Origin of the sequence: Rhodococcus sp. NPDC060086, from assembly GCF_042730275.1 — a bacterium.
GTDB lineage: Bacteria > Actinomycetota > Actinomycetes > Mycobacteriales > Mycobacteriaceae > Rhodococcus.
The window spans coordinates 1-57,671 of the sequence record NZ_JBHWWZ010000032.1 but is presented as its reverse complement, the minus strand read 5'-3'; the positions used below and the strand labels follow the sequence as shown (position 1 = coordinate 57,671).

General features: G+C 67.8%; 56 protein-coding genes (1 of these 56 running past the window's edge). 7 read left to right on the top strand and 49 right to left on the bottom strand.

The annotated features are described in order from the left end of the window. From tpiA to ACFWB0_RS17550, 14 genes are all read right to left on the bottom strand, one after another. Nucleotides 1-161, bottom strand: partial view of a triose-phosphate isomerase gene (gene tpiA / locus ACFWB0_RS17615; protein ID WP_378491757.1) — the 5' end (the start) only. It extends 655 nt beyond the left edge of the window; the window shows 161 of its 816 coding nt (coding positions 1-161); the start codon lies at nt 159-161; the stop codon falls past the left edge of the window. Nucleotides 162-165: 4 nt separating this feature from the next. Continuing rightward, nucleotides 166-1,377, bottom strand: coding sequence for a phosphoglycerate kinase (locus ACFWB0_RS17610; protein ID WP_378491756.1), 1,212 nt, complete (start codon nt 1,375-1,377; stop codon nt 166-168). 29 nt (nt 1,378-1,406) lie between these two features. Then, nucleotides 1,407-2,423 carry a type I glyceraldehyde-3-phosphate dehydrogenase gene (gene gap, locus ACFWB0_RS17605; RefSeq protein WP_378491755.1) on the bottom strand — a complete coding sequence of 339 codons (1,017 nt, stop codon included), beginning with the start codon at nt 2,421-2,423 and terminating at the stop codon, nt 1,407-1,409. 123 nt (nt 2,424-2,546) lie between these two features. Beyond that, nucleotides 2,547-3,524: a DNA-binding protein WhiA gene (gene whiA / locus ACFWB0_RS17600; RefSeq protein ID WP_378491761.1), complete on the bottom strand. Its 978-nt coding sequence runs from the start codon at nt 3,522-3,524 to the stop codon at nt 2,547-2,549. Further along, the gene (gene yvcK, locus ACFWB0_RS17595; protein ID WP_378491754.1) at nt 3,521-4,546 is read right to left on the bottom strand and encodes a uridine diphosphate-N-acetylglucosamine-binding protein YvcK; all 1,026 of its coding nucleotides are present in this window, start codon (nt 4,544-4,546) and stop codon (nt 3,521-3,523) included. Before yvcK ends, whiA begins: the two co-directional genes overlap by 4 nt. Continuing rightward, complete coding sequence (gene rapZ / locus ACFWB0_RS17590; protein ID WP_378491753.1) at nt 4,543-5,466, bottom strand: RNase adapter RapZ; 924 nt, start codon at nt 5,464-5,466, stop codon at nt 4,543-4,545. Before rapZ ends, yvcK begins: the two co-directional genes overlap by 4 nt. Further along, on the bottom strand, nt 5,463-7,622 hold the full coding sequence (gene uvrC / locus ACFWB0_RS17585) for an excinuclease ABC subunit UvrC (protein WP_378491752.1): 2,160 nt from the start codon (nt 7,620-7,622) through the stop codon (nt 5,463-5,465). Before uvrC ends, rapZ begins: the two co-directional genes overlap by 4 nt. Nucleotides 7,623-7,632: 10 nt before the next feature. Then, the gene (locus ACFWB0_RS17580) at nt 7,633-8,106 is read right to left on the bottom strand and encodes a PH domain-containing protein (protein ID WP_378491751.1); all 474 of its coding nucleotides are present in this window, start codon (nt 8,104-8,106) and stop codon (nt 7,633-7,635) included. Next, the gene (ribH, locus tag ACFWB0_RS17575) at nt 8,103-8,600 is read right to left on the bottom strand and encodes a 6,7-dimethyl-8-ribityllumazine synthase (RefSeq protein ID WP_378491750.1); all 498 of its coding nucleotides are present in this window, start codon (nt 8,598-8,600) and stop codon (nt 8,103-8,105) included. The genes ACFWB0_RS17580 and ribH overlap by 4 nt, the downstream gene beginning before the upstream one ends. Beyond that, the gene (locus ACFWB0_RS17570; RefSeq protein WP_378491749.1) at nt 8,600-9,850 is read right to left on the bottom strand and encodes a bifunctional 3,4-dihydroxy-2-butanone-4-phosphate synthase/GTP cyclohydrolase II; all 1,251 of its coding nucleotides are present in this window, start codon (nt 9,848-9,850) and stop codon (nt 8,600-8,602) included. The genes ribH and ACFWB0_RS17570 overlap by 1 nt, the downstream gene beginning before the upstream one ends. Nucleotides 9,851-9,924: 74 nt before the next feature. Then, nucleotides 9,925-10,530, bottom strand: a complete 606-nt coding sequence (locus tag ACFWB0_RS17565) for a riboflavin synthase (protein ID WP_378491748.1) — start codon at nt 10,528-10,530, stop codon at nt 9,925-9,927. 37 nt (nt 10,531-10,567) lie between these two features. Beyond that, nucleotides 10,568-11,584, bottom strand: a complete 1,017-nt coding sequence (gene ribD, locus ACFWB0_RS17560; protein ID WP_378491747.1) for a bifunctional diaminohydroxyphosphoribosylaminopyrimidine deaminase/5-amino-6-(5-phosphoribosylamino)uracil reductase RibD — start codon at nt 11,582-11,584, stop codon at nt 10,568-10,570. Continuing rightward, nucleotides 11,581-12,264 carry a ribulose-phosphate 3-epimerase gene (gene rpe / locus ACFWB0_RS17555; RefSeq protein ID WP_378491746.1) on the bottom strand — a complete coding sequence of 228 codons (684 nt, stop codon included), beginning with the start codon at nt 12,262-12,264 and terminating at the stop codon, nt 11,581-11,583. Before rpe ends, ribD begins: the two co-directional genes overlap by 4 nt. 111 nt (nt 12,265-12,375) lie before the next feature. Next, entirely contained in the window at nt 12,376-12,525 is a 150-nt protein-coding gene (locus tag ACFWB0_RS17550; protein ID WP_378491745.1) for a hypothetical protein, read from the bottom strand. Between the two features lie 93 nt (nt 12,526-12,618). Here ACFWB0_RS17550 and ACFWB0_RS17545 point away from each other — a divergent pair, with 93 nt between their 5' ends. Beyond that, nucleotides 12,619-13,467: an SDR family oxidoreductase gene (locus ACFWB0_RS17545; RefSeq protein ID WP_378491744.1), complete on the top strand. Its 849-nt coding sequence runs from the start codon at nt 12,619-12,621 to the stop codon at nt 13,465-13,467. Nucleotides 13,468-13,587: 120 nt separating this feature from the next. Here ACFWB0_RS17545 and ACFWB0_RS17540 read toward each other — a convergent pair whose 3' ends face one another. From ACFWB0_RS17540 to ACFWB0_RS17500, 9 genes are all read right to left on the bottom strand, one after another. Then, nucleotides 13,588-14,517, bottom strand: a complete 930-nt coding sequence (locus ACFWB0_RS17540) for a 1-phosphofructokinase family hexose kinase (protein WP_378491743.1) — start codon at nt 14,515-14,517, stop codon at nt 13,588-13,590. 40 nt (nt 14,518-14,557) lie between these two features. Continuing rightward, nucleotides 14,558-15,805 (bottom strand): glycerate kinase, encoded by a 1,248-nt coding sequence (locus tag ACFWB0_RS17535; RefSeq protein WP_378491742.1) that lies wholly within the window; start codon nt 15,803-15,805, stop codon nt 14,558-14,560. Between the two features lie 68 nt (nt 15,806-15,873). Continuing rightward, entirely contained in the window at nt 15,874-17,421 is a 1,548-nt protein-coding gene (locus tag ACFWB0_RS17530) for an SLC13 family permease (RefSeq protein ID WP_378491741.1), read from the bottom strand. Then, nucleotides 17,418-18,077, bottom strand: coding sequence for a response regulator transcription factor (locus ACFWB0_RS17525; RefSeq protein ID WP_378491740.1), 660 nt, complete (start codon nt 18,075-18,077; stop codon nt 17,418-17,420). Before ACFWB0_RS17525 ends, ACFWB0_RS17530 begins: the two co-directional genes overlap by 4 nt. Further along, a complete protein-coding gene (locus tag ACFWB0_RS17520) occupies nt 18,074-19,627 on the bottom strand; it encodes an ATP-binding protein (RefSeq protein WP_378491739.1) in 1,554 nt (517 codons plus the stop codon). Before ACFWB0_RS17520 ends, ACFWB0_RS17525 begins: the two co-directional genes overlap by 4 nt. Further along, nucleotides 19,617-20,105 (bottom strand): hypothetical protein, encoded by a 489-nt coding sequence (locus tag ACFWB0_RS17515; protein ID WP_378491738.1) that lies wholly within the window; start codon nt 20,103-20,105, stop codon nt 19,617-19,619. Before ACFWB0_RS17515 ends, ACFWB0_RS17520 begins: the two co-directional genes overlap by 11 nt. A 102-nt stretch (nt 20,106-20,207) precedes the next feature. After that, a complete protein-coding gene (locus ACFWB0_RS17510; protein WP_378491737.1) occupies nt 20,208-21,644 on the bottom strand; it encodes an RsmB/NOP family class I SAM-dependent RNA methyltransferase in 1,437 nt (478 codons plus the stop codon). Further along, on the bottom strand, nt 21,641-22,564 hold the full coding sequence (gene fmt, locus ACFWB0_RS17505; protein ID WP_378491736.1) for a methionyl-tRNA formyltransferase: 924 nt from the start codon (nt 22,562-22,564) through the stop codon (nt 21,641-21,643). The genes ACFWB0_RS17510 and fmt overlap by 4 nt, the downstream gene beginning before the upstream one ends. Nucleotides 22,565-22,717: 153 nt before the next feature. Continuing rightward, a complete protein-coding gene (locus ACFWB0_RS17500; protein ID WP_378491760.1) occupies nt 22,718-23,683 on the bottom strand; it encodes an esterase/lipase family protein in 966 nt (321 codons plus the stop codon). A gap of 154 nt (nt 23,684-23,837) precedes the next feature. Between ACFWB0_RS17500 and ACFWB0_RS17495 the strand changes: the two genes are divergently transcribed. Next, the gene (locus ACFWB0_RS17495) at nt 23,838-24,248 is read left to right on the top strand and encodes an NUDIX domain-containing protein (RefSeq protein WP_378491735.1); all 411 of its coding nucleotides are present in this window, start codon (nt 23,838-23,840) and stop codon (nt 24,246-24,248) included. Nucleotides 24,249-24,267: 19 nt separating this feature from the next. Here ACFWB0_RS17495 and ACFWB0_RS17490 read toward each other — a convergent pair whose 3' ends face one another. From ACFWB0_RS17490 to ACFWB0_RS17415, 16 genes are all read right to left on the bottom strand, one after another. After that, nucleotides 24,268-26,286 carry a primosomal protein N' gene (locus ACFWB0_RS17490; protein ID WP_378491734.1) on the bottom strand — a complete coding sequence of 673 codons (2,019 nt, stop codon included), beginning with the start codon at nt 26,284-26,286 and terminating at the stop codon, nt 24,268-24,270. 18 nt (nt 26,287-26,304) lie between these two features. Further along, nucleotides 26,305-27,519, bottom strand: coding sequence for a methionine adenosyltransferase (gene metK, locus ACFWB0_RS17485; RefSeq protein WP_378491733.1), 1,215 nt, complete (start codon nt 27,517-27,519; stop codon nt 26,305-26,307). 161 nt (nt 27,520-27,680) lie between these two features. Further along, nucleotides 27,681-28,952: a bifunctional phosphopantothenoylcysteine decarboxylase/phosphopantothenate--cysteine ligase CoaBC gene (gene coaBC / locus ACFWB0_RS17480; RefSeq protein WP_378491732.1), complete on the bottom strand. Its 1,272-nt coding sequence runs from the start codon at nt 28,950-28,952 to the stop codon at nt 27,681-27,683. After that, entirely contained in the window at nt 28,949-29,221 is a 273-nt protein-coding gene (gene rpoZ, locus ACFWB0_RS17475) for a DNA-directed RNA polymerase subunit omega (protein WP_378491759.1), read from the bottom strand. The genes coaBC and rpoZ overlap by 4 nt, the downstream gene beginning before the upstream one ends. A gap of 122 nt (nt 29,222-29,343) precedes the next feature. Continuing rightward, nucleotides 29,344-29,955, bottom strand: a complete 612-nt coding sequence (gene gmk, locus ACFWB0_RS17470; RefSeq protein WP_378491731.1) for a guanylate kinase — start codon at nt 29,953-29,955, stop codon at nt 29,344-29,346. Nucleotides 29,956-29,960: 5 nt separating this feature from the next. Next, nucleotides 29,961-30,281, bottom strand: a complete 321-nt coding sequence (gene mihF, locus ACFWB0_RS17465; protein ID WP_054807928.1) for an integration host factor, actinobacterial type — start codon at nt 30,279-30,281, stop codon at nt 29,961-29,963. 386 nt (nt 30,282-30,667) lie between these two features. Then, nucleotides 30,668-31,531 carry an orotidine-5'-phosphate decarboxylase gene (gene pyrF, locus ACFWB0_RS17460; RefSeq protein ID WP_378491730.1) on the bottom strand — a complete coding sequence of 288 codons (864 nt, stop codon included), beginning with the start codon at nt 31,529-31,531 and terminating at the stop codon, nt 30,668-30,670. Then, nucleotides 31,528-34,866 carry a carbamoyl-phosphate synthase large subunit gene (carB, locus tag ACFWB0_RS17455; protein WP_378491729.1) on the bottom strand — a complete coding sequence of 1,113 codons (3,339 nt, stop codon included), beginning with the start codon at nt 34,864-34,866 and terminating at the stop codon, nt 31,528-31,530. The genes pyrF and carB overlap by 4 nt, the downstream gene beginning before the upstream one ends. Beyond that, entirely contained in the window at nt 34,866-36,047 is a 1,182-nt protein-coding gene (carA, locus tag ACFWB0_RS17450; protein ID WP_378491728.1) for a glutamine-hydrolyzing carbamoyl-phosphate synthase small subunit, read from the bottom strand. The genes carB and carA overlap by 1 nt, the downstream gene beginning before the upstream one ends. Before the next feature lie 105 nt (nt 36,048-36,152). Continuing rightward, on the bottom strand, nt 36,153-36,653 hold the full coding sequence (locus ACFWB0_RS17445) for a transporter (RefSeq protein ID WP_378491727.1): 501 nt from the start codon (nt 36,651-36,653) through the stop codon (nt 36,153-36,155). Continuing rightward, complete coding sequence (locus ACFWB0_RS17440; protein ID WP_378491726.1) at nt 36,653-37,975, bottom strand: dihydroorotase; 1,323 nt, start codon at nt 37,973-37,975, stop codon at nt 36,653-36,655. The genes ACFWB0_RS17445 and ACFWB0_RS17440 overlap by 1 nt, the downstream gene beginning before the upstream one ends. Nucleotides 37,976-38,004: 29 nt before the next feature. After that, on the bottom strand, nt 38,005-38,946 hold the full coding sequence (locus tag ACFWB0_RS17435; protein ID WP_378491725.1) for an aspartate carbamoyltransferase catalytic subunit: 942 nt from the start codon (nt 38,944-38,946) through the stop codon (nt 38,005-38,007). Continuing rightward, nucleotides 38,943-39,557, bottom strand: a complete 615-nt coding sequence (gene pyrR, locus ACFWB0_RS17430; protein ID WP_378491724.1) for a bifunctional pyr operon transcriptional regulator/uracil phosphoribosyltransferase PyrR — start codon at nt 39,555-39,557, stop codon at nt 38,943-38,945. Before pyrR ends, ACFWB0_RS17435 begins: the two co-directional genes overlap by 4 nt. 221 nt (nt 39,558-39,778) lie before the next feature. After that, nucleotides 39,779-40,306 carry a transcription antitermination factor NusB gene (gene nusB, locus ACFWB0_RS17425; protein ID WP_378491723.1) on the bottom strand — a complete coding sequence of 176 codons (528 nt, stop codon included), beginning with the start codon at nt 40,304-40,306 and terminating at the stop codon, nt 39,779-39,781. Then, a complete protein-coding gene (gene efp / locus ACFWB0_RS17420; RefSeq protein WP_378491722.1) occupies nt 40,307-40,870 on the bottom strand; it encodes an elongation factor P in 564 nt (187 codons plus the stop codon). A 35-nt stretch (nt 40,871-40,905) separates the two neighbouring features. Next, nucleotides 40,906-42,006 (bottom strand): aminopeptidase P family protein, encoded by a 1,101-nt coding sequence (locus ACFWB0_RS17415; RefSeq protein ID WP_378491721.1) that lies wholly within the window; start codon nt 42,004-42,006, stop codon nt 40,906-40,908. A 75-nt stretch (nt 42,007-42,081) separates the two neighbouring features. Here ACFWB0_RS17415 and ACFWB0_RS17410 point away from each other — a divergent pair, with 75 nt between their 5' ends. From ACFWB0_RS17410 to ACFWB0_RS17395, 4 genes are all read left to right on the top strand, one after another. Next, nucleotides 42,082-42,648 carry a B-4DMT family transporter gene (locus ACFWB0_RS17410; RefSeq protein ID WP_378491720.1) on the top strand — a complete coding sequence of 189 codons (567 nt, stop codon included), beginning with the start codon at nt 42,082-42,084 and terminating at the stop codon, nt 42,646-42,648. Between the two features lie 76 nt (nt 42,649-42,724). Further along, complete coding sequence (locus tag ACFWB0_RS17405; protein WP_378491719.1) at nt 42,725-43,153, top strand: helix-turn-helix domain-containing protein; 429 nt, start codon at nt 42,725-42,727, stop codon at nt 43,151-43,153. Continuing rightward, nucleotides 43,150-43,986: an alpha/beta fold hydrolase gene (locus ACFWB0_RS17400; protein ID WP_378491718.1), complete on the top strand. Its 837-nt coding sequence runs from the start codon at nt 43,150-43,152 to the stop codon at nt 43,984-43,986. Before ACFWB0_RS17405 ends, ACFWB0_RS17400 begins: the two co-directional genes overlap by 4 nt. A 63-nt stretch (nt 43,987-44,049) precedes the next feature. Continuing rightward, on the top strand, nt 44,050-44,643 hold the full coding sequence (locus ACFWB0_RS17395; protein WP_378491717.1) for a TIGR03086 family metal-binding protein: 594 nt from the start codon (nt 44,050-44,052) through the stop codon (nt 44,641-44,643). A 4-nt stretch (nt 44,644-44,647) separates the two neighbouring features. On the opposite strand, the gene aroB is transcribed toward ACFWB0_RS17395, so the two are convergent. From aroB to ACFWB0_RS17375, 4 genes are read right to left on the bottom strand one after another with little or no spacing between them, the layout of a single operon-like run. Continuing rightward, nucleotides 44,648-45,757, bottom strand: coding sequence for a 3-dehydroquinate synthase (aroB, locus tag ACFWB0_RS17390; RefSeq protein WP_378491716.1), 1,110 nt, complete (start codon nt 45,755-45,757; stop codon nt 44,648-44,650). After that, nucleotides 45,754-46,314 (bottom strand): shikimate kinase, encoded by a 561-nt coding sequence (locus ACFWB0_RS17385; RefSeq protein WP_378491715.1) that lies wholly within the window; start codon nt 46,312-46,314, stop codon nt 45,754-45,756. Before ACFWB0_RS17385 ends, aroB begins: the two co-directional genes overlap by 4 nt. Nucleotides 46,315-46,318: 4 nt before the next feature. Then, a complete protein-coding gene (aroC, locus tag ACFWB0_RS17380) occupies nt 46,319-47,506 on the bottom strand; it encodes a chorismate synthase (protein WP_378491714.1) in 1,188 nt (395 codons plus the stop codon). 47 nt (nt 47,507-47,553) lie between these two features. After that, the gene (locus tag ACFWB0_RS17375; RefSeq protein WP_378491713.1) at nt 47,554-48,168 is read right to left on the bottom strand and encodes a prepilin peptidase; all 615 of its coding nucleotides are present in this window, start codon (nt 48,166-48,168) and stop codon (nt 47,554-47,556) included. A 146-nt stretch (nt 48,169-48,314) separates the two neighbouring features. On the opposite strand from ACFWB0_RS17375, the gene ACFWB0_RS17370 reads away from it, so the two are divergent. Next, a complete protein-coding gene (locus ACFWB0_RS17370) occupies nt 48,315-48,674 on the top strand; it encodes a DUF1622 domain-containing protein (RefSeq protein ID WP_378491712.1) in 360 nt (119 codons plus the stop codon). A 114-nt stretch (nt 48,675-48,788) separates the two neighbouring features. Here ACFWB0_RS17370 and ACFWB0_RS17365 read toward each other — a convergent pair whose 3' ends face one another. From ACFWB0_RS17365 to ACFWB0_RS17340, 6 genes are all read right to left on the bottom strand, one after another. Beyond that, entirely contained in the window at nt 48,789-49,640 is an 852-nt protein-coding gene (locus tag ACFWB0_RS17365; protein ID WP_378491711.1) for a shikimate dehydrogenase, read from the bottom strand. Continuing rightward, nucleotides 49,630-51,312: an endolytic transglycosylase MltG gene (locus ACFWB0_RS17360; protein ID WP_378491710.1), complete on the bottom strand. Its 1,683-nt coding sequence runs from the start codon at nt 51,310-51,312 to the stop codon at nt 49,630-49,632. Before ACFWB0_RS17360 ends, ACFWB0_RS17365 begins: the two co-directional genes overlap by 11 nt. Then, a complete protein-coding gene (gene ruvX, locus ACFWB0_RS17355; protein WP_378491758.1) occupies nt 51,309-51,830 on the bottom strand; it encodes a Holliday junction resolvase RuvX in 522 nt (173 codons plus the stop codon). Before ruvX ends, ACFWB0_RS17360 begins: the two co-directional genes overlap by 4 nt. Beyond that, entirely contained in the window at nt 51,830-54,496 is a 2,667-nt protein-coding gene (gene alaS / locus ACFWB0_RS17350) for an alanine--tRNA ligase (protein WP_378491709.1), read from the bottom strand. Before alaS ends, ruvX begins: the two co-directional genes overlap by 1 nt. A 191-nt stretch (nt 54,497-54,687) precedes the next feature. Continuing rightward, nucleotides 54,688-56,100 carry a replication-associated recombination protein A gene (locus tag ACFWB0_RS17345; RefSeq protein ID WP_378491708.1) on the bottom strand — a complete coding sequence of 471 codons (1,413 nt, stop codon included), beginning with the start codon at nt 56,098-56,100 and terminating at the stop codon, nt 54,688-54,690. Between the two features lie 73 nt (nt 56,101-56,173). Then, nucleotides 56,174-57,340 carry a kinase gene (locus ACFWB0_RS17340; RefSeq protein WP_378491707.1) on the bottom strand — a complete coding sequence of 389 codons (1,167 nt, stop codon included), beginning with the start codon at nt 57,338-57,340 and terminating at the stop codon, nt 56,174-56,176. Between the last annotated feature and the right edge of the window lie 331 nt (nt 57,341-57,671).

Below are 57,671 nucleotides of genomic sequence, written 5' to 3'. Positions count from 1 at the left end.
ATGACGGTGACGTCGACCTTCTCGAGGTACTTGTCGGGAAGGGTGAACGCGATCTTCTGTACCAGAGCGATGGCCTCGAGGTGATTGAGGTTCATCTTCCAGTTGCCCGCGATGAGCGGCTTACGTGCTTTCCGGGCAAGCGGAGCGCCGGGTGATGTCACTGTGTTAACCTTCCAGAACCGAGATACCGGGCAGTTCCTTGCCCTCGAGGTATTCGAGGGACGCTCCACCTCCGGTGGAGATGTGCGAGAACCCGTTGTCGGGCAGCCCCAGCGAACGCACCGCCGCGGCCGAATCGCCGCCGCCGACGACGCTGAACGCGCCCTTGCCGGTGGCTTCGACAATGGCCTCGGCGACACCCTTGGTGCCTGCGGCGAACTTCTCGAACTCGAACACGCCCATGGGGCCGTTCCAGAACACTGTCCGTGCCGAGGTGAGCAGCGACGCGAATCGCTGCACCGACTCGGGTCCGATGTCGAGACCCATCCAGCCGTCGGGAATCTCGGAGACCGGGACGGTCTTCGCTTCCGCGTCGGCGGAGAAGCTGTCGGCCACCACCACGTCCTGCGGGATGTGCAGTACGTCGGCAAACCTGTCGAGCAAGCTCTTGCAGGTGTCGATCATCGATTCCTCGAGCAACGAGGTTCCCACCGAAATACCCTGCGCAGCAAGAAATGTGAAGCACATTCCGCCGCCGATGACGAGGGTGTCGACCTTCGGTGCGAGCGCCTCGATCACCGCGAGCTTGTCGGAGACCTTCGAACCGCCGAGCACCACCGCGTACGGACGTTCGGTGTCGGTGGTGAGCTTCGCCAGCACCTCCACCTCCGCCGCGACGAGGCCACCCGCGTAATGCGGGAGCAGCTTCGCCACGTCGTACACCGACGCCTGCGCGCGATGCACGACACCGAAACCGTCGGAGACGAATGCGCCGTCGTCGCCGACGAGTTCGACGAGCTCACGTGCAAGCGCCTGACGCTGCGCTTCGTCCTTGCTCGTCTCGCGCGGATCGAAGCGGATGTTCTCGAGCAGGAGGATGTCGCCGTCGGTCAGGCCCTCCGAGCGAGCAAGAGCGTCCTGCCCGACGACATCGCCGGCGAGCTGAACGTTGCGACCGAGTACCTCACCGAGCTTCGCCGCGACGGGCGCCAGCGAGAACTTCGGGTCGTGTTCACCCTTGGGGCGACCCAGGTGCGCGGTCACGACAACCTTGGCGCCGGCCTCGGCGAGCGCCTTGATCGTGGGCGCGGACGCGAGGATGCGGCCGGGATCGGTGATCGTCTCGCCGTCCAGGGGGACGTTGAGGTCGGAGCGCACCAGCACGCCACGACCCTCCACCCCGGTGTCGAGCAGATCCTTCAGCGTCTGAACTGCCACTGTTCGGATGTCCTGTTCGGTGTGAGGTGTCAGAGGGACTTGGCGACGAGACCGATGAGGTCGGCCAGGCGGTTGGAGTAGCCCCACTCGTTGTCGTACCAGGACACGATCTTGACCTGGTCGTCGATGACCTTGGTCAGCGGCGCGTCGAAGATCGACGAGTGCGGGTCGGTGACGATGTCCGAGGACACGATCGGGTCGGTGTTGTACTTGAGGATGCCCTTGAGCGGTCCCTCTGCGGCAGCCTTCATCGCAGCATTGATCTCCTCGACCGACGCCTTGGTGCGCAACTGCGCGGTGAGGTCGGTGACCGATCCGGTCGGGATCGGCACGCGCAGCGCGTAGCCGTCGAGCTTGCCGAGCAACTGCGGAAGCACCAGGCCGATGGCCTTGGCGGCACCCGTGCCGGTCGGGACGACGTTCAGCGCGGCGGCGCGAGCGCGACGCAGGTCAGAGTGCGGGGCGTCCTGCAGGTTCTGGTCCTGCGTGTAGGCGTGCACCGTCGTCATGAGGCCCTTCTCGATGCCGAAGCTGTCATCGAGGACCTTGGCGATCGGGCCGAGGCAGTTCGTGGTGCACGAGGCGTTCGAGATGATGTTCTGGCTGCCGTCGTACTTGTCGTCGTTGACGCCCATCACGACGGTGAGATCCTCACCCTTGGCGGGCGCGGAGATGATGACCTTCTTGGCGCCGGCCTCGAGGTGGCCCTTGGCCTTCGCGGCGTCGGTGAAGATGCCGGTGGACTCGACGACCACGTCGACACCCAGATCGCCCCACGGAAGTGCGGCGGGGCCTTCCTTGATGGACAGGGCCTTGATCTTCTGGTCGCCGACGACGATGAAGTCGCCCTCGACACGGACATCCTTGCCGAGGCGACCCAGGATCGAGTCGTACTTCAGGAGCGTCGCCAGGGTGTCGTTGTCGGTGAGGTCGTTGACCGCCACGATCTCGATGTCCGTGGTGCCGAGCGCCTTCTGCGCCTCCACGGCACGGAAGAAGTTACGTCCGATACGACCGAAGCCGTTCACGCCTACGCGGACAGTCACAGTGAAGCTCCTTTGCCCAGAATTTAAGATGATTGTGCTGGTGTAACCACCACCCTAATGTGCGTGGTTCACCGCGCGGGATCCACCCTTGCGTGGCATGGATCACCACTTCAGGGTGACGCGCTACGCTTCCTCGAGCAACTCTGCGGTCACCGCCGACTCGGTGTCGGCCACCCCGAGTTCCTTCGCGCGCCGATCGGCCATCGACAACAGACGCCTGATCCGACCGGCGACAGCATCCTTGGTCATCTGCGGATCCGCGAGCTGGCCGAGTTCCTCGAGCGAGGCCTGCCGGTGCTGCACCCGCAGTGCGCCTGCCGCCGCGAGGTGGTCGGGGACGTCGGCACCGAGGATCGCCAGGGCCCGCTCGACCCGTGCTGCTGCCGCGACTGCGGCCCGCGCCGACCGTCGCAGGTTTGCGTCGTCGAAGTTCGCGAGCCGGTTGGCGGTCGCGCGCACCTCGCGGCGCATGCGACGTTCCTCCCAGGTCAGCCGGGTGTCCTGGGCGCCCATGTGGGTCAGCAGCGCGCCGATGGCCTCGCCGTCGCGGAGCACGACGCGGTCGGCGCCGCGCACCTCACGCGCCTTGGCCGTGATCCCGAGACGGCGGGCCGCCCCCACCAACGCGAGCGCGGCCTCCGGCCCGGGGCAACTGACCTCCAGCGCCGAGGAGCGCCCCGGTTCGGTGAGCGAACCGTGCGCGAGGAACGCACCGCGCCACGCGGCAGCAGCATCGGACACACTGCCGCCGACCACCTGCGCAGGTAAGCCTCGAACCGGCCGGCCGCGACTGTCGAGCAACCCGGTCTGCCGAGCGAGTGCCTCACCGTCCTTGCCTACCCGCACCACGTACCGCGAACTCTTGCGGAGCCCACCCGCACCGAGAACGAGGACCTCCACCTGGTAGCCGTACAGCTCGAAGATCTCTTTGCGCAGCCGCCGCGCAATCGACCCCAGGTCGACCTCGGCCTCGACGACGACGCGACCCGCGACGATGTGCAGTCCACCGGCGAACCGCAGCAACGACGACACCTCCGCCTTGCGGTTGCTGGTGCGGGTGACGACGAGCCTGCTCAACTCGTCCTTGACCTCCGCTGTCATTGCCACGAGACGATCTCCCTTCCGCCACCGCCGACGGAACTGCTGTATCCGTCCGGCTTGGTCAGATACTGTCCGAGCGCCCTCGCCAATTTGGCGGGGTCATGCCGATGAGTGCCGGTCTCGGCCACATCGACGAAGTCCACGTCGGCACCGAATCCGGACGCCGCGCGGCGAAGATGCTCACGTTCGCGCCCCACCGGCACCGACGCCGCATCGACGACGACGTTGTCGACGCGGAAGTCCGGGGCATGCTGCGCCAGAACGTGCAGATGCCGCTCCGCGGAGAACCCGGCGGTCTCCCCCGGCTCGGCAGCCAGATTGAGTACCAGCACCTTCCGTGCGTTCGTGTGGACCAGGGCATCGTGCACGTCCGGGACCAGCACGTGCGGGATCACACTCGAGAACCACGAGCCCGGCCCGAGCACCACCAGGTCGGCGTCGCACACCGCGTCCAGCGCATCGGGGCTTGCCGGTGGATTGGCCGGGATCAGCCGGACACGCCGCACCTTCCCCGGCGTGGTCGCGACCGCGACCTGGCCACGGATACATCGGCTTGCCCGCGGATCGGATTCGAGCCCGGAGACGTCCGCCTCGATGTCGAGGGCTATCGGTGACATCGGCAGAACCCGGCCGCGCACCTGTAGCAGACGCCCCACGGCGTCGAGAGCGGCGACGGTGTCGCCAAGGACCTCGTTCAGGCCCGCCAGGATCAAATTGCCCACCGAGTGCCCGGCGAGGGCGCCGGTTCCGCCGAAGCGATGCTGCACGGTCTCGGTCCAGACACGTACATCGGGGAGGTCGGCGGACATCGCGGCGAGAGCCATGCGCAGGTCACCCGGCGGGATCACGCCGAGCTCGGATCGCAATCGACCCGACGAGCCGCCGTCGTCGGCAACGGTCACGACGGCCGTCACCCGCTCGGTGAGCTGACGCACGGCGCGCAGCGTCGCGTACAGCCCGTGCCCCCCGCCGAGTGCCGTGATCGCCGGACCGGTCGGAGAATCTCCGAGATAGGTGCTCACTCGCGCCCCAGATCACGGTGCACGACATGCACATCGAGTCCGAGTTCACCGCTCAATCGCCCCGCCAGGGCTTCGGCCATCGCGACGCTGCGATGTTTGCCACCGGTGCAGCCCACCGCGATCGTCATGTAACGCTTGCCCTCACGTCGGTAACCGGCCGTCGTCAGGTCGAGCATCCGCAGATAACTGTCGAGAAACTCCGGTGCGCTCTCGTGGGACAGCACGTAGTCACTCACCGGCGCGTCGCGGCCGGTCTGCGGACGCAGGTCGGGAACCCAGTGGGGGTTCGGGAGGAAACGCACATCGCATACGAGGTCGGAGTCCATCGGCAGACCGTACTTGAAACCGAACGATTCGACGGTCACCTGGATGGTGTCGGAGGTCGCATCTCCGAAGGCCGTTTCGATCTTGCGACGCAACTCCGGTCCGGTGAGCGCGGAGGTGTCGACCACGAGGTCGGCGGCACCCTTCACCGGTGCGAGCTGTGCTCGTTCCGCGGCGATCCCGTCGATGAGAGTGCGGTCGGCGGTGTCGGCCTGCAGTGGATGACTGCGGCGCACCTGCTCGAAGCGTCGCACGAGCACGGCGTCGGTCGCCTCGAGGAACAGCACGCGGGTCTGGACCGGCCGCGCGGCCAGTTCGTTGACGACCTGGCCGAGATCGCCGGTGAACAAGCGGCTGCGCACATCCATGACGATCGCGAGCCGCTCGAGCGGCGGATCGGCGCGAACCGCGAGATCGATCATCGAGATGACCAACTGCGGCGGGAGATTGTCGGCGACGAACCACCCGAGATCCTCGAGCGCAGTGGCCGCGGTACTCATCCCAGCCCCCGACAGCCCGGTGATGATGATCACCTCGGCACGACGAGCAGCACCGTCCCCATCGGACCCGATGGTCTCTCGATCCACATCCGTCATTGCTGCGACTCCGCTCGTACTTCCGACACGCCGACGGTGCCATCATCGCTCACCGGCGTGTCTCCTGCATCCGGGTCGAGTTCCGGAGTCGGGTCGGCCGGTGGTGGCGAGGCGCCGTTCGGCGTCTCGCCGCGGAGTGCGTCATGCACGGTCTGCGCGGTCGCGCGGCCGACCCCCGGGACCGCGGTGATCTCCTCGACGGTGGCCTCCCGCAATTTCGCGACCGACCCGAAATGCGTCACGAGTGCCTTGCGGCGCGCGTCGCCCAGACCACGGATACCGTCGAGTGCCGACGCCGTCATGCGCTGCGAACGCTTGCTGCGGTGGAAGGTGATGGCGAACCGGTGTGCCTCGTCGCGTACCCGCTGCAGCAGGTAGAGGGACTCGCTCGCCCGCGGCAGGATCACCGGATCCTCCTCGCCCGGCACCCACACCTCCTCGAGGCGTTTCGCGAGACCGATCACGGCGACATCGGTGATACCGAGATCGTCGAGGACCTCGGCCGCCGCCGACACCTGAGGCGCACCGCCGTCCACGACGTACAAGTTCGGTGGATACGCGAACCTGCGCGGCCTGCCGGTGACCGGATCCAGCGCAGCCTCCGGCGCGGTGTCGCCACCGTCGGCGCCACCCTCACCTGCCGCAGCGTGGGCAACGTCACGGTTGTGCCGGAGGAACCGTCGGCGAGTGACCTCGGCGATCGAGCCGACGTCGTCGGACCGTCCGTCGCCTGCGGCCTCCTTGATCGCGTATCGCCGATAGTCGGATTTGCGGGGCAGACCGTCTTCGAAGACCACCAGTGAGGCAACGACATCGGTGCCCTGCACATGGCTGATGTCGACGCATTCGATACGCAGGGGCGCCGAGTCCAGGTCGAGTGCCTCCTGGATGCCCTGCAGTGCCGCCGAACGCGCAGTGAAATCGCCCGCCCGCCGTAACTTGTGCTGGGTCAGTGCTTCCTTCGCGTTACGCAGTACCGTCTCGGCGAGCGCCTTCTTGTCGCCGCGCTGGGGCACGCGCAGCCGTACCGGTCCGCCTCGGAGTCCGGAGAGCCAGCGGCTCATCTCGTCCGGGTCGGGCGGCAGCGCCGGAACGAGCACCTCGCGTGGCACCGCGCTTGCGGCGCGATCGATGTCGGCAGCTGTAGTGAGCGCGACCTCCTCCCCGTAGAACTGGGTGAGGAACTGCTCAACGAGCAGCGACATCTCTTCGTCCCGATCCGCGTCGTCGGATTCGGCCGGCCGCGCGCCGCGGTCGGTCGGCCGATCGACGACATCGCCGGACTTCTCGACGACCCAGCCTCGTTGTCCGCGGACGCGGCCTCCGCGCACGTGGAACACCTGAACGGCGACCTCGAGGTCGTCACCGGCGAACGCGACGAGGTCGGCATCCGTTCCGTCGCCGAGCACCACGGCTTGCTTCTCGAGCGCCTTGCGGAGCGCCCCGAGATCGTCGCGCAGGCGTGCCGCGAGTTCGAAGTCGAGTTCTTCGGCGGCGGCGTGCATGCGTGCTTCGACGTCGCGGACCAGCCGGTCTGTGCGGCCGGCGAGGAAATCACAGAAGTCGTCGACGATCCGGCGATGTTCGTCGGGATCGACCCGGCCTACGCACGGCGCCGAGCACTTGTCGATGTACCCGAGCAGGCACGGCCGCCCGATCTGCGAGTGCCGTTTGAAGACGCCGGCCGAGCAGGTGCGGGCCGGGAACACCCGCAGCAGAAGATCGAGGGTTTCCCGGATCGCCCACGCATGAGAATAGGGACCGAAATAGCGCACACCCTTGCGTCGGGGACCGCGGTAGACGAACAGTCGCGGGAACTTCTCCCCCACACCGACGGCAAGCATCGGATACGTCTTGTCGTCTCGATAGCGCACGTTGAAGCGCGGATCGAATTCCTTGATCCAGTTGTATTCGAGCTGCAGGGCCTCGACCTCGGTGCGCACCACCGTCCACTCGACACTGCCGGCGGTGGTGACCATCTGCCGCGTGCGCGGGTGCAACGAGGAGACATCGGCGAAGTACGAGTTCAGCCGCGACCGCAGGTTCTTGGCCTTGCCGACGTAGATGACCCGGCCGTGCGGGTCGCGGAATCTGTACACCCCCGGCTCCGTGGGGATGGTGCCGGGGGCGGGGCGGTATGTCGAGGGGTCGGGCACGACGTCCAGGCTAGTCGTCTGCTCCGACACCCCGACCGTAGCGTGCTTCGATCTCGCGGAAGCGTTCCAGGGCGTCGACGGCGTGCGCACCGTCTCGGGCCTGCACCGCGACCACAGCCAGATACTCGTCATCGGGAAGCTCGAGATGTGCCCACGGCGCGTCGTGCGGGAACGAGACGCCGTACACCTGATTCCAGCCGAAGAGCTTTTCCTGGAACATGTTCCGCACCAAGACACCACTCGCACCGGCGCGCAGACGAGGTCGGGTGAAGAGCAGCACACCGGACGCGACGACGAGCCCGATCGCGACCATCGCGATCTGGTCGGCGATGCGCAGATTCACGCCGGTGTCACCGCCCGATCGTAGGACGAGGGCGGCGCCGATGTGTCCGACCACCAGGAACCCGGCGATGAGCTGCGCCGCGAGGGTCATCTTGCGAGCGCGGACGTCGAGTTCCCACTCGGTGTCGGTAGCGGCGGTCACGGCGTCGTTTCCCGGAGTCGACGCAAGGTGACGGCGGTGTCGAGTGCGGCCGCGCACGCCTGACCGCCCTTGTCCTCGACCGAATCCGGCAGCCCCGCGCGGTCGAGTGCCTGCTGCTCGGTGTCGGTGGTGAGCACACCGTTGCCGACGGGGGTGCCCTCGTCGAGCGCTATGCGCGTCAACCCGTAGGTCACCGCATCGCACACGTACTCGAAGTGCGGGGTCCCGCCGCGGATCACAACGCCCAACGCGACCACGGCATCGTGGGTGCGGGCGAGCTGCTGCGCGACCACGGGCAGTTCGATCGCGCCGGCCACGCGCTCGACGGTGACGTCCGCGATCCCGACTTCCTCGGCGACACGCTGTGCCCCCGCGATGAGCGCATCGGAGATCTCGGCGTGCCAGCGTCCCGCGACGATCGCCAGACGCAGACCCGCGGCGCCCGCGCGGTGCAGGTCGGGGAGTTGCAGGTCGGGTAGCCCTTCACCGCTCATCAGGCGTCACCGGCCTCGTAGTCGTCGAGCCCGACCAGATCGTGACCCATCCGGTCGCGCTTGGTCCGCAGGTAGGTCAGGTTCTCGGCGTTGGCGCGCAACGGCATCGGGACACGCTCGGTGATCTGCAGTCCGTATCCGTCCAACCCGACCCGCTTGGCAGGGTTGTTGGTGAGCAACCGCATCGACGACACACCGAGATCGACGAGGATCTGCGCGCCGATGCCGTAGTCGCGGGCGTCGGCGGGGAGCCCGAGTTCCAGGTTGGCGTCGACGGTGTCGGACCCGGCGTCCTGCAGCTGATATGCCTGCAGCTTGTGCATCAGGCCGATACCGCGCCCCTCGTGGCCACGCATGTAGAGCACGACACCGCGGCCTTCCGCCGCCACCATCTCGAGTGCGGCGTCGAGCTGCGGACCGCAATCGCACCGCAATGACCCGAACACGTCACCGGTCAGGCATTCGGAGTGCACGCGCACGAGCACGTCCGCGCCGTCGCCATCGGGCCCGGCGAGGTCGCCGCGGACGAGCGCGACGTGCTCGACCTCGTCGTAGATGCTCTGGTAGCCGACCGCGGTGAAATCACCGTGCCGGGTGGGGATGCGGGCCTCGGCGACACGCACCACATGCTTCTCGTGCTTACGACGCCACGCGATGAGGTCGGCGATGGAGATCAGCGCGAGATCGTGCTCGTCGGCGAACACGCGCAGCTCGTCGGTGCGGGCCATGTGGCCCTCATCCTTCTGGGAGACGATCTCGCAGATCACACCGGCCGGGCGCAGATCGGCCATACGGGCGAGGTCCACAGCGGCCTCGGTGTGGCCGGGACGACGCAGCACGCCGCCTTCCTTCGCGCGCAGCGGCACGACGTGGCCGGGACGGGTGAAATCCAGCACGGTCGAATCGGGGTCGGCGAGCAGCCGCATCGTGGTGGCGCGGTCGGACGCCGAGATGCCGGTGCCGATGCCTTCCTTCGCGTCGACCGTGACCGTGTAGGCCGTGCCGTGCTTGTCCTGATTCGTGGAGTACATCGGGGGCAGCCCGAGCCGGTCGCAGTCGTCGCCGTCGAGCGGCACACACAGATATCCGGAGGTGTAGCGCACCATGAACGCTACAAGCTCGGGAGTGGCCTTCTCCGCGGCGAAGATGAGGTCGCCCTCGTTTTCACGGTCTTCGTCGTCGACCACGACGACCGCCTTACCGGCGGCGATGTCGGCGACCGCGCGCTCGATGGTGTCGAACCTCGTCACTTGCCCTGACTCCAAATCTTCTAGTCGGACGACTCGTGCTTCGCGTCCACTGTCCTGTTCCACAGTACGACCTGTCACCGAGCGTTCCGCAGTCGCTCCACGTACTTCGCAATCACATCGACCTCGAGGTTGACGGTGGTACCGGGCTCGGCGCCGCCGAGCGTGGTCAGCGACAACGTCGTCGGGATGAGAGAGATCTCGAACCATTCGTCGCCGGGTTCGCCGCCGAGCGCCGACACCGTCAGCGACACACCGTCGACGGTGATCGACCCTTTCTCGACGACATACCGGGCGATGCTCGCGGGCAACGAAATCCGGACCACCGTCCAGTTCTCGGACGGGGTACGCGAGAGCACAGAACCCGTGCCATCGACGTGCCCCTGCACGATATGACCGCCGAGACGACTGTTCACCGCCGCCGCGCGTTCGAGGTTGACGCGACTGCCAGGCGCCAGACCCTCGAGGCTCGAACGGTTCAGTGTCTCCTGCATCACATCCGCGGTGAACGAGTCGGTGTCCACCACGTCGACGACGGTCAGGCACACTCCGTTGACGGCGATCGAGTCGCCATGTTTTGCGTCGGTGGTCACCACCGGGCCCCGCACAGTGAATCGCGCGGCGTCCGCGAGGTCTTCGCGCGCCACGATTTCACCCAGTTCTTCCACGATGCCGGTGAACACGTTCGGCTCCTTCACTCCCGGCCAGGGACCGGGCTCATCAGTCCCGTTCCGGGACCAGGGTCATCAGGACATCAGCGCCGACGGTCTCGACGCGCTCCCGACGAAACCGTAGCGCCTCGGCGATCGTCGTGACGCCCGCATCCTGCACCGCCGCGCTTCCTGCCCCGAGCACGACCGGCGCGATGTACGCCTGGATGCGGTCGACGCGACGGGCCGCGAGGAACGCACCGGCAAGACGCGGACCGCCCTCGATGAGGACATCCGGGTGGTCGGTCAGTGCCGCAAGGACCTCGTCGACGTCGTGAGTACGCAGAACGAGGGTGGGGGCGCTGTCGTCGAGCACCCGCGCATCGGTGGGGAGGTCGCTGAACCCGACGACCACCCGCAGTGGCTGATGCGGCGCGAGGTCACCGTCGGGCAGGCGTGCCGTCAGCCACGGGTCGTCGGCGAGTACGGTGCCGGTGCCCACGATGATCGCGTCCAACCGGCTGCGTTCGTCGTGCACGCGTGTGCGTGCGTCCGGGCCGGAGATCCACTGGCTGGTGCCGTCTGCGGCGGCACTGCGCCCGTCGAGCCCCGCCGCGTACTTCCAGGTCACATGTGGCCGATCGGTGCGTTGCCGGTGCAGCCACGCCCGCAGGGGGCCGTGGGCCACGGCGTCGGCGCCGAGGCCTTCGTGAACCGCTATGCCCGCGGCACGCAGGGTGTCTGCACCGCCGCCTGCGACCGGGTTCGGATCGGCGATCGCGTAGTGGACGGTCGCGATGCCGGCCTCGATCAGGGCCTGCGCGCACGGTCCGGTGCGACCGGTGTGGTTGCAGGGTTCGAGAGTGACGACCGCGGTCCCACCGCGCGCCCGCTCTCCGGCGACCGCCAGCGCTCGCACCTCGGCGTGTGGACCGCCCGGAGGCGCCGTCGCACCGACGCCGGCGATGCGACCGTCCGCGGCGACGATCGCCGCGCCGACCGGCGGATTGGGGCTCGTCGTCCCGCGAACGGCTTCCGCCGCGTCGAGCGCGAACTGCAGCGCTTCGGCGAGTTCCGGTGCGGTCACGGCGCGAGGGTCAGATGCGGCGAGGCCTTCCCTGCCTGCGCGCGCAACTTGCGTACCGCCTCGCCCGGGTCCTCCGCGCCGTAGACAGCGGAGCCTGCGACGAAGCAGTCGACGCCGGCTTCGGCAGCGGCTTCGATGGTGTCGGCGTTGATACCACCGTCGATCTCGACGAGCAGACGCAGTTCACCGGAATCCACCAGCCGCCGCACAGCACGGGCCTTGTCGAGTACGTCGGGAATGAAGGACTGACCGCCGAATCCGGGTTCGACACTCATCACGAGGAGGGTGTCGAATTCCTTCAGGATCTCGAGGTACGGCTCGATGGGGGTGCCGGGCTTGACGGACAGTCCGGCCTTCGCTCCGGCGGCACGGATGTCCCGAGCGACCGCGACAGGGTCGTCGGTGGCTTCGGCGTGGAAGGTGACGTTGTGCGCACCGGCTTCCGCGTACGGGGGCGCCCACCTGCCCGGATCCTCGATCATCAGGTGGCAGTCGAGAGGAATCTCGGTTGCCTTCAGCAACGACTGCACGATCGGCAAGCCGAGGGTCAGGTTCGGCACGAAATGCGCGTCCATGACATCGACATGCAACCAATCGGCGCCGGCGACGGCCCGGGCCTCGTCGGCCAAGCGTGCGAAATCTGCGGACAGGATGGAGGGAGCGATCATCGGGTGGGCCACGTCTGGCAAGTCTAGTGCGCGCGGTAGCAGCCGGGGTCGGGGCGGGCAACACACCGAATCCGGGACCTTTCCCCTGGTCGGCGAGCCGGCCGGATGGTTCCCTGGAGAGGGTCACGGCACTGTGCCCACAATCGTGGGTAGTCCGCCGATCTCGGCGAGGTGCCATCCGGTCCGTGTCCGCTGCCACATCGCGGTGGCGATCACCTCAGCGCCGCAGGGGGGTGCTCCGGTGATCGCGACCGCGATGTAGGCCGATCTCACCCACCGGTCCACGAATTCACCACAACAGGTGAATCTCCTTCAGGAATCCTGCGGCGCCCCCATACTCGACGGCATCCGACGAAGGAGGCACCGATGAGCACTTCAGATCCGACACCACTCGCCGGCAAAACCATGATCATGTCCGGCGGGAGCCGTGGAATCGGCCTCGCGATCGCGTTGCGCGCCGCGCGCGACGGCGCCGACATCACACTGATCGCCAAGACCGACACCCCGAATCCGAAGCTTCCAGGCACCATCCATACTGCCGCCGCCGAACTCGAGCGGGCGGGCGGGCAAGTGCTGCCGTTCGTCGGCGACATCCGAGACGACGACGCCGTGGCCGACGCCGTCCAACAGACGATCGCACGGTTCGGCGGTATCGACATGGTCGTCAACAACGCATCCGCGATCGACCTGTCCCCCACCGCCGATATCGCGATGAAGAAGTACGACCTCATGCAGGACATCAACTGCCGCGGCACGTTCCTGCTCTCGAAGCTGTCGATTCCCGCACTGCGCGACTCCGCGAAAGCAGGCCGCAATCCGCACATCCTGACCCTGTCGCCGCCGCTGAACCTGTCGCCGAAATGGGCGGGCGGGCATCTCGCTTACACAATGGCCAAGTACGGAATGAGTCTGACCACGCTCGGACTGGCAGAAGAGTTGAAGAACGACGGCATCGGCGTCAACTCGCTCTGGCCGCGCACCACCATCGCCACCGCGGCGGTGCTCAACCTTCTCGGCGGCGAAGACATGGTCAATTCCTCGCGGACACCCGATATCTACGCCGATGCCGCATACGTGGTCCTCACCTCGCCGAGCACCGAGGCGACCGGCAACTTCTACATCGACGACGAGGTGCTGGCCGCTGCCGGGGTCACCGACCTCGAGCCGTACCGGGCAGGCGACGGCGAGTTGCAGCTCGATCTGTTCCTCGACTGACTACGCGTCAACCTCCGGTACTTTCCTCCGGTTACACGGGTTTCCGCAGGTCGTCGAGCCACGGAAAGCCGGAGACCTGGAGGAAAGTTCGGGCGACGCGGTGCTGCCGGAATCGCGGAGTCACAGATCGCGGGCGAGCGCGTCGAACCGGTCGATGTCTTCGCGGCGACAGACGTGGCTGCCTGCCGTGAGCAAGGCGGCGGAGCCGCAGGCGACACCCAGCGACAACGCGTCACGCAGCGACCGGTCCTGCAACAATCCCACGACGAGCCCGGCGACCATGCTGTCGCCGGCCCCGACCGCGCTGCGCACCTCGACATCGAGGGCAGGCACCTGCACTGTGTCGTCGGCCGTGACCATGATGGCGCCGTCCGCACCCAGCGACACCACGACGACCTCCGCGACACCGCGTTCGACGAGCTCGCGGGCTGCGGATATCCGGTCGTCCGACGTGGGGAGGTGGTGACCGACCCATTCACACAGTTCGTCCAACGACGGTTTGACCAGGTACACCCCCGATTCGATGCCGGCGAGTGCGTCGCCCGAAGAATCGAGGACGAATCGCGCGCCCGCATCGCGGGCGGCCTCGGCGACCTTCCGCATGAAGGAGCTTGGCACACCGGGCGGGAAGCTTCCGCTGGCGACCACATATTTCGCGCCTTTCGCCACCTCCGTCAGCGTGACGAGGCACTGTTCCTGCTCCTCGGCGGTCAGTTCCGGCCCCGGGGTGACGAACCGGTATTCGAGACCACTCGTGCGGTCGATCGCGGTGAAGCATTCCCGGGTGTCGTCGGCGATGGGCACGATGTGTTCTTCGACATCATCGTCGTCGAGTAGCCCGCTCATCTGTTCGCCGCGCGCACCTCCGGCCGGATACACCGCTGCGGCCGACGCACCGAGAACACGCGCGACCTTCGCAACGTTGACTCCGCCCCCGCCTGCGTCGTAGAACGGCTCGTCACACCGCAATTTGCGGGTGGGCACCACCGCGTCGGCGAAGGTGGTGACGTCGAGGGCCGGGTTCATGGTCAACGTGACGATCTCGGGCATGATCGCACCCTAGCGGCCGCATCTCCACAAATCCGAACAGTCAGGCCGCGCTGACCGCGGCGACCTGGCGCTTGACCTTGTCGCCGCGCCTCTTGCTCCGGCACGCGACGGCAGAGCCGAGCATGAGCAGCCGCATGGACCGTGCTGCGGCATCGACGAGCAGGTCGTGTCCGTTGGCGACGGCGTCCTCGAGCTTCATCGGCACGGGGATGATCGAGGCGATCGCGCCGATCCCGACGTCGTGCACGTCCGGGGCACCGCGGCCGAGCGACCCGGCGAGCGCGAGCACCGGCACCCCGACCTGCTGAGCGCGTCGCGCGATCTCGGCGGGCACCTTGCCGTGCGCTGTCTGGAAGTCGATGCTCCCCTCCGCGGTGATGATCAGGTCGGCGCGGGCGACGAGCGCGTCGAGATCGATACCGGACAGGCCGCTGTCGAGCAACACGTCGAAGCGCGACGCGATGCGTGCCCCGGCAATAGTGGCGAGTCCGGTGCCGAGCCCACCCGATGCTCCGGTGCCCGGACCGGTCCTGATATCGAATTGGGCGGTACCGCTGTGCTGTTCGAGAACCTCGGCCCACCGGTCGAGCGCGGCGGACAGCTTTTCGACCTGCGCGGGGCTCGCGCCCTTCTGCGGACCGAACACGCGGGCGACACCCCGCGGACCGCAGAGCACATTGTGGATGTTGCAGGCGAGGACGAGCTCGGTGTCGGCGAGGGCGGGATGCAGCGCGTCGAGATCGAGTCGATGGGCATGCGCGAGATGGCGGCCCCCGTCCGGAACGTCGTGTCCGTCGCGATCGAGGATGCGAACGCCGAGAGCACGTAAGGCGCCGGCGCCCCCGTCGCTCGTTCCGGAGTCACCGCATCCGACGACGATGCGACGGATCCCGTCGTCGAGTGCGGCGACGATGAGTTCACCGACACCGCGGGTGGTGGTCGCGCCGGGGTCGCGGCGGTCGCCGGGCACGAGACGCAGACCGGCAGCCGAGGCCATCTCGACCACGGCGGTGCCCGAGGCATCGCCTCCGAGTCGCGCCCAGTGCGCGACCACCGGCTCGCCGACGGGGCCGGTAACGGTGGTCGGAACGAGGACGCCGCCGGTGGCGGCCGCGAGGATCTCGGCGGTGCCCTCGCCCCCGTCGGGGATCGGGACGGTGTCGACGACCACCCCGGGCAGCGCGCGGCGGACACCGATAGCGATCGCCGATGCGACTGTGGGGGCGTCGAGGCTCTCCTTGAATCCGCTGGGCGCGACAAGGATTCGGTGCGGAACCTTCAGTGCCATAGCTTCACTCCGATCGGTGCGGTGAGAAAAATGCGGTGAGAAAAATCAATGGGCGGATACGGGTGGGATCACGGGAAGAGCGGCATGCCCAGCAACGGCCACACGAACCAGGCGAACAACAGCACCAGCACGGCACTGAGCGGACCGAGCACCGCGGACAACCGCAGCAGGTCCCTGCTCGTGTAGGTGGGGACGTCCGACACCGACGAGAACAGTGTCACCGGCTTCGCGGAACTGGGCAGGGTGTGACAGAAACCGGCTGCGGCGGTCGAGATGAATGCTGCGGCAAGCGGATCGACCCCGACGGTGGGAGCGAGCGCGACGACCACGGGAATGAGCACCGCCGAACGGGCCGAACGCGATTGGATCACAAGATGCGCCGCGGTCGAGACACCGACGACGACCACCACGAACAGCGGGCCCGCGGCCGCACCTCGTGCGGTGAGCGGACCGAACGCGGTGTTCGCGAGCCAGTCTGCGGCGCCGCTCGTGGTGAGCGCGGTGCCGATCGACAGGGTGGCAGCCATGAACAACAGCAGCGACCACGGCACGGTCTTCAGCGCCGCTCCGAGCCGGACGGACCCGTAGCGCGGCGACGCCGCGACGAGTGCGCCGAGGAGCGCGACCACTGCCGGATGAATGCCGTGCAGCGGTTCGGTGCACCACAGCACCGTCACCACGGCAAGCAGCACCGCAGACCGGGATTCGGCGACGGTGAACGGTCCGGTCACCGGGGTCGACGAGTGAGCTCCGATGTCCTCGGCAGTGATCGTCAGGTGTCGGCGGCGGTCGTCGGCGGCGGTGAACATCCGCAGCACCAGTTCCGCTGCGGCGTGCGACGAGACGATCGCGAGCGGCAGGCCCAGAAGCATCCACGTCGCGAAATCGAATCCGGCGCCGGTGGCGGTCGCGACGATCTGGCTGGTGATCAGGTGTGCTCCGGCACCGAGCAGGGATGCCACGGCAGACAGCAGGATCACTGTCGGGAACAGCAGCGCCAGTGCGCGCACCAGCCGGGGCCGGTCCGACAGGACCGCGGCGATGGCAACGAAGACCGGCAGAACGAGTGCCGCGCGCCCGGATGTCGACGGCACCGCGAAGGCGGTCACCACGAGCGCCGCGGTCACCAGGTGGATCAGGGCGCGGGGGGTGCGGGCGCCGGTGACGAGGAAGGCGGCGCCGCGTGTGGCCAAGCCCGACGAGGCAACGCCGGCGGCAATCACGAACGCCGACAGCAGCAGCCACACGATGTCGTCGCCGAGGGTGGCGAACAGCGCATCGGCGTCGGTGACCCCCACGACGGTGAGACCGACTGCGGCTCCGAGCGCCACGTAGGTGTCGTCGACGCGGGTGAAGATCCACAACCACACCGCGATCACGAACACGATCAACGTGACCGCGGCCTCCGCGCTGAGAGCAGCGTCGGTGCGGGCGAGATGCACGATGCCTGCGCACGCCGCGACCAGGACTGCGAGGGCAGCGACCCGGCCGGGTGCTGCTCTGCGCTGCACACGCGAAGGCGGCGACGGTGACGTCGGTGGCGTCGGTGGCGTCGGTGAGGTCGGTGACGTCGGTGGCGTCGGGACGCGCGGCGGTGTGGTGGAGTAATAGGTCATCGCAACCGGTATCCCGCTCCGCGAATCGTCTCGACGCGGTCGCCGCCGATCTTGTTGCGCAACGCGCGCACGTACACGTCGACGACGTTGGAGGCCGGGTCGAAATCGTAGCCCCACACGTGGCCGAGGATCTGTTCGCGGGAGAGCACCTGCCCGCGATGGCGCAGGAACACCTCGAGGAGGGAGAATTCGCGGCTGGTGAGGTCGACGGTGGCGCCGCCGACTTCGACGCGACGGGTCCGCAGGTCGAGTGCCAGATCACCGTCGCCGAGCACCGACGTCGGATCGGACGTGCCTGCGTCTCCGATACGCAGTCGGATCCGGGCGAGGAGTTCGGCGAACTGGAACGGTTTGCTCACGTAGTCGTTGGCGCCGCCCTCGAGTCCCGCGACGGTGTCCGTGACGCTGTCGCGGGCGGTGAGCACGATGACGGGAGTGCGGACGCCTTCGCCACGGAGTCGGCCGAGGACGGTGAATCCGTCCATCCTGGGCAGCCCGATGTCGAGGATCACGAGGTCGAACTCGTCGCTGCGGGCCAGCAACAGGGCTGTGTCTCCGTCGCCCGCATGGGTGATGGTGTAGCCGGCGGCGCGCAGGCCCTTCTCCAGGAAGGCAACGATGCGTGTGTCGTCTTCGGCGATCAGGATGCGGCTCACGGAGTTGCGGCCTTTCGTGTGGCGGGTTCGGAGTCGTGGGTGGCGATGAGAAGTTGGTCGGGGTTCGCGATGGTGGGGCGTTCGACGGGAAGGTCGATGCCGAAGGTGGCTCCGTGACCGAGTTCGCTGTGGACCCACGCCGAACCGTGGTGGGCATCGGTGATGGCTCGGACGATGGCCAGCCCGAGTCCCGCACCACCGCGTTCGGGTGCGGGGCCGTCGAGGTCTGCGGCGCTGGGGTTGCCGCGACGGAAACGTTCGAAGATGCGGGTCGCGTCCTCCGGTGCCACTCCCGGGCCGGTGTCGCGCACCCACACCCGGAACAGGTGCTGTCCCTCGTCGTCGACGAAGGCGGACCCCAGCTGGATCACGTCACCGTTGCGAGTGTGCGAGACCGCGTTGGTGGCGAGTTGGAGGGTGGCCTGGGTGACGCGTTGACTGTCGATGTCGGCGACGCCCTCGGCGATCTCCATGAGCTGCCAGTCGCGGGTACCGAGCATCTGGGCCTTGGCTTCGATGTCGAGTGTCAGATCGGTGACGTCGACGGCGCTGCGAGTCACGAAGTCGGGGCGTTCCGCCTTGGCGAGCACCAGCAGGTCGCTGACGATGCGGGCCATGCGGTCGAGTTCGTCCTCGACGAGCCGGAGGGTCGCGGCGCGGGTGGCGGCATCGGCCGTCCGGTCGAGTTCCATCACCTCGAGATGCCCGCGGATCACGGTGATCGGGGTGCGCAGTTCGTGCCCGGCATCGTCGACGAAGCGCTGCTGGGTGTCGTGTGCCTGTTCGAGGCGGTCGAGCATCGAGTTGAAGGTCTCGGCGAGCGCGGCGATGTCGTCGCGCCCGTGGACGGGCACCCGGCTCGTGAGGTCCTTCTCCCCGATTTCGGACGCGACTTCGCGCACCTGGCGGATCGGGGCGAGGATCTGGCCTGCAACGAGCCAGCCGATGATGGCGGTGAGGCCGAGACCCCCGACTGCGACGAGCGCGATGGTGCGAATGGTCTCACCGACCTGTGCTCGCTGTTCGGCGGTGAACACGGCGACGATCAGGGAACCGTTGTCGTTGCCCGACGTCACATCCGCACGGGCCCACCGCATCCGGCCACCGTCGACATCGATGACACCGGAGTTGGCGGGGATGCCGAGGATCTGGTCGAAGAGGTTTCCGTCGTCGGTCAGATCCGGCGGCAGGTCGGGCCGGTCCAGTGCGATACGGCGATCGAACAGTAGTTGGCCACCGAAGACCCCGACGATCACCTCGCCTTCCGAAGTGTGTTGCCGGTTCAGGTACACCTCGAGCATCCGGTCGACGGAGGTGAACGGTGCGGCGGTGGTCGGGTCCACGCCGACGGCCGCGAACGCGCGGAACTCGTCGATCTCCTGCGTGATGTCGGCGTTTGCGTCGTGGTCGACGTCGCTGAGCAGCAGCACACGCGTGGTGAAGACCACCGAGACCAGTGCGACTGCTGTGGTGACGAGAATCCACGAGAGGATGCGCCAGCGGGCCGGCAGAGCCGACCCACTGGGGCGTTTCTCACCGTCACTCGCCATCGTCGTCCCAGTCGTCGCCCTCGTCTGCGTCGTCGTCCCAGTCGTCGTCTCCCCCGTCGTCTCCCCCGTCGTCATCCCAGTCATCGTCCCAGTCGTCGTCCCACTCCTGTTGCGGAGCGGGAATCGGCTGCCGTTGCACATCGGAGATCGGCGGAGACGAGGGGGCGCGCGTATTCGCCGCGGGAGGCCCGGCGGGTGCACCGGTAACGCCGGGAATCGGCGCGGCGCCGCTCTCGGTGACCACCGGCGCCTCGGATGCGTCGGCAGGCGGCATCGGAGCCGCCGACGGTGAGGTGGCCGGATTCTCGACACCGCCCCTGAAGTCCGCATCGTCCGAGGGCTCGACGGACACGGTGATCGAGGCATTACCGACGTCGGGTGACCCGGCGTTTCCGCCGAGTGCCTGACCGGCCCATGCAAGACCCGCCGGGATCACCAAGAGCGCTACCAGCGCAGATATCCGCTTCACGACTGCCATGGCAACAATGTTCTATCGCCGTGGTGAACAGTTCGTGAAACGAAGATGAGAGAGTCTTCATCTTCGCCGGGGCGCGGTGCACTGCGCCCCGGCGAAGATGACTCAACCGATCGGTTTGCGCAGCGCCGCCATGAACATCGCATCGGTCCCGTGCCGGTGCGGCCACAGCTGCACACCCGGTCCATCGCCGAGCTGAGGCACTCCGGGCACGAGTTCGCGGGTGTCTAGTTCTTCGACGCCGTGGCGGCGCACTGCGTCGGCCACGATCGCGACGGTTTCGGACACGTGCGGCGAACAGGTCGAGTACAGCACGACGCCACCGGGACGCAGCAACTCGATCGCGGAGGCCAGGAGTTGCTTCTGCAGGCGCACCAGGTCGGCGACGTCGCCGGGTTGGCGGCGCCACCGCGCCTCGGGCCTACGGCGCAGCGCGCCGAGCCCGGTGCAGGGTGCGTCGACGAGGATGCGGTCGTAGCCGGGGTCGAGCCCGGGTTCGCGTCCGTCGGCCACGTGCACGGTGACCGGCATGCCGCGGGTGGTCTTGCGGACCAGGTCGGCGCGGTGTTCGATCGGCTCGACGGCGTCCACGGTGAATCCGTCGAGGTCGGCGAGGGCGCCGAGCAACGCAGCTTTTCCGCCCGGCCCGGCGCACAGGTCGAGCCAGCGCCCGCCGTCGTCGCCGGTGAGCGGTGCGAGGGTCAATGCCCGTGCGACGAGCTGGCTGCCCTCGTCCTGCACGGCTGCCATGCCCTCGCGGACGGCGTCGAGCCGGCCGGGATCACCGTGATCGAGGTGCACTGCGTACGGCGACCACGGCCCTTGTTCCCCACCGGTGACGAGGGCCAGTTCCTCGGCGGTGATGATGCCGGGACGCGCGACGAGATGCACGATCGGGCGAGCATCGTCGGCGGCGAGCACCTCGGCGAGCTCACCCGCGTCCGCACCGAGCGCGTGTGCGAAGGCCTGCGCGATCCATACCGGGTGCGCGTATCGGAACGAAAGATGCCCGACGGGATCACGATCGGCGTCGGGTGCGAGTCGCTCGATCCACTGATCCTCGGTCTGCTCACCGACACGACGAAGCACGGCGTTGACGAACCCCGCTCGGCCCTGGCCGAATTCGGCGCGCACCAGATCCACGCTGGTGGCGACGGCGGCGTGGTGCGCGACGCGGGTGCGCAGCAGCTGATAGGTACCCAGCCGCAACACGTCGAGCAGCCCACCATCGATCTCGTCGACCGGACGCTGCGCGGCCGATTCGATGACGGCGTCGAGCAGGCCCTGCGCGCGGGCGGCTCCGTAGGTCAGTTCGGTGGCGAGCGCCGCGTCGCGGGAATCGAGTTTCCGTTCGCGCAGCAGGGCGGGTAACACCAGGTTTGCGTAGGCGTCGCGGTCGCGGACCGCGCGCAGTACGTCGCGGGCCGCCGTGCGTGCCGGGTCCACCGCGGACGGCGACGGTCGCCGCGCCTGACGCGGTTTCGCGTTGCGATCGCCGGTGCCCTGACCGGGGCGGCGTGCTGGTCTGCGGGATTCGGTCACTGTGCACGCACCTTCTCATCGAGGCGGGCGCCGCGCGCCCAGTCTGCGGCGGCCATCGCTTTCTTGCCGGGTGGCTGGACGGTGCCGAGCCGGACTGCGGTCGTCGCCGTCCCGATGAACAAACCGTCCTTGCGGGCGAGGATCTCGCCGGGTTCGAGAGTCTCGTCCGTCACCGTGACGGGCCCGAGCTTGACGCGCACGTCACCGATCATCGTCCACGCGCCGGGTGCGGGGGTGACGGCACGGATATGCCGGTCGACGACGTGCGCCGGATGCGCCCAGGTGACCCGGGCCGCGTCGACCGTGATCTTCGGGGCCAGCGAGACCCCGTCGGCGGGCTGGGGCGCGGCGCTGAGGATGCCGTCCGCGATGCCGTCGAGGGTCGATTCGAGAAGGGTGGCTCCGGCGTCGGCGAGGCGTTCGAGGAGGTCGCCTGCGGTGTCGGTGCGGCGGATGGTCTCGGTGACCACGCCGTAGATGGGCCCGGTGTCGAGGCCGGCTTCGAGCCGGAAGGTGCTCGCGCCGGTGATCTCGTCGCCTGCGGCGAGTGCGGCCTGCACCGGCGCGGCGCCGCGCCATGCCGGCAGCAGCGAGAAGTGCAGGTTCACCCAGCCGTGGGCGGGGATGTCGAGGACGTCCTGCGGGATCAACGCGCCGTACGCGACGACCGGGCAGCAGTCGGGTGCCAGTTCGGTCAGACGGGTCACGAACTCGGGGTCGCGCGGTGAGCGTGGGGTGAGCACCTCGATGCCGTGCTCGTCGGCGAGCAAGCCCACGGCCGACCGTACGGCTTTGCGACCGCGTCCTGCGGTGGTGTCGGGTCGGGTCACCACCGCCACGACCTCGTGCCGGTCGGACTCGATCAGTCGGCGAAGCGACGGGACAGCGGGTTCGGGTGTGCCCGCGAATACGACGCGCATGTCAGCGGACCACCGCTTCGACTCGAGGTGGTGCGGTGGGGCGGGGTCCGGCCGGACGTGTCACGAATACTGCTCCCGAATCTCGACGACGATAATTCCCACAGTCTAGGGAGTCGACAGGTGGCAGATCGGAGGCAGCCGACTGTCGGCGACTCAGAAGTTGCTCTGGATGATCATCTCGGGGATGCCGGTACCCAACGCCACGGGAACGCACTCGCCGAGACCGTAGCGGTCCGGATCGAGAGCATGCCGTATCAGGGACAGCGCGAACGGGTCGTAGACCATGTTGAAATGCCCGGTCAGGTTCGGCGGGCACAGCTCCTGGATCACGTAGTTCCGTGCGCCACCGCTGTGCAGTGCGACGTTGCTGGGGGGCTGGATCACCTCGTCGACATTCGTGCCGATCGTCGTGTACTGCACGCCGGGCACCGTGTCGGTGGGGGTGTTGACCTCGGCGAGCAGCTCCGAGCCCTCGAGTTGCTGGACGAGCGCTTCGGAGAACGATTCCTCTGCGATCCCCACCGCTCCGGGTACCAGCGCGGCAGCGGCACCGAGACCGTAGAAGGTTCCTCCGTAACTCGGCGACGCGACACCGACCCAACGGTCGACGACGTCGGCGCCGCCGAGTTCGTTGATGTAATAACGGGCGACAGTGGCGCCCTGCGAATAGCCGAGGAGGTCGACCTCGTCGGCGCCGGTGGCCGCGCGCACGGTGTCGACGAATCCGCCGAGCTGGGCGGCGCTGACACGGATGTCTCCGGTGCCGTACTCCTCGTCACCTGCGGCCAGGCCGTAGTTCAGAGCGAACACGCACCAGCCCGACTCCGCGAGCAACGGAGCGAGTGCCCCGAAGTCGGAGTAGCTGTTGGAGTCGGTGCCGTGGGCGAGTATCACCGGTCTGGGGTGTTCGGCCGACGGCACGCACGTGAAGTCGTTCGTGTCTGCGGGCGCTGCGCCACGGTGATGGTCGGCGTACTCGGCAGCCTCCGCATGTGTGTGGGCCACCGGGCCGGGGGTCACGGGAATGAAGTCGGTCGAGATTTCTGCGGGTTGTGCACCCGCCGGTCCTGCAACGAGCGCGAGGGCGCACAGTACACCCACGATCGCCGCACCCACGATCGCCGCACCCGCCGTCCGATGTGTCCGCACAACGCTTTCCTTCCCTCACCCGACCCTGTTCAATTGTGACTTCACACATCGCAATTGTCGCACCTACATGAGGTTCCACAGTGCGAGTCGTGAATCACGTGCGTCGCGCGGATAACATGTCGGGGTGGCAACGACCGGAGTGATCACCGTCAGTGCAGTCGTGTTGAGGAACGCAGCGGGGTCGTCGGTGCTGACCGTCCGCAAACGCGGAACGACCCGCTTCATGTTTCCCGGCGGCAAACCGGAACCGGGCGAGACCGCCGCCGAAACCCTGATCCGTGAATTGGACGAGGAACTCGGAGTGTGCCTGGACCCCTCAGCCCTGCGACCGCTCGGAGTCTTCCGGGCTGCAGCCGCCAACGAGGACGGATTCGAGGTCGAAGCCACCGTGTTCGAACATCCGACCGTGCCGATCGGGGGGCCGGCCGCCGAAATCGACGAGGTGCGCTGGCTCGACCTCGGTCTCGATATTCTCCCCGACGACATCGCGCCCCTGACGGCGCAGATGATTCCTTCGCTGCGAGCCGGCCGGTGACGCAGCCGGCCTGCGCCCGCTAACCGATCTTCGGCGGATCCATCTGCACGCGCAGCGGCCCGTTCGCGCGGCGTGCTGTGCGGGTCGCCTGCGCCTGCCGCAGCGCCAGACCCAGCTCCCGCCCACGGTTGCGGGCAACCCGGATGAGCATGCGGTGCACCTCGTCGGGCTCGGGGTCGTCGGCACTGAACGGCAGTCGCTGGCCAGGCGGTAGCGGCACCGGCCCGAGCACCTCCGCACCGTCGGGCAGATGTGTGGCCTCGATCAACTCGGCCACCGCTGCCGCTCCCCCGTCGACGGCCGCCATGTGGACGACGGGCGGGAAACCCACTTCGGCGCGATCTGCGACCTCGTTGCGCGCATGCCCGACCGGGTCCCATCGCACCAGCGCCTGCACAGTGGGGATGCCCGAATCGGCGACCACGACCACCTGGCCGCCGTCCGAGAACGACCGCACCAGCGCCGATGCGGTGAGCCACCTGCGCATCGTTTCTTCCGTGGCCCGCAGGTCGGCACGCCCGAGCAGCGCCCAACCGTCCAGCAGGAGCGCAGCACCGTATCCGCCGGGCGCGACGGGTTCCGCGCCGACGGTGGACACGACGAGTGCCGCCCCTTCCGGAGCGACTGCCTTGACGTCGGATCCTCCCGAGATCACCACCGGCACACCGGGAAACGCGCGACCCAGTTCCTCGGCGGTGCGTCCCGCGCCGACCACGACGGCACGTAAGGATCGGGCGCCGCATGCGTGACACCGATGGGTGGCGTCGGCAACGCCGCACCACCGGCAGGCGGGGACCGCCGCGCCGTCGGGTCCACCCGCGGACGGCAATGCGAGTGGTCCGTTGCAGCGCCGGCACCGCGCGGGTGCTCGGCACTTCCCGCACGCCAGTGCTGGGACGTAGCCGCGACGCGGTACCTGCACCAGCACGCCGTGACCGGCGCCGAGCGCCGTGCGTGCGGCAGCGAAGGCGATCGCGGGGAGCCGGGCGGCGCGGGCCGCGGGATCGCGGGCCAGCGCTTGGTCGCTGTCGGCGAGCGCGGTCACCTTCGGCGCCCACGCGCGCAGCACATCGCGGGACGGAACGAGATCGTGAGCCCATCCGGCCTCGACGAGCGACTGGGTCTCCGCGGTGCGGGCGTGCCCGGCGATGACGACCGAGGCATTCGTCGCGTGGGCGCGCAACGCCGCTACTTCACGGGTGTGCGGGTAGGGCGAGCGTGGTTCGCAGTGCAGGTCGTCGCCGTCGTCCCAGACGACCACCAGCCCGAGTCGCGGTGTGGGTGCGAACACCGCCGCGCGGGTGCCCACGACGATGCGCGCCGAGCCGCGCAGCGCGGCGAGCCAGCGTCGGTACCGTTCGGCGGGGCCTAGCCCCGCCGCGAGACCGACCACATGATCGGCGCCGGCCACCTCGACGCACGCGGACAGGACCCGATCGAGGTCACGCTGATCGGGTACGACGAGGACTGCGGCGCGGTCGGTGGATGCGACGACCGCGGCGAGTTCAGCGAGACGACGCGGCCAGTCGTCGCCCGGAAGTACCTGCCAGGCGGCACGGGCCGCGCGACCGGCACCGAGCGCGTCGAGGAAGTTCTCGCCGTGTCGATATCGCGCCCATGCGGCGTGATCGACTTCGGGCGCCGGTGGTATCTCCGTGACGCGAGGTGCTTCGGCTTCGACGCGGGCGTGCCGCGGCGGCACCGCCAGCCGCAGGACGTCCGCACGGGTTCCGGCGTAGCGGGTGGCGACCTCGTCGGCGAGCTCGACGATCTCCTCGGTGAGGACCACCTCGGCGGACACCACGCGGTCGAGTATGCCCAGCTTGCCGGGATGGTCGCTCGTGGCAACTCGGGACAGGAGGAATCCATCGACGAGTCGCCCCGCGAACCGCACACGGACGCGGACGCCGGGCTGGGCGTCCGCGTCGAGGTCGTGCGGGATCAGATAATCGAACTCGCGGTCGAGGTGTGGTAGCGGAAGCAGCGGAAGTACCCGCGCGACCGGGTCGACCTCGGCGGCGCGGCGCTGCTCGGCCACTACTGCCCCGTCGCCGGGTTACAGACCGGCTGCCGCGCGGAGCTTCTCGGCGCGGTCGGTGCTCTCCCACGGCAGAGAGATGTCGGTGCGGCCGAAGTGGCCGTACGCGGCGGTCTGCGCGTAGATCGGGCGCAGCAGGTCGAGGTCGCGGATGATCGCACCGGGACGCAGGTCGAAGACCTCGCCGATGGCCTGCTGGATCTGCGCGGGGTCGGCCTTCTCGGTACCGAAGGTCTCCACGAACAGGCCTACGGGTGCGGCCTTGCCGATGGCGTAGGCGACCTGTACCTCGATGCGGTCGGCCAATCCGGCGGCGACGGCGTTCTTCGCGACCCATCGCATGGCGTAGGCGGCCGAACGGTCGACCTTCGACGGGTCCTTGCCGGAGAACGCACCGCCACCGTGGCGGGCCATGCCGCCGTAGGTGTCGACGATGATCTTGCGGCCGGTCAAGCCTGCGTCGCCCATGGGGCCGCCCAGGACGAACGACCCCGACGGGTTGACCAGCAACCGGATGTCGGAGGTGTCGAGGTGCGCGAGGTTCGGGTCGGCGAGCACGGCGTCGACGACGTGGGTGCGCAGGTCGGGGGCGAGCAGGTTGTTCAGGTCGATGTCCGCGGCATGCTGCGTGGAGATGACGATGGTGTCGAGACGGACCGGGGTGTCGCCGTCGTATTCGATGGTGACCTGGGTCTTGCCGTCGGGCCGCAGGTACGGCAGCACACCGGTCTTGCGCGCCTCGGTGAGCCGGCGAGCGAGCCGGTGCGACAGGGAGATCGGGAGCGGCATCAGTTCCGGGGTGTCCGAGCAGGCGTAGCCGAACATCAGGCCCTGATCGCCGGCGCCCTGGAGTGCGACCTCGTCGTCGGTCAGGGTGCCGGTGCGTGCCTCGTGGGAGACATCGACGCCGCCTGCGATCTCGGGCGACTGTGCGCCGATCGCAATGTTGACGCCGCACGAGTTGCCGTCGAAGCCCTTGGAGGACGAGTCGTATCCGATCTCGAGGACACGGTCGCGCACGATCTTGGGGATGTCCGCGTACGCGGAGGTGGTGACCTCACCGACGACGTGGACCTGCCCGGTGGTGACGAGGGTTTCGACCGCCACACGCGAGCGGGGATCCTCGGTGAGCAGCGCGTCGAGGACGGAGTCGCTGATCGCGTCACAGATCTTGTCCGGGTGTCCCTCTGTCACGGACTCACTGGTGAAAAGCCGACCGCCGGTCTTGCTCACAGAACTCCCTCTCGACTGTTGGATGTAGCGCTGACACGAACCTGGTGGAACACGAACGCTGCCGATCGGATCACATCCGACCACGTGCAGACGCTACTGCGCCCGGAGCGTCGGCGCGAGTGCTGAAAATCACTCGGGTGAAACTGCTCGGCGGGTCTCGATCAACCCGACCGGGGCAGCAGGGGGCGCAAAGCGTCGAGCACGCGACTGGCCATCAGCGCCTTGGAACCGTGCGCGAGCGCGGTCTCGGAACCGTCGGCAGCGAGCAGCCACCCGTCGTTGTGGTCGACTTCGAAGGCCTTGCCGTCGCCGACGGCGTTGACCACGAGCAGATCGCATCCTTTACGGGCGAGCTTCGCGCGGGCATAGGTGAGGACATCGCCCTGTTCGTCGCCGGTTTCTGCGGCGAACCCGACGATGACCGTCTCGGCCGACAGCGTGCCGTCGTTGCGAGAGCGCACCAGGCCGGCGAGGATGTCGTCGTTCTTGGTCAGCGCCACCGAGTCCGGCTCCCCCGCACCCTTCTTGATCTTGCTGGTGACGAAGGTCGCCGGGCGGAAATCGGCGACCGCGGCCGACATGATGACGGCGTCGGCACCGACCGCATGTTTGGCGACCGCCTCGCCCATCTGCTGCGCGGTCTGGACCCGCACCACGTCGACGGCGGCGGGATCGTCGAGGCCGGCGACCGCACCTGCGACGAGAGTGACGTCGGCGCCGCGCTGCGCGGCGAGGCGTGCGAGCGCGTAACCCTGCTTGCCGGAGCTGCGGTTGCCGAGGAAACGGACCGGGTCGAGGGGTTCGCGGGTTCCGCCTGCGGAGATCACCAGGCGGCGCCCGGCAAGGTCGCGGGGCAGCGCATCAGCACGCTCGAGCAACAGCGAGGCGAGCGCGAAGATCTCCTCCGGTTCGGGCAGCCGCCCGGCTCCGGTGTCCTTGCCGGTCAGTCGTCCCGACGCGGGTTCGACGACGATGTTGCCGCGGCGGCGCAGGGTGTCGACGTTGTCGACCGTGGCGGGGTGTTCCCACATCTCGGTGTGCATCGCGGGCACGAACATCACCGGACACCGCGCGGTGAGCAGTGTCGCGGTGAGCAGATCGTCGGCGCGTCCCGTCGCGGCGCGCGCCATCAGGTCGGCGGTTGCGGGGGCGATGACGACGAGGTCTGCCTCCTGGCCGAGGCGCACGTGCGGTACCTGTGGCACATCGGTGAACACACCCGTGTGCACAGGGTTTCCGGACAGTGCTTCGAAGGTGGCTCGCCCGACGAATTCCAGGGCGGATTCGGTCGGCACGACGCGGACCTGGTGTCCGGACTCGGTGAGCGCGCGGATCAGAGCACAGGACTTGTAGGCGGCGATCCCACCGGCAACCCCGACGACGACGCGACGGCGCCCGGAGTCCGGGGCGCCGTCGACAGCCGGAGCGTTCACTCGCCTTCGGTGTGCTCGAGCAGATCCGAGTGGATCTCACGCATCGAGATCGACAGCGGCTTCTCCTGCAGGCCGGGCTCGACCAGCGGGCCGACGTACTCGAGGATGCCGTCGCCGAGCTGGTTGTAGTAGTCGTTGATCTGTCGGGCACGCTTGGCCGCGTAGATCACCAGCGCGTACTTCGAGGACGCACGCTCGAGCAGCTCGTCGATCGGCGGGTTGGTGATACCCAACGGGGTGTCGTAGACCGGGAGGGCGTTGCCCGCCATGTCGGTCGCGGCTGCCTGAATGCTGCTCACTCGGTGTTCTCCTGAGTATCGGCGGGAATGAAAACTGTGGCGGACGCGCACCCGAAACCGCCCTCGACCGATGGGACGGTCGCGAACCTGGGCTAGGTGGCGTGGGGTCCGACCAACAAGGATACCAACTCTGCGCAAGCGCGGTCGACATCGTCATTGACGATGACGATGTCGAACTCGTCCTTCGCGGCGAGTTCGGTGCGCGCGGTCTCGAGCCGGCGGGTCACGACGTCCTCGGATTCGGTGCCACGACCGGTCAGGCGCTCGACGAGCACCTCCCAACTCGGCGGCGCGAGGAACGCCAGCGTGGCCTCGGGCATCGCGGCGCGGACGGCGCGGGCTCCGGCGAGATCGACCTCGACGAGCACGGGCCTGCCTGTCTCGAGGGCTTCCCTGACAGGTGCCGCCGGGGTCCCGGATCGTTGCAGGCCACCGTGGATGTCCGCCCATTCGAGCAGATCACCGTCGTCGATCATGCGATCGAAGGTGTCCCGGGTGACAAAGTAGTAATCATGCCCCTCGACCTCTCCGGGGCGCGGGTCGCGGGTCGTCGCCGACACGCTGAACAGCAGGTCCGGCACCAGGGTGCGCAGGACGCGCACGACAGTCGACTTCCCGACGGCGGAGGGGCCGGCCAGAACGACCAGCCGACCCCTCCGCGTCTCGGGCGCGCTGTCCGACACGGGTTGTGCGTCAGCTACCACTGTGCTCAGGCTTCGAAATCGAACCTGGCAAGCAGCGCCTTGCGCTGGCGATCACCGAGTCCGCGCAGACGGCGGGTCGGAGCGATCTCCAGTTCTGTCATGATCTCCTGCGCCTTGACCTTGCCAACCTTCGGCAGTGCCTCGAGCAGGGCAGACACCTTCATCTTGCCGAGAATCTCATCGCTCTCGGCGTCCTTGAGCACCTGCTTGAGGTCGGTGCCGCCGCGCTTCAGGCGCTCCTTGAGCTCCGCCCGGACACGACGGGCAGCAGCCGCCTTCTCCAGAGCAGCGGCGCGCTGCTCGGCAGTCAGCTGGGGAAGGGCCACGGTTCCTCCGTCTCATCGTTGGAAAACAGTCTTCGACCGCTGTAACCAGCGGCGATAGCGACCGTACTCAGACGCGCCGACGATTGCGAACTCGACCCCCGCCGTTCCACTCGAAAATCCGTGCGGTAGTGCATTCCGATCCCGCGGTCGAGAACCCGCAGGTCGACGCGTGACCGGAACGGCCGCCATGTCCCCTGTCAGTGAAAAATCCCTGGTGAGGGGCCCGTCTCGTAGTGCGCGCCGCGTCGCCGGAGCACGCGAGTGTCGGCACCGCACCACGAGCCCGACCCGTTCGAAGCACCGGATGAAAAAAATCTGTGCCCTGCGCGTGTCGCGCAGGGCACAGAGCTGCACAAAGACGTGCACCGTGCATGTTCGGCCGTGGTTCAGGCCTGAAGGAACGCGAACCCGTCGACCGTGCGGGCGACTGCGTCGCGCAACGCTGCGACGGACGGACCGGCCCGCAGCACCTCACGTGAGACGTTCGGCACCACCGACCGGAGCGCATCACCCGCGAGCCGACGCACATCGTCGGCGGTGCCGCCCTGCGCACCCACACCGGGCATCAGAATCGGCCCGTGCAGCGCACTCAGGACCGGTGCGTCGGTCAAGGTTGCGCCGACCACCACACCCACCGATCCGAGAATGTCGGCGCCGGCGTTTCGTCCGGCGGCCTCGTCGACCATCACCTGCGCGACGGTACGACCGTCGTTCACCCTGGCGCGTTGCACCTGAGCGCCCTCCGGATTGGAGGTGGCCGCGAGTACGAACACCCCGCGCTGCGTCTGTGCGGCCAGCTCCAGGGCCGGAGCGAGCGCACCGAAGCCCAGGTAGGGCGACACGGTGACGGCATCGGAGCGCAGCTCAGAGGTGTCGACGAGCCAGGTGCGGGCATAGGCGTCCATCGTCGAGCCGATGTCGCCGCGTTTGGCGTCGGCGAGCACCAGGATGCCCGAGCTCCGCAAGGCATCGAGGGTGCGTTCGAGAACGGCGATTCCCGCCGACCCGAACGCCTCGAAGAACGCCACCTGCGGCTTGACCAGCGCGACCCCGTCGAACGCCTCGACGCACCGTTCGCTGAAGGCCTCGAGGCCTGCAACGTCGACAGTCAGGCCCCATGCGGTGAGCAGTTGCGGATGTGGGTCGATGCCCACGCACAGCGGCCCGCGCTCGGCAAGGGCCGAAGCGAGCCGCTGTCCGAACGGAGCCGACGCTGCGGGATTTCCGGTCACTGCTGTGTCTTCGGTCACTGCGCGAGGCTGTCGCGCAGTCGCGCCTGTAGACGCTGGATCGAGGAGACCCCGATATCGCCGCGAAGTGCCGCTTCGATGCCCTGGATCGCGGCGGACGCGCCCTGCACGGTGGTGACACACGGAATATTGGCTGCGACCGCGGCACTGCGAATCTCGTACCCGTCGACGCGCGGGCCGGAATTGCCCCACGGGGTGTTGATCACCATGTCGACGTCGCCGGCGCGGATCCGGTCGACGATGTCCAGCGCACCCTCCGGTCGGTCCTCACCCGACACCTTGTACACCTGCTCGCACGGGATGCCGTTGCGACGCAACACTTCTGCTGTGCCCACGGTGGCCATCACATGGAACCCGAGATCAGCGAGCCGCTTGACCGGGAAGATCATCGACCGCTTGTCCTTGTTCGCGAGCGAGACGAACACCACACCGGAGGTGGGCAGTGGTCCGTACGCGCCGGCCTGACTCTTGGCGAACGCGGTCCCGAAGTCGTCGTCGATGCCCATGACCTCGCCCGTCGACTTCATCTCGGGGCTGAGCAGGGTATCCACACCGGTACCGTCGGCGCGGCGGAACCGGTTGAACGGCAACACCGCTTCCTTGACCGCGACCGGAGTGTCGAGCCGGGTATCGCTACCGTCGCCGGTCGCGGGCAGGATGCCCGAGACGCGCAGCTCGGCGATGCTCTCGCCGAGCATCACCCGCGCACACGCCTTCGCGAGCTGCACCGCGGTGGCCTTCGACACGAACGGCACCGTGCGGCTCGCGCGCGGGTTCGCTTCGAGGACATAGAGGACGTCGTCCTTGAGGGCGTACTGGACATTGAGCAGACCCTTGACGCCGATGCCCTTCGCGAGCGCCGCCGTGGAACGGCGGACGTTCTCGATATCGGCGCGACCGAGTGTGATCGGCGGCAGCGCACACGCCGAGTCGCCGGAGTGGATGCCGGCCTCCTCGATGTGCTCCATGATGCCGCCGATATACACATCGGTGCCGTCGCACAGGGCGTCGACGTCGATCTCGATCGCGTCGTCGAGGAACCGATCCACCAGCACGGGACGGTCATCCGAGATCTCGGTGGCGTTCTCGATGTAGGTGGCGAGCGCCTTCTCGTCGTAGACGATCTCCATGCCGCGGCCACCGAGCACGTACGACGGGCGTACCAGCACGGGGTACCCGATGTCTGCGGCGATCTCGCGGGCACCGTCGAAGGTGGTGGCGGTGCCGTACTTCGCGGCAGGCAGGCCCGCCTCGTCCAGGACACGACCGAATTCGCCGCGATCCTCCGCGAGGTCGATCGCCTCGGGGCTGGTACCCACGATCGGGACGCCCGCCTCCTTCAGACGGCGCGCGAGCCCCAGCGGCGTCTGACCGCCGAGCTGCACGATCACACCCGCGACGGTGCCGGATGCGCATTCGGCGCTGTACACCTCGAGCACGTCCTCGAAGGTGAGGGGCTCGAAGTACAGGCGATCCGCGGTGTCGTAGTCGGTGGAAACGGTCTCCGGGTTGCAGTTGACCATCACCGTCTCGTAGCCGGCCTCCGACAGCGTCAGCGCCGCGTGCACACACGAGTAGTCGAACTCGATGCCCTGACCGATCCGGTTCGGACCGGAACCGAGAATGAGCACCTTCGGACGGTCGCGCTGCTCGGCGATTTCCGACTCGGCCCCCGGGTCGAGTTCGTACGTCGAGTAGTGGTACGGGGTCTTCGCGTCGAATTCCGCGGCGCAGGTGTCGACGGTCTTGTACACCGGGTGGATGCCCAGCTCGGTGCGCAGTGCCCGTACGGCGTCCTCGGATTCGAACTGTGCCGGCCGCAGCGCAGCGAGCTGCCGGTCGGAGAATCCGTGATGCTTGGCGAAGCGCAACTCCGTGGCGCCGAACTGCTCGGTGGCGCGTACCTGCGCTCCCAGCGCGGTGATCTGCTGGAACTGGTCGAGGAACCACGGATCGATGGCGGTGGCGTCGAACAGTTGCTCCACCGTCGCGCCGAGATCCAGGGCACGCGCGATCTGGTAGAACCGCTGTTCGGTGGGGGTCTTGATCGCCTCGAGCAGTTCGTCGAGGCTGCCGTCGACATCGGGGCCGGTCCAGAAGCCTGCGCGTTTGGTCTCGAGGGACCGCAGCACCTTGCCGAACGCCTCGGTGAAGTTCCTGCCGATCGACATCGCCTCACCCACCGACTTCATGGTGGTGGTGAGGGTGCCGTCGGCGCCCGGGAACTTCTCGAACGCGAACCGCGGTGCCTTGACCACGACGTAGTCGAGCGTCGGCTCGAAGCACGCCGGAGTTTCCTTGGTGATGTCGTTGACGATCTCGTCGAGCGTGTAGCCGATCGCGAGTTTGGCGGCCATCTTCGCAATCGGGTACCCGGTAGCCTTCGACGCGAGCGCCGACGAACGGGACACGCGCGGGTTCATCTCGATGACAACCAGGCGCCCGTCGCGCGGGTCCATTGCGAACTGGATGTTGCAGCCGCCGGTGTCGACACCGACCTCGCGCAGGATCGCGATCGACAGGTCGCGCATCGCCTGATATTCGCGGTCGGTCAGCGTCATCGCCGGGGCGACGGTGATCGAGTCGCCGGTGTGCACGCCGACCGGGTCGACGTTCTCGATCGAGCACACGATCACGACGTTGTCGGCGCCGTCACGCATCAGCTCGAGTTCGTATTCCTTCCAGCCGAGGATGGATTCCTCGATCAGGACGTTCGCGGTCGGCGACGCGGCGAGGCCTCCGCCTGCGATGCGTACGAGGTCGGTCTCGTTGTAGGCCATACCGGAACCGAGTCCACCCATGGTGAACGAGGGGCGCACCACGACGGGGTAGCCGAGCTCGGCGACGGTCGCGCGGGCCTCGTCCATCGTGTAACAGACGGCGGAGCGTGCGGACTCGCCGCCGCACTTGGCGACGATGTCCTTGAACTTCTGTCGGTCCTCGCCGCGCTGGATGGCGTCGAAGTCTGCGCCGATCAGTTCGACGTCGTACTTGTCGAGGAGGCCCTGTTCCGACAGCGCCACCGCGGTGTTGAGCGCGGTCTGGCCACCGAGGGTGGCGAGCACCGCGTCGATGGGGGTGCCGTTGGCCGCTTCGGCGGCGAAGACCTTCTCGACGAACTCGGCGGTGATCGGTTCGATGTACGTCGCGTCGGCGAATTCTGGATCGGTCATGATCGTGGCCGGGTTCGAGTTGATCAGGGAGACCCTCAGGCCCTCCTCGCGCAACACCCGGCACGCCTGGGTGCCCGAGTAGTCGAACTCGCAGGCCTGCCCGATGACGATCGGGCCGGAGCCGATGACCAGGACGTGGGAGAGATCGGTACGGCGTGGCATCAGTTCTTCTCTCCCTCGAGCATGCTGGTGAAACGATCGAACAGGTCGACGGCGTCGTGTGGGCCTGCCGCCGCTTCCGGGTGGTATTGCACTGAGAACGCCGAGCTGTCGAGCAACCGGACGCCCTCGACGACACCGTCGTTCGCGCAGGTGTGGGTGACCTTCCCGCGGCCGAACGGCGTGTCGAACTCCTGGCCTGCCTCACCTTCGAGCGCGAAGCCGTGGTTCTGGGACGTGATGGCGATCTGCCCGGTCTCGTGGTCGATCACCGGGATGTTCAGACCGCGGTGCCCGAACTTCATCTTGTAGGTGGACAGACCGAGTGCCCGGCCGAGGATCTGATTGCCGAAGCAGATACCGAACAATGGCAGCCCCTGCCCGAGAACTTCCTTGGTCAGGTGCACCACGTCGTCGACGGCAGCCGGGTCCCCGGGCCCGTTCGACAGGAACACGCCGTCGGCCTTCAGCTCGAGGATGTCGTGCAGCGTCGCGGTGGCAGGCAGCACATGCACCCGGATGCCACGGCGAGCGAGCATGCGCGGAGTGTTGCTCTTGATGCCGAGATCGAGCGCTGCCACCTCGAAACGAACTTCGCCGTCCGGCTCGACGATGTATCCGGTCTCCGTGGTGACCTCGCGGGCAAGGTTCGCGCCGAGCATCGGCGGTTGCGTCTTGACGCGGTCGACCAGCACGTCGACGTCGATGTCGTCGCCCTTCCAGGCGAGCGCCTCACCGGAGAAGACGCCGGCGCGCATGGAGCCGAGAGTACGCAGGTGACGGACGAGCGCGCGGGTGTCGATGCTTGCGATCCCGACGATGTTCTGGCGTTCGAGTTCATCCTGCAGCGACCCGGTGGCGCGCCAGCTGGAGGTGGTGCGTGAGGGGTCGCGCACCACGTATCCGGCGGCCCAGATACGGGACTCGGCGGGATTGCCGCTGGGGCCCACGGATTCGTTGTCTTCGTCGTTCCAGCCGGTGTTGCCGATCTGCGGGGCGGTGGCCACGACGATCTGCCGGTGGTAGCTCGGGTCGGTGAGAGTTTCCTGGTACCCGGTCATGGCTGTGGTGAACACGGCCTCGCCGAGCGTCTGGCCGACCGCACCGAACACGGTCCCGCGGAACACGCGTCCGTCCTCGAGGACCAGCACCGCGGTACCACCGCCGAATGTTCTTCCGCTCATGCGTTGTCTCCGTTCTGTTCGACCTCACCGGAGCCGGCCGTACGGGCTGAATTCTCGGGTGTCGTGATTGTCGTGATCGTCATCGTCGTTGTGATCGTCACAGTCCTATGATTCTTCTGGATCGTCGTTCTCTTCGCGGGTCCACGCCGGGTACACCGACTTGTCGTCGCCGCGGAATCCGGTATCGACCTCGGTACCCGAGGGCAACTCCCAGCGGATGACCAGGACACCGTCCTTGGTCATCACCTTCCCTGCGAGTCCGCGTTCGGTACGAATGGCGCGGATCGAGTCCTGCGGAATCCAGATGGGCGACTCACCGGTGCGGTCGAGCAGGATGCCTTCGGTGTGGCGGCTCAGCGCCGACTCGGCACGGTGCCCGAGGTCGCCGACGGCGATACGGTCCTGCCAGCTCGGGGCCAGGGTGCTGCCCACATACAGGCCAGTACTCGGCGCGATGAGTTCGTCTCCGAGGCTGTCGGGCACCGCGGGCAGTTCCCCGACGACTTCCGCCTGGCGCCTGGATCGACCGCGCCAGCCCTTCCACATGAGCAGGACCAGCACCACCCACAATGCGACGAAGGCCGCGGTCAGCAATATCCGGTCCATCAGCGAGCCTGCTCTCCGCCGTGGCGCGGGTACACCGCACCGTCGCGAGCGGTGATCCGCCCACGTAGCACGGTGGCCGTGACCTTGCCCGGCAATCTCATCGCTTCATACGGGGTGTTGTGCGAGATGCTCGCCAGGTCGGGTCCGCTCACGGTCCACTCGGTGTCGGGATCGACGAGCACCACGTTGGCGGGTTCGCCGACCGCGAGGGGCCGACCCTGATCGTCGAGACCGACGATCTGCGCGGGCCGCTCGCTCATCACCTTCGCCACTCCACGCCAGTCGAGCAGGCCGGGGCGCACCATCGTCTCGATCACGATCGACAAGGCCGTCTCGAGGCCCAGCATGCCCGGGCGGGCCTGGGAGAACTCGCAGCACTTGTCCTGTTCGGCGTGCGGTGCGTGGTCGGTGGCCACACAGTCGATGATTCCCTCGGCCAGACCGCGGCGGAGCGCTTCCACATCGGAACGTTCACGCAGCGGCGGGTTGACCTTGTTCACCGCGTCGTAGGTCTCGAGCCGCGAGTCGTCGAGCAGCAGGTGGTGTGGTGTGACCTCGGCACTGATCGAAATGCCCTGGGCACGAGCCCATTCGACGAGCGCGACCGTGCCGGCAGTGGAAGCATGGCAGATGTGCACGCGCGCCCCGGCGTCGCGGGCGAGCAGTGCGTCGCGTGCGACGATCGATTCCTCGGCCGCACGCGGCCAGCCGGTCAGACCGAGCCGCGCGGCGGTGGGCCCCTCGTGCGCGACCGCCCCCACCGTCAATCGCGGCTCTTCTGCGTGCTGTGCGATGAGCACCCCGAGCGAACTCGAGTACTCCAGCGCACGCCGCATGATCAGGGGATCGTGGACACATTTTCCGTCGTCGGAGAACATCTTGACCTGGCCGACACCCGAGGCCATGGTCCCCATCTCGGCGAGCTGCCTGCCTTCGAGCCCCACGGTCACGGCACCGACGGGGTGCACGTCGACGAGGCCGCATTCCTGGCCGCGGCGCCACACGTGGTCGGTGATGACCACCGAGTCGGCGACCGGGTCGGTGTTGGCCATAGCGAACACGGCGGTGTAGCCGCCGAGCGCGGCCGCAGCCGAACCCGTCTCGATCGTCTCCGTATCCTCACGGCCGGGTTCGCGCAGGTGGGTATGCAGATCCACGAATCCTGGCAACAGGATCTGCCCGGTTCCATCGACGACGGTCGCGTCGGCGGGCGCATCGACGGAAGAGCCGATCCCGAGGATCTGCTCGGCGCCGAGCAGGACGTCGACCGGGTCCCCTTCGCCGTAGAGCCGGACGTTTCGGATGAGCACCTGCGGCGTCACCGGTGTGTCTCCTGTTCCTGAGGGGTGGGTCACGACAGTTCCCCTTCCGTGCCGACGAGCAGCCGGAAGAGCACCGCCATGCGGACGTGCACACCGTTGGTGACCTGCTGGAGTACTGCGGTCTGCGGTGCGTCGGCGACCGAGAATCCGATCTCCATGCCGCGCAGCATCGGGCCGGGGTGCAGCACCACGGCATGCTCGGGCAGCATCGCGGCGCGCGTGGCGTTGAGTCCGTAGCGGATCGAGTATTCGCGCGGGGACGGGAAGAATCCGCCGTTCATGCGTTCGGCCTGTACGCGCAGCAGCATCACCGCGTCGAGCGCGGGCAGTTCGGCGTCGAGCGACTCCGCTACGGTCACCGGCCACGTTTCGACACCGACGGGCAGCAACGTGCGTGGAGCGACGAGCACCACCTCGGCACCGAGCATGCTCAGCAGCAATGCGTTCGACCGGGCGACACGACTGTGCAGCACGTCGCCGACGATGGCTATGCGGCGACCCTCGACCGAGCCGAGCCGCTGACGGATCGTCAGGGCGTCGAGCAGCGCCTGGGTGGGGTGTTCGTGGGTGCCGTCGCCGGCGTTGATCACTGCGGGGCCGGATCCGGATTCGTCGGTCCATCCCGCGATGCGATGCGCGGCACCGGATGCGGGGTGACGGACGATCAGGGCATCGGCGCCGGCAGCGCGCAGGGTCAGCGCGGTGTCGCGCAGCGATTCGCCTTTCGACACCGACGAACTCGACGCGGACACGTTGATCACGTCCGCGCTCATCCACTTTCCGGCGACCTCGAAGGAGACGCGGGTGCGGGTGGAGTTCTCGAAGAACACCGTCATGACGGTGCGGCCGCGCAGCGTGGGCAGCTTGCGGACCTCACGGCCGAGCAGCGCCTGCTCGAACCGTTCAGCGTCGTCGAGAAGCTCGGTGGCGGAGTCGCGGGTCAGGTCCGCGATGGAGAGCAGATGCTTCACGAAGCCTTGCCTCCCGAAATTTCCACGGCGTCGCGGCCGTCCTGTTCGTCGAGCAGAACCCGGACATCTTCGGTGCGCGCGGTCGGCACGTTCTTGCCGACATAGTCTGCGCGTAGCGGTAATTCGCGGTGTCCGCGATCGACGAGTACGGCCAGCTGGACAGCGTCGGGCCGGCCGAGGTCTCGTAACGCGTCGAGAGCGGCGCGCACCGAACGGCCGGAGAAGAGCACGTCGTCGACGAGGACGACGAGAGTGTGGTCGACACCGCCTTCGGGCACCGAGGTGCGCTCGAGTGGACGGTGTGGTTTGGTGCGCAGGTCATCGCGGTAGAGGGTGATGTCGAGTGACCCCACCGCGACCCGCACACCGGAGAAGTCTTCGATGCGGTCGGCGAGGCGGTGCGCCAAGGTGATGCCGCGGGTCGGGATTCCGAGCAGGACGACGCGGGGTGCGTCGTCGGAGGCATCCAGTGCGGTCTTCTCGATGATCTGATGCGCGATTCGCGCAATGGTCCGGCTGACATCAGCAGCAGACAATAGTTCGCGGGCCTGTGCGGCCACGCCGGGTGTCGACTCGGGTGAAGCTGTGGACCTGTCCTCGGACATGGCCATCCAGCGACCTCCTTCTCCGCCTCACTGGACGGGTCGTTAAAGGATGCCTGACGGTCAATGAGCCTATCAGCGGCCCGACAGCACTCGGCCCCGTTCGCAGGTGAAGCTCAACACAGCAGCTGCGGAGATTCGACCGTCGGCATCGACGGAAACGCGTCGAGCGGGCCCCGTCAGGAGAACCTGAGCGGACCCGCTCGACGCGGAAACTGAGCCGGGCCCTGTCAGGACCGGTCGGCACCTGCCGAATCTGCCCCGGGGGTCTGCCCCTCGGCGGCAGCCGGACGGGCCGAGGTGGCCGCGGCCGCGGCACGCACCTGGTCGGCGAGTGTCACGATCTGGCCGAGCACACCGTTGATGAAGGCCGGCGAATCGTCGGTCGACAGTTGCTTGGCCAACTCGACGGCCTCATCGACGGCAACCACGGGCGGCACATCGGTGGTGTGGAACAACTCCCACACCGACAACCGCAGGATCGCGCGATCCACGGCAGGCAGGCGATCGAGTGTCCATTCGTGCAGATGGTCGGCGATCGTGCGGTCGATCTCGTCGAGATGCTCGGCGACGCCGCGGATGATCGTCTGTGCGTACGGCGGCACCGGCGCGACCTGATCGTCGCGGAGGGCAAGTGCGACCCGATCGGCCGCGAGGTCGACCGGGTGGGTGTCGCGGGCTTCCGCTTCGAACAGCAGGTCGACGGCGCGTTTACGCGCCTTGTGACGGGCTCCGAGTTTCTTCTGGGTACCGGACACTCAGGAGTTCACTCGCCCCAGGTAGTTGCCGTCGCGGGAGTCGACCTTGAGCTTGTCGCCGGTGTTGATGAACAGCGGGACCTGGATCTCGGCGCCGGTTTCGAGAGTTGCGGGCTTGGTGCCGCCGGTGGAGCGGTCGCCCTGCAGGCCGGGATCGGTGTGCTTCACGACCAGCTCGATGGTGACGGGCAGCTCGACGAACAGCGGCAGCTCCTCGTGGGTGGCCACCTGGACCGGCATGTTCTCGAGAAGGAACTTCGCGCCGTCGCCGAGCAGCTCGGGCGTGATCGAGATCTGGTCGTAGGTCTCGCCGTCCATGAAGACGTAGTCGGTGCCGTCGTTGTACAGGTACGTCATGTCGCGACGGTCGACCGTGGCGGTCTCGACCTTGACACCGGCGTTCCACGTCTTGTCGACGGTCTTGCCCGACGTCACGTTCTTGAGCTTCGTACGCACGAAGGCGGGCCCCTTGCCCGGCTTGACGTGCTGGAACTCGATGATCTGCCAGAGCTGGCCTTCGATCTTCAGAACGAGCCCGTTCTTGAAATCACTGGTGTCAGCCACTTACTTCGCGTCTCCTAGAGTCGGGGGGACCGTTCTTATACGACGGTCAATGTCTTGGCGGTGAGCGTCAACAGCTCCGGAGACTGCTCGCGCACCACGAGCGTGTCCTCGATCCGCACGCCTCCGCGCCCCGGGAAGTACACACCCGGCTCGACGGTCACCGCCGCACCGGCGACAAGTGTACCGGTCGCGGCCGCACCGATTCCGGGCGCTTCGTGGATCTCGAGGCCGACTCCGTGCCCGAGGCCGTGCACGAACAACTCTGCGTGCCCGGCCGCGGCGATCACCGAGCGGGCGGCGGCGTCCACGTCGGCGCATTCGATTCCCGGCGCAAGGGCCTCCCGTCCGGCGCGTTGGGCGCGTAGCACCACGTCGTAGACGTCGCGCTGCCAGTCGGCGGCACGGTCGAGGACGTAGGTGCGGGTCATGTCCGAGTGGTAGCCGCCGACCTGTGCTCCGAAATCGAACTTCACGAAGTCCCCGGTGGCGAGCACCGCGCCGGTCGGCCGGTGGTGAGGCACCGCGGAGTTGGCGCCTGCCGCGACGATCGTCTCGAACGAGATGCCGTCGGCGCCGTGCTCGAACATGCGCCATTCGAGGTCGCGTGCGACCTCCTTCTCGGTACGTCCCGGTCGCAGGCCACCCGCGGCGATCAGGTCGGCGAGCGCCCGGTCGGCGGAACCGCACGCCTGTCGGAGCAGGTCGATCTCGTGTTCGTCCTTGACCATGCGCAGCTGTTCGACGAGGCCCGGGGCGGCCGCGAAGGACACGGCGGCGTCGAGGGTGTCCCAGCGGGCGCGGTCGTCGACGGTCACGACGTGACTTTCGAAACCCCATGTCCGGCTCGCTCGATGCCCGGCGGTGCCGACCAGATGCGCAGCGGACGCTCGCGCGATCTCGATGCGGAGATCGGGGACCTGTTCGGCCACCTGCGACAGGTAGCGGCCGTCGGTGCAGATCAGGGTGTCTGATTCGTCGCCGTCGTCGGCGGTCGACACGAGCAGGGCGGCATTCGATCCGGTGAATCCGGTGAGGTACCGGATGTTGAGCAGATCCGTCACCAGCAGGGCGTCGAGGGCGCGGTCGGCCAGGAGTGCGCGCAGTGCCGCGCGGCGGGAAGCATGATCGGCGGGCATGTCGTTCAACGTACCGCGCAGAGGAAATGTGGGGCCGGACACATTCCCGCCCCGGCAGCCGTTACCCTCGGGTACATGAAACCCTGGTTGCTTCGCGGGCTCGGGCTCGCCGTGGTCCACGTCGTGGTCCGTGTCCTGCTCGGTGCCGCACTGATCCAGTGGCCGCTGCAGGGGTCGATCCTGCGGTGGGCAGGGCTGGCCGTGGTCATTCTCGCGGCGGTGGCGTGGGCCGGCCTCGACGGGATCCGCGACCGTCGCGCCCATCCGGACGCAGAGGACGGCGACGATCTGACGATGCGGTGGCTCGCCGCCGGTGCGGTCACCGGCCTCGTCGGCGGGTTCGTGACGTGGCTGGTCGACACTGTCACCGCAATTCCGGTGGGCGTGAAGTCGTTGCTCTTCGAACTGACCTCCGGCGCCGCCTTCACAGTGCTGTTGGTGTTCCTTCCCGCGATGGTCGCGGTCGCTGTCGGCCGGTTCCTCGTCCGCCACGACAGGCCCGGCGACGACGATTGGTCCGACCACTCGAACCGTCCGGAGCGCGAACCCGCGATGGCCGCGACGGAAGCCTGGCGCAACGACGAGGCGCCGACCGAGGTGTTTCCCGCCGTCGATCCGGAGACTCGCAACCGCGACCGCTGACACCGACTCCATATTCCTCAAACAACCCTATTGCTCCCTATTGACAGCTTAAGATAGGGAGCAATAGGGTTGTTTCATGTCGGAAGTCTTGTATTCAGTGGATCAGGTCGCAGAGCGCCTGGGATTACACGTGCGCACCGTCCGCAACTACGTGCGCGACGGAAAGCTCCCAGCAGTGCGCATCGGCAAGCAATACCGGATCGCCCGAGAAGACCTCGAAGCGTTCACCGGTCGCCCGGTGCCACCACCCCTCCGCGACAGCACCTCCACTGAGCGGCACAGCGAGGTGTCGAGCATCGTCGAGATCGACGCCGTCGACCCCCACACCGCCTATCGCCTCAGCACCCTGCTCACTGCCTCGGTGGCCCGCCGCGACGACGCCACCACATTGCGTCTCGATACGGTTTACGACGAACAACGCGGTCGCATGAAGGTCGTCATCCTCGGCAGCCTCGCCGACACCGCACGCCTTCTGGAATCCGTCGAGGCGGTGCTCGACTCATGAGCACCATCTACCGATCCGAGGCAGGCGGTCTTCGAATGATTCGGCGCTACCGCGAACAACTCGACGCGTGGCCGGTGCCCGCCGAGCACCTACGGGTCGACACTCGTGAGGGCGAGACCTTCGCCCTCACGTGCGGTCCTGCCGATGCGCCTCCCGTGGTGCTGTTGCACGGATCCGGTGCGAACTCCTCGACGTGGCGGGGCGACATCGCGTCCTGGTCGCGGCACTTCCGGGTGTTCGCGGTGGACATGGTGGGCGAACCGGGCCTGAGTGCCCAGTCCCGCCCACGCCTCGACACCGATGCGGTTGCACGGTGGCTCGACGACGTCCTCGACGCACTCGGCCTGACCGGTACCGCCCTGGTAGGAATGTCGCTCGGCGGGTGGAGCGCGCTCGACTACACCCTCCGCAGACCGGATCGGGTCGACCGTCTGGCGCTGTTGTGCCCGGGAGGGATCGGACGGCAGACCACGGGGCGTGTCGCCGCAGTCGCGGCGCTGAGCCTGTTCGGGCAATCGGGTCGACGCCGATCCGCGGCGCGGATGACCGGGCTCGCCCCCGACGATCCTGTCGTCGACGAGATCACCACCACCTTCGGGATCTTCCGGCCCCGCACCGAACGACTCCCCGTGTTCGACGACGCTGCACTGGCCGGCATCGACGTACCGGTGCTGGCGATCGTCGGCGACCGCGACCTGATGTTCGACTCCGCAGGCACGGCGTCGCGGCTCGAACGCGCCCTGCCCACCGCTCGCGTGCACGTCCTGCCCGGTGTGGGGCACGCGATTCTCGGCCAGACCGACACCGTGCTCGAATTCCTGCGCGAGCCGTAGCAGCGCTCAGTTTTCCGTCCGGCCGCAGTCGGTACTGCCAGAACCACCGACAAAGGAGAGAACATGGCCGAAACGCTCGACCTGTCCCCCGCTGCCGACCGGATGACCGGTCTCCTCGAGGGAATCGACGACGACCACCTGGATCAGCCCACACCCTGCGACGGGATGCCGGTCCGGGTTCTCATCGACCACGTGCTGGGCCTGTCCCTCGCGTTCGAGGCCGCCGCACGCAAGGACCTCGGCGCTTTCACCGACGCCGCTCCCTCACCCGGTGCGGCCGATCTGCCCGACGACTGGCGAACGGTGGGCCGCGACCGTCTCGCCGCGCTCCGCCTGGCGTGGCGGGATCCCGCCGCGTGGTCGGGTCCGACCCGAGCGGGCGGCCTCGACCTGCCCGGCAACATCGCCGGACTCGTCGCGCTCGACGAACTCGTCGTGCACGGGTGGGATCTCGCCGTCGCCACCGGCCGGTCGTACTCGTGCACGCCGTTCGAGATCGCCGCGTGCACCGCATTCGCCGAGTCGATCACCGATGAGCAGCGAGATGCCGGGGGCCTGTTCGGTCCGGCGGTTCCCGTTCCGGATCGCGCATCGGACCTCGATCGGTTGATCGGGCTCACCGGCCGCGATCCGGCGTGGGCACCTGACGGCACCTGACGGACTACAGCAGAACGGTGCCCGCGTCGGCCGTGCCCTGTCGTGCCACCTCGGAATAGGCGGCGGCCAGCAGCGACGGATCCGGGCCCTCGAGCCGGCCCGGTTTCGCAAGCCCGTCCAGTACCACGAACCGCAGCAAACCTGCACGGTTCTTCTTGTCGGTCTGCATGCCCGCAAGCAGATCACCGAAGGCGTCGGCCGCATACGTGGTGGGCAGACCCACCGATTCGAGGATCGTGCGATGCCGATCGGCGGTGGCGTCGTCGAGACGCCCCGCGAGCCTGCCCAACTCTGCGGCGAACACCAGACCGACGGACACCGCCGCGCCGTGGCGCCACTTGTACCGCTCGCGGCGCTCGATCGCGTGACCGAGAGTGTGGCCGTAGTTGAGGATCTCGCGCAAACTCGCTTCCAACAGATCCGCAGCGACGACCTTCGCCTTGACCTCGACCGACCGCCGGATCAGCTCGGGCAGCACGGTTCCGGTCGCGTCGAGCGCGGCCTCCGGATTCTCTTCGATCAAGTCGAGGATCACCGGATCGGCGATGAACCCGGTCTTGATGACCTCTGCCAGACCCGCGATGATCTCGTTGCGCGGCACGGTCTCGAGGGTCGCGAGGTCGACGAACACCGCCGACGGCTCATGGAACGACCCCACCAGGTTCTTGCCCGCCTCGGTGTTGATTCCGGTTTTGCCGCCCACGGCCGCATCGACCATCGCCAGAAGCGTCGTCGGAATGTGGTAGACGCGCACGCCCCGCATCCAGGTTGCGGCCACGAAGCCTGCGAGATCGGTGGCGGCGCCGCCACCCAGGCTGACGACAGCGTCCGAACGCGTGAGCCCGATCTTTCCGAGCACCTCCCAGCAGAATCCGGCAACCGCAAGTTCCTTGCCGTCCTCCGCATCCGGGATCTCGATGCGGTGAGCGTCGATACCGGACTCCGCCAGCGCCTCCCGCACCGCTTCCGCAGTGGCGGTCAGCGTCGGCTGATGGAAGATCGCTACTGTGCGCGTGCCCGCGAGCGTCTCCACGACGTCGCCGAGCAGTCCGCGTCCGATGACAACCGGGTAAGGCTGGGAGGTTTCGACGTCGATGCGTACCGGTTCGGTCACGGTGTACTGCTCCGATTCTCTTCGCTGGTCGTGTTGTTCGAATCTTTCTGCGCCGGATCGAGTTTGGCGAGCACCTGCTGCACGACTCGCCCGGGACTGCGGCCGTCGGTCCGCACCCGGATCGTCGCCGACTTCCGGTACAGCGGTCTCCTGCGCCGCATCAGATCACGGTACTTCTGCGCCGGATCCCCGCCGTTGAGCAACGGACGAGTGGTGTTCGACCCGGTACGGCGCAACCCTTCCGCGACGCTGAGCTCGAGGTAGATCACCGTGCATCCGACGAGTCGCTCTCGGGTCCGCTCCGACAGGATCGCCCCACCGCCGAGAGACACCACGCCGTCGTGCGAGGCGAGAGCATCCGCAACCACCTGCTCCTCGATTCGGCGGAACTCCGGCTCACCGTCCTCGGTGAAGATCTCGGGGATGGTCCGTCCGGTGACGCGTTCGATCTCCACGTCGGTGTCGAGCAACGGCACCTCGAGGGCCTGGGCGACCCGACGTCCGATGGTGGACTTTCCTGCCCCGGGTGGCCCGATCAGGACTGCGCGCGGCGCCATGATGTCACCGCGGCGGACGCGCCGCGATCCCCTTCATGTAATGGTCGGCGTTGCTCGCGGTCTCCGCCAGCGAATCGCCACCGAACTTCTCGAGCGCCGCCTGTGCAACGACGAGAGCCACCATCGCTTCGGCCACCACACCTGCTGCCGGCACCGCACACACGTCGGAACGCTGATGGATCGCGACGGCCTCTTCGCCGGTGCTCATGTCGATGGTGGACAGGGCCCGCGGCACCGTCGAGATCGGCTTCATGGCTGCGCGTACGCGCAGCGCCTCACCGTTGGTCATGCCACCCTCCAGACCGCCGGCGCGATTGGTCGACCGCACCACCCCGTCCGATCCGGGCACCATCTCGTCGTGGGCGGCGCTACCGCGGCGACGCGCGGTGTCGAAGCCGTCGCCGACCTCGACACCCTTGATGGCCTGAATGCCCATCAGCGCCGCGGCAAGGCGGGAATCGAGACGTTCGGCGCCACTGACGAACGAACCGAGGCCCACCGGCAGACCGTGCACCACGACCTCGACGACACCGCCGAGGGTGTCACCGTCGCGCTTGGCGGCCTCGATCTCACTGATCATCGACTCTTCCGCTGCCTTGTCGACGGCACGGACGGGGCTCGCGTCGATCGCGTCGAGGTCTGCAGCCGACGGCTCTCGGCCGACGTAGGGGTCGGAGGCGCCGATGGAGATGACATGCGAGATGACCTCGGCGCCGAAGACCTGACGCAGAAAGTTGCGGGCCACGGTTCCGGCCGCGACACGAGCTGCCGTCTCTCGCGCACTCGCGCGTTCGAGCACGGGACGTGCGTCGTCGAATCCGTACTTGAGCATGCCCGAATAGTCGGCGTGGCCGGGCCGAGGGCGGGTCAGCGGTGCGTTGCGCGCCTGTCCTGCGAGCAGTTCGGGGTCGACCGGGTCGGCTGCCATGATGGTTTCCCACTTGGGCCATTCGGTGTTGCCGATCTCGATGGCGACGGGACCGCCGAGTGTGAGTCCGTGCCGGACGCCACCGATGATGGTGACCTTGTCTGCCTCGAACTTCATGCGCGCACCGCGTCCGTAACCGAGGCGTCGCCGCGCGAGCTGCTCCGAGATGTCGTTCGATGTCACCTCGACACCAGCAATCATGCCCTCGAGCATCGCAACGAGGGCGGGACCATGGGATTCTCCGGCAGTTATCCAGCGCAGCACGCGTCCATCCTTCCATGGTCGCCGGGCGAGTTGTGACGCCACCCTGGTCAACCTGCGGACAGCATTGCCAGCACCGCCGCGGCACACATCGACGGACCGTGCGGCACCACTGTGGAAGCGGAAGACCGATCCCCCGACCAAGCCGGGTGGACGCGCCGCCACAGGAGCAGGAGCGACCCGGCGACGGCGGTGAGCAACGGCGGGAGCAGCAGCACGATCATCCAGGCTTGTGCTCCGGCGACGCCGGCCGCAGCGCCGAGCCCGATCGCGAGTTTGACGTCGCCCGCACCCAGCGAGCGTGGGGAGAGAAGGTGGGCGCCGAGCATCATCGCAGTCAGCAGGGCCGCCCCGACCACGGCGGCACGCCCGTGGCCCGAAACGATCCCGGCCGCCACGACCACCGGGCCCCCACCGAGGGTGAGCACGTTGGGAAGCCTGCACACCAGTACATCGACACCACTTGCGCACACGCACCACCACGTCAGCAGCGCGATCGCCGCCATCGCGGCTCCGGACGGCGCCGTGGTCGCGAGCGCAGCGCCTGCTGCGCACGCGATCTCGCATGCTCCGCGCCACGGTTCCTGTCCGGACAGTCGCGCGGTCAGCTTCCGCACAAGTACACCGGCCACCACTCCCAGAAACACCATCACGACGAGAATCACGCGTTGCAGCATGAGCCTTTCGCGCGGCCTGTGGGAGCAACCGACGCCGGAATCATCGAATCTGTGGATCGATGCGGTCCCTGTGGACAACTCGGCGTGCAAGCATGAGCAGATGGGTCGCCCCGGGTGTGGGAGGAGCTTCGCGGATGCAGGTGCCAGAACTTCTCGAGCACGTCGGATCCGCGATCGATATCGTCGGCGTCGCGGCGATCGTGCTCGGAGCGACGGTATCCACCTGGATCGCGCTGGATTCCTGGCGACGCAGGAACGGCACGAAAATCTATGAGCCCTATCGCCGCAATCTCGGGCGGTCGATCCTGCTCGGGCTCGAGTTCCTGGTCGCGGCGGACATCATCAAGACCGTCGCGGTCACGCCCACGTTCACGTCGGTAGGGGTGCTCGCGGTCATCGTCTTCATCCGTACCTTCCTCAGCTGGTCGCTCCAGCTCGAGATCGAAGGCCGGTGGCCGTGGCAGAAGGACGAGACGAGCACTACGGCGGGCTGAGCTCGTCGCGTCGCCGCAGCAGGAACCGCCGTTGCCCGCCTGTTCGGCCGGGTGGTGCATAGGTATCTGATTCGACATCCGCTTCGACAACCGAACCGGAATGTCCTCGATTCTCTAGCCGAGGCCGACGGCCGCCGCCATCGCCTCCTTCGGTGCGGGGCGGCCCGTGAACTGTTCGACCTGGCCGAACGCCTGGTGCAGCAGCATGTACAGGCCGGATACGACGACGCTGCCCCGCGCCTGTGCGGCGGCACCCAGCGGGGTCGGCCACGGATCGTAGATCGCATCGAGAATGAACGGAGCCTGCGCCAACGCCTCGGCATACGGTGCTGCCGCAGCAGCAGGCACCGTCGAGACCAACGCTCCGGATGCAGCGCACACCTCCCCAAGCGCCGGATCGTCGAACGACACCCACCGCGGCGTGACACCCACCGCCGCGGCGCAGTCGAAGGTCTCGGCGGCCCGCTGCTCCGAGCGCGCCACGATCGTCACCTCGCGGACACCCAGGTCGGCAAGGCCGACGATCGCGGGGCGTGAGGTGCCGCCGTTGCCGACGACCACCGCAGATCGTCCCGTCAGATCGGTCACGCCGATGGTGCCGAGCGCACCGCTGACACCGTCGATGTCGGTGCAGTCGGCCCGCCAGCCTCCCTCGATCCGGAGGAGGGTGTTCGCCGAGCCGATCGCCACCGCCCGCGCAGTGCGTTCGGTAGCGAACTCGAGCGCCGCGAACTTGCCGGGCATCGTGACGGACAGGCCGACCCACTCGTCGCCGAGACCCGACACGAGCCCCGGCAGCTGCTCACCCGAGCATTCGATGCGCTCGTAGGTCCAGTCGGTCAGTCCGAGTGCCCGATACGCGGCGAGATGGAGCAGTGGAGACTTCGAATGTCCGATCGGGCTACCGAGTACCGCTGCTTTTCGAGGCGCAGTCGTGCGAGATGTGTTCGTGCTGTCATCTACCACTGTCGAGGATTCCGCTTTCGAGAGCCAGACGAGTGTTGACGAGGTGTTCGTCGTAGGTATCGGCGAACAGGGTGGTGCCCTGGTCGTCGATCGTCACGAAGTACGTCCAGTCGCCCGTTTCCGGGTTCTCCACTGCCTGCAGAGCACCGATGCTCGGTGATGAGATCGGGGTCGCAGGCAGACCGACGCTCGCGTACGTGTTCCACGGGGTGACGCGGGCGCGGTCCGCGTCGGTGGTCGCGAGTTCGGTCTCGTCGAGCGCGTAGTTGACCGTGGAGTCGAACTGCAGCATCTGGTCGATCTCGAGTCGGTTGAGGATCACCCGCGCGACCCGTGCGAAATCGTCCGGCAGGGCTTCACGCTCGACCAGTGACGCGGCGACGAGCATCTCGTACGGCGTCAGACCCACTGTCGGTGCAGCCTCTACGATCCCTGTCTCGTCGTACCGGGCAGCGCTTCCGGTCACGAGCGTGCGCAGCACCTCGACGGGTTCGGCCGACGGGTCGAAATCCCAGCTACCCGCCGCGATGAGGCCTTCGAGTTGACGCTCCCGATCCGGGACCTGCGCCACGGCGTCGCGGGCCCACACCGGCACCCCGAGCGCATCGAGATCGGTGGTGGCCCCGGCCGCAGCGAGTTCCTCGTAGGTCAGACACTGCGTCGCACCGACATCGTCGTAGCAACTCGATTCCGCGATGAGGGTGTAGATGCCCTTGCGGACAGCCCCGGTGTTGACGTCGCGGATGTCGTGGAGCTGACGTCCCTCCGAGACGACGAGCGCACCCACCCGGCTCTCCGGGGCCACGAGTGCGCTGACCGCATCGACTCCGGAGACGTTGGTGGGGATTGCGTAGAAGCCGGGGTGCACGGCGTTCATGCCGGCATTCTGCACCGCGGCGTTGTAGAACGCGTCGGCACTGGCGACCACACCCTTGTCAGCGGCCTCACGGCCGATCTCGGTTGCGGTCTCGCCCGAATTGACCTGCACGATGGCCACCGGACCCGCGGGGCCGGTGAAATCGGGCGGCAGTCCGGGCCCCAGGAACCGGTCGTAGGCGAAGTAGCCACCACCGACCACCACGATGAGCAACAGCACCGCCGCCAGCGAACCGACGACCTTGCCTCGTTTCCGGCGCTTCGACGACGCCGTGGTCTCGGCTCGCTGTGCCGCCGTAGCCCCTACCGCGGCCGGGGCAGCGCGCTCGTCGTCGTCCCACGACTGGTCATCTGCTTCGTCGTCGGCAGGTACCGCGGCGATGGTCTCGGTCCGATCGAACACACCGGACTCGCCGTAGCCTGCACCGTCGTAGCCTGCCCCGTCATAGTGACCGTCGCTGTAGTCGTCCTTTCGACGCTGGGCATACGAGTAACCACCGACGTATTCGTCGTCGCTGCTCGGTTGCCGGGGACCGTCTTCGGCCCGAGGCTCCTGTGGCGGCGGCCCGTCGAACACGCCCTCCTCGAAATGCAGCACGTTGGTGGGATCGTCGTCCGGATGCCGACCACGTGCAGATCGGGCCTGGCCGTACTCGTCGCGCGGCGGCGCCGCGGCCGGGGGTGGGGGGGTGTAGCGGCCGGCGGTGTCGTAGTTGCCGGCGTAGGGATCGCTGAACATTCCGCCCTGCCGAGCATCGGGAGTGTCGTCGCCGCCGTACCGTCCGTCTCGGGTCACCGGCCGCTCCCCTGGTCCCCGTCTGCCACGTTCAATGTTGCACTCCGCTCGTCCAACCAACCTTGCAAGATGGCGACGGCCGCGGCCTGGTCGATCACCGGCCGCGCACCGCGCGCGCTGACTCCACTGTCGCGAAGCGCACGCGCCGCAGTGACCGTGGTGAAACGTTCGTCGGCCATCCGAACGGGAACCTCGGGGATCTGCCGACGAAGTCGACGCGCGAATTCGCTCGTCAGTTTCGCGGCTTTGCCCGGCTCACCGCGCAGGGTCTGCGGCAGCCCGACGATAACCTCAACCGCCTCGTATTCCATAACGATCTGGACAATGCGCCGGATGTCGGGCGCGTCGGGGCCGCGGTCCTTGGACCGAGGCACAGTCTCGACCGGGGTAGCGAGGATGCAGTCGGGGTCGCAGGAGGCCACCCCGATGCGCACACTGCCGACATCGATGCCGATACGACGTCCCCGGCCCGGATCATCCGAACCGGGACGATCGGGGCCGGGCAGCTCTGCCACGATCAGCCGGCCAGCTCGCGCAGCCGGCTACGGAACGCGTCGAGCGCCGCATCGATTCCCGAGGCGTCGGTCCCCTGTCCCTGGGCCATGTCGGGCTTGCCGCCGCCGCGACCACCGATCGCCGGTCCGAAGCTCGACACGAGGTCGCCGGCCTTGATGCCCGCGGCCCGAGCAGCGTCGTTGGTCGCCACGACGAACGGTACCTTTTCGTCGGCACTGCCGAGGAGCAGCACCACGACCGGGTCGCTGCCGAGACGCCCACGAACGTCGGACACCAAGGTGCGCAGGGCATTACCCGACACGCCTTCGGGTGCCCGACCGGCGACGACGAGGAGCTCGCCCATGCGCTCGGCCTTGTCGGCGAACGAACCGGCCGCAGCAGCGACGTTCGCGGCGCGCGTCTTCTCGAGTTCCTTCTCGGCAACCTTGAGCCGCTCGAGAAGCGATTCGACTCGCCCCGGAACCTCGTCCGAGGGCACCTTGAGGGTCGACGACAGACCCGCGAGCAACGCGCGCTCCTTCGCCAGGTGCCGATAGGAGTCCAGGCCGACGTAGGCCTCCACGCGGCGGACACCCGATCCGACCGACTGCTCGCCGAGCAGCGTGACGGTGCCGACGTGCGACGAGTGCTGTACGTGAGTGCCGCCGCACAGTTCCATCGAGAACGGCCCGCCGATCTCCACGACGCGCACTTCGTCGCCGTAGTTCTCGCCGAAGAGCGCCATCGCGCCCATCTTCTTGGCCTTGTCCAGGTCGGTGACGAAGGTGTTCACCGCGTAGTTCGCGGCGACGGCTTCGTTGGTGACGGTTTCGATGTCCTGCTTCTGCTGTTCCGACAGTGCACCGGGCCACGAGAAATCGAAACGCAGGTAGCCGGGCTTGTTGAGCGAGCCCGCCTGCACCGCGTTCGGGCCGAGGACCTCCCGCAGCGCGGCATGCACCAGGTGAGTGCCCGAGTGTCCCTGCGTGGCGCCCTTACGCCATTCCGGATCGACCTGCACGAGGACGGCGTCACCTTCGACAACCTGACCTTCGAGCACCGTGACCTTGTGCACCCACAGTTGCTTGGCGATCTTCTGCACGTCGTTGACCTTCACGCGCAGACCGGTCGCGGTGATGGTGCCGAGGTCGGCGATCTGACCGCCGGCCTCCGCATACAGCGGGCTCCGGTCGAGGATCAGCTCGACGTCCTGTCCGGCGCTCGCCGCATGCAGGCGCTCACCACCGGTGATGACGGCCAGTACGTGCGCCTCCGAGACGAGTTCGTTGAAGCCGGTGAACTCGGTGGGGCCGCGGTCGAGCAGTTCCTTGTAGACGGTCAGGTCGGCGTGCGCATGCTTGCGCGCGCGGGCGTCGTCCTTGGCGCGCTGCCGCTGCTCGGCCATCAGCGAACGGAAACCGTCCTCGTCGACCGTGAGTCCGGCCTCGGACGCCATCTCTAGGGTCAGGTCGATCGGGAACCCGTAGGTGTCGTGCAGCGCGAAGGCCTCGGCACCGCCGAGTACAGCCCTGCCCTGCGCCTTCGCCGACTCGACAGCACCTTCGAACAGCTTGCTTCCGGTGCCGAGGGTCTTGAGAAACGCGGTCTCCTCACCCACGGAAACGGTCTCGATGCGCGAGAAGTCGGTGGCGAGTTCGGGGTACGACGGGGCCATGGTGTCGCGGACGACAGCCATGAACTCGGCCATGACCGGCCGATCCGCACCGAGCAGCCGTGCCGATCGGACGATGCGGCGCAGCAGGCGGCGCAACACGTAGCCGCGGCCGTCGTTACCGGGGTTGACGCCGTCGACGATGAGCATCGCGGCGGTGCGCGCATGGTCGGCGATCACCCGGAAACGCACGTCGGAGCTGTGGTCGGCGCCGTAGCGGCTGCCGGTCAGTTCCTGTGCCTTGTCGATGACCGGGCGCAGCAGGTCCGTCTCGTAGACGTTTTCGACGCCCTGCAGCAGGAACGCGACACGCTCGACGCCCATGCCGGTGTCGATGTTCTTCTTCGGCAGCGGGCCGAGGATCTCGAAGTCGTCCTTGCTGGTGCCCTCGCCACGCTCGTTCTGCATGAACACGAGATTCCAGATCTCGATGTAGCGGTCCTCGTCGGCCTCGGGGCCGCCTTCCATGCCGTAGTCGGGGCCGCGGTCGTAGAAGATCTCCGAGCACGGGCCGCACGGGCCGGGGATGCCCATCGACCAGTAGTTGTCCTTCATGCCGCGGCGCTGGATCCGCTCGGCCGGGAGACCGATCTTGTCGTGCCAGATCGAGTAGGCCTCGTCGTCATCGAGATAGACCGTCGCCCAAAGCTTTTCGGGGTCGATCCCGTATCCGCCCTCGTCGGCGGCGTCGGTGAGCAGCGACCACGCGTGCGTGATGGCCTCTTCCTTGAAGTAGTCGCCGAACGAGAAGTTGCCTGCCATCTGGAAGAAGGTGTTGTGCCGGGTGGTGATGCCCACCTCTTCGATGTCGAGGGTGCGTACACACTTCTGCACCGAGGTCGCCCGCGAGTAGGGCGGGGTCTGCTGCCCGAGGAAGAACGGCACGAACGGGACCATGCCTGCGTTGACGAACAGCAGGTTCGGGTCGGCCAGGATCAGCGAGGCACTCGGCACTTCGGTGTGGCCGGCCTTCACGAAGTGGTCGAGAAAGCGCCTGCGGATCTCGTGGGTCTGCACGTCGATGGTCCTTTGTGGTCTGGCGGTTGCGGAGCTGCCCGGCATGGGCTACCGATCACGCGAATCGGCCATATATCACCTTATCGCGCCCCCTCTGGTCCTCGTCGCTCCGCTCCTATCCGAGCGAAAGTGCCGTTCGTCTCCTCAGATCGATCGGGTGTGCCGTTCGCTCGGATGGGGCGGCGGACTCGCTACCGCTCGCCGCGCACGATCCGACGGAGCTTCGGTACTCGTGACGACAATTCACGCTCGACACCGTGGCCTGTCGGCTCGTAATAGTCGACGCCCACCAGCTCGTCGGGCGGGTACTGCTGTGCGAGGACTCCGTCCGGGTGGTCGTGCGGATACCGGTAGCCGATGGCATTGCCGAGCTTCTGCGCACCCTGGTAGTGACCGTCACGCAAGTGACTCGGGACGGCCCCGGCCTTACCTGCCTTCACATCGCCGATCGCAGCGAAGAGCGCGGCGGTCACCGACCCGGACTTCGGCGCCGTCGCGATGTGGATGGTGGCCTGCGCGAGTGCTAATTGCGCCTCGGGCATGCCGACCTGCTGGACCACCTGGGCAGCGGCCACGGCCGCCTGGAGCGCGGTGGGATCGGCCATACCGACCTCTTCACTGGCCTGGATCATCAGACGCCGCGCGATGAATCTCGGATCCTCCCCCGCGACGATCATCCGGGCGAGGTAGTGCAATGCTGCATCGACGTCGGAGCCTCGCAGCGACTTGATGAAGGCACTGGCGACGTCGTAATGCTGATCTCCGTCGCGGTCGTACCGGACCGCCGCCTTGTCGATACTGGACTCGACGGTCCGGAGGTCGATGACCGCATCGGTGTCACCGGCACGGTCCAATGCGGTCTCCGAGGAGGCCTCCAACGCCGTCAGCGCCCGGCGGGCGTCGCCACCTGCGAGTCGCACGAGGTGATCGAGTGCTTCATCGGTCAGCGTGACCGTCCCGCCGAGACCCCGCGGATCCGTGCGGGCGCGGTCGAGCAGTGCACGGATGTCGTCCGGCCCGAGTGGCTGCAACTGCAGCACCAGAGAACGCGACAGCAACGGTGCGACGACGGAGAAGGACGGGTTTTCGGTGGTCGCAGCGACGAGCAGCACGATCCGGTTCTCGACCGCCGCGAGCAGCGCGTCCTGCTGGGTCTTGGAGAACCGATGGACTTCGTCGATGAACAACACGGTCTGCTCACCCTGAGTCAGCCGGCGGCGTGCCAGGTCGATGACGGCACGGACGTCTTTGACACCTGCAGACAACGCGGAGAGGGCCTCGAAGCGCCGACCGGTGGCCCCGGAGATGAGCGACGCGAGGGTGGTCTTGCCGGTGCCCGGAGGCCCATAGAGGACGACGGAGGCGGCGCCGGACCCTTCGACGAGTCGCCGCAGCGGAGCGCCCGGCTCGAGCAGGTGCTGCTGGCCGAGGACCTCGTCCAGGTTCGCCGGACGCATCCGTGCCGCCAGCGGTGCGTTCGGCCCGGTCGGGCCGACGGGGGCACGGCGGATCGACGGTTCGGGGTCCGGCTCGGGCTCGCGCGGCGCCTCGAACAGGGCGTCCGGTTCGGACGACGGGTCGTTTGCCCCGAAAAGATCACTCACTCCGTCGACGCTACAAGCGCCACCACCTTCTGAGCGAATGTGCCGTTCACCGGCCGGGCGTGCAGCAGAGACATCAACCCGCGACGCGCTGGTCCAGGCGTTCGAGGACCGCCCGCGCGTGTGCTGCAACGTCGTCGTGGCCGGCGCCGGTCGCGAAATCCGCCAGCAGTGACCACCGAGAACTCAGCGCTGGGAGTCGCGTCATGGACAGTTCGTGGGCGCGCACCGATGCGATACGGGCGTGATCCTCGGGCAGGAACAGGTGCGTACTCAACCAGACGCAGGCAAGTTGGGCGTCGAGGAGACGCTCGGCGAGAACTTCGTCGTAGGCGAGCTGCGGCCACATGCCCACCACCTCGGCGCGCCATGCATCGGCCATGTCCCGTACCCGATCGGAGGTCAGGGGTGCCGCGCACAGGCACAGCGGGAACGAGGTGAGCGCGTACGCGATGTCGAGCGTCGCGTCGCGGAATCCACCCCATTCGTAATCGAGGAACTGCACCCCGTCGTCGCCGACGACGACATTGTCGGGGCAGAGATCCGACGGGCTGAAGGCGCGGAAGCGGCCTCCGGTGAACAGCTTCGCGGCGCGTTCCGCGCGGTCGAGCACCGACTGGGGAACGGCGAGTCCGAAATCGGCTGCGAGCAGTTCGGGTACACCCCGGACCGCGTCGATGGCCTGTTCGGCAACGGCATCGCTGACGGACGCGACGCCGGCCCGGCGGAGCAGAGCCGAGAAATCTTCCTCACGGCCGACAGTCGCGGCATGCATGCGGCCGAGCGCCTGCGCGAGCGCCATGAGCGTGTTTCCGACGGTGTCGGTGTCGCCACTCCGCAGCAATGTCGCCAGCGGGGTGGCGTCGCCGAGGTCGCTGAGCACCAGAAGTCGGGTCTCGAAGTCGTAGGCGAGCAGCTCGGCACCTGGCCGGTGGTCTTTGGCGAGCGCTGTTGCGAACTGGTACGAGACGGCTTCGCGAAGGAAGGCAACCTCTTCGTCCGTTGCCGCGCCGCGCAGGTCGACATGGCCGGCACCACGGGCCGGCGGCACCTGCTTCAGAACGAGGGTGCGCGGCAACGAGAAGGGGTTGGCAGCAACTCGGACGCGGAGCACCACCGATCGGCCACTGCCACCGAGATCCACAGGATCTGCGAGGGTGACCGGGGCGCCGGTACGACGAGTGAGCAGCTTCTCGGCTGCCTGCACTACCTTCGAAACGGGGTCTGCCAATGTTGCGGTCATCACCGAACAATCTACATCGTCGCGGTCACCGGCAGGGCGTACGGAATCCCCCATCGACACGGGACCAAGGTCCGCCGCCACCGGATCGGCTACGGCGATCTGCCTGACAATTCCGGGTTTCGCCTGATCATCGACGTGTTTCGCAGAAACGGACAATCTGCACGGAACCCACGCGCCCTCGCTGAAAGTTCTTCTCGGAAGCGCGAACCGAGAAACCCTTTCGAGTCATTCGCGCCCGTCGTCACGCGTCGATTCGGCATATCGCGCAATTCCGTCGAGTCCGAAATTTCAGACTTCGAATGACCGGCGGGGCGCGCTCACTGAGGTGAAC

What these genes read in the sequence shown, in the direction of transcription:
- whiA (WP_378491761.1), bottom strand. Translation starts at nt 3,524, where the DNA reads ATGACAGCGGAGGTCAAGGACGAGTTGAGCAGGCTCGTCGTCACCCGC.
- rapZ (WP_378491753.1), bottom strand. Translation starts at nt 5,466, where the DNA reads ATGACGGATGTGGATCGAGAGACCATCGGGTCCGATGGGGACGGTGCT.
- ribH (WP_378491750.1), bottom strand. Translation starts at nt 8,600, where the DNA reads ATGAGCGGTGAAGGGCTACCCGACCTGCAACTCCCCGACCTGCACCGC.
- ACFWB0_RS17545 (WP_378491744.1), top strand. Translation starts at nt 12,619, where the DNA reads ATGAGCACTTCAGATCCGACACCACTCGCCGGCAAAACCATGATCATG.
- ACFWB0_RS17540 (WP_378491743.1), bottom strand. Translation starts at nt 14,517, where the DNA reads ATGCCCGAGATCGTCACGTTGACCATGAACCCGGCCCTCGACGTCACC.
- ACFWB0_RS17535 (WP_378491742.1), bottom strand. Translation starts at nt 15,805, where the DNA reads ATGGCACTGAAGGTTCCGCACCGAATCCTTGTCGCGCCCAGCGGATTC.
- ACFWB0_RS17530 (WP_378491741.1), bottom strand. Translation starts at nt 17,421, where the DNA reads ATGACCTATTACTCCACCACACCGCCGCGCGTCCCGACGCCACCGACG.
- ACFWB0_RS17520 (WP_378491739.1), bottom strand. Translation starts at nt 19,627, where the DNA reads ATGGCGAGTGACGGTGAGAAACGCCCCAGTGGGTCGGCTCTGCCGGCC.
- ACFWB0_RS17515 (WP_378491738.1), bottom strand. Translation starts at nt 20,105, where the DNA reads ATGGCAGTCGTGAAGCGGATATCTGCGCTGGTAGCGCTCTTGGTGATC.
- fmt (WP_378491736.1), bottom strand. Translation starts at nt 22,564, where the DNA reads ATGCGCGTCGTATTCGCGGGCACACCCGAACCCGCTGTCCCGTCGCTT.
- rpoZ (WP_378491759.1), bottom strand. Translation starts at nt 29,221, where the DNA reads ATGGCGGGCAACGCCCTCCCGGTCTACGACACCCCGTTGGGTATCACC.
- carB (WP_378491729.1), bottom strand. Translation starts at nt 34,866, where the DNA reads ATGCCACGCCGTACCGATCTCTCCCACGTCCTGGTCATCGGCTCCGGC.
- carA (WP_378491728.1), bottom strand. Translation starts at nt 36,047, where the DNA reads ATGAGCGGAAGAACATTCGGCGGTGGTACCGCGGTGCTGGTCCTCGAG.
- ACFWB0_RS17445 (WP_378491727.1), bottom strand. Translation starts at nt 36,653, where the DNA reads ATGGACCGGATATTGCTGACCGCGGCCTTCGTCGCATTGTGGGTGGTG.
- pyrR (WP_378491724.1), bottom strand. Translation starts at nt 39,557, where the DNA reads ATGGCCATGTCCGAGGACAGGTCCACAGCTTCACCCGAGTCGACACCC.
- ACFWB0_RS17415 (WP_378491721.1), bottom strand. Translation starts at nt 42,006, where the DNA reads ATGCCCGCCGATCATGCTTCCCGCCGCGCGGCACTGCGCGCACTCCTG.
- ACFWB0_RS17410 (WP_378491720.1), top strand. Translation starts at nt 42,082, where the DNA reads ATGAAACCCTGGTTGCTTCGCGGGCTCGGGCTCGCCGTGGTCCACGTC.
- ACFWB0_RS17405 (WP_378491719.1), top strand. Translation starts at nt 42,725, where the DNA reads ATGTCGGAAGTCTTGTATTCAGTGGATCAGGTCGCAGAGCGCCTGGGA.
- ACFWB0_RS17400 (WP_378491718.1), top strand. Translation starts at nt 43,150, where the DNA reads ATGAGCACCATCTACCGATCCGAGGCAGGCGGTCTTCGAATGATTCGG.
- ACFWB0_RS17395 (WP_378491717.1), top strand. Translation starts at nt 44,050, where the DNA reads ATGGCCGAAACGCTCGACCTGTCCCCCGCTGCCGACCGGATGACCGGT.
- ACFWB0_RS17385 (WP_378491715.1), bottom strand. Translation starts at nt 46,314, where the DNA reads ATGGCGCCGCGCGCAGTCCTGATCGGGCCACCCGGGGCAGGAAAGTCC.
- ACFWB0_RS17370 (WP_378491712.1), top strand. Translation starts at nt 48,315, where the DNA reads ATGCAGGTGCCAGAACTTCTCGAGCACGTCGGATCCGCGATCGATATC.
- ACFWB0_RS17340 (WP_378491707.1), bottom strand. Translation starts at nt 57,340, where the DNA reads ATGACCGCAACATTGGCAGACCCCGTTTCGAAGGTAGTGCAGGCAGCC.